Source organism: Grimontia sedimenti (genome assembly GCF_011045095.1).
Classification (GTDB): Bacteria; Pseudomonadota; Gammaproteobacteria; order Enterobacterales; family Vibrionaceae; genus Enterovibrio; species Enterovibrio sedimenti.
Map to the genome: position 1 here is coordinate 1 of NZ_JAALDL010000025.1, position 50103 is coordinate 50103.

Annotated in this window: 38 protein-coding genes, 1 tRNA gene, 1 rRNA gene and 2 pseudogenes; 22 read left to right on the forward strand and 20 right to left on the reverse strand. The window is 50.0% G+C overall.

From position 1 onward, the window contains the following. Together G5S52_RS21790 and G5S52_RS21795 are read right to left on the reverse strand one after the other, a co-directional pair. Positions 1–70: ribosomal RNA gene (locus tag G5S52_RS21790) — 16S ribosomal RNA — on the reverse strand; the annotation flags it as partial. Positions 71–734: 664 nt separating this feature from the next. Beyond that, positions 735–821: transfer RNA gene (locus G5S52_RS21795), tRNA-Leu, on the reverse strand. 182 nt (positions 822–1003) lie between these two features. Here G5S52_RS21795 and G5S52_RS21800 point away from each other — a divergent pair. Continuing rightward, entirely contained in the window at positions 1004–1489 is a 486-nt protein-coding gene (locus G5S52_RS21800; protein WP_046307036.1) for an RDD family protein, read from the forward strand. 74 nt (positions 1490–1563) lie between these two features. Here the strand turns inward: G5S52_RS21800 and lptG are convergent, their stop codons facing one another. Beyond that, positions 1564–2637: an LPS export ABC transporter permease LptG gene (gene lptG, locus G5S52_RS21805; RefSeq protein WP_165018467.1), complete on the reverse strand. Its 1074-nt coding sequence runs from the start codon at positions 2635–2637 to the stop codon at positions 1564–1566. Continuing rightward, positions 2637–3737, reverse strand: coding sequence for an LPS export ABC transporter permease LptF (gene lptF / locus G5S52_RS21810; protein WP_039849768.1), 1101 nt, complete (start codon positions 3735–3737; stop codon positions 2637–2639). The genes lptG and lptF overlap by 1 nt, the downstream gene beginning before the upstream one ends. 193 nt (positions 3738–3930) lie before the next feature. Here lptF and pepA point away from each other — a divergent pair, with 193 nt between their 5' ends. The 8 genes from pepA to G5S52_RS21840 all read left to right on the forward strand — a co-directional run bounded on the left by pepA (position 3931) and on the right by G5S52_RS21840 (position 13967). Beyond that, positions 3931–5439 carry a leucyl aminopeptidase gene (gene pepA / locus G5S52_RS21815; RefSeq protein ID WP_165018469.1) on the forward strand — a complete coding sequence of 503 codons (1509 nt, stop codon included), beginning with the start codon at positions 3931–3933 and terminating at the stop codon, positions 5437–5439. Between the two features lie 137 nt (positions 5440–5576). Next, entirely contained in the window at positions 5577–6032 is a 456-nt protein-coding gene (locus G5S52_RS21820; protein ID WP_165018471.1) for a DNA polymerase III subunit chi, read from the forward strand. A gap of 20 nt (positions 6033–6052) precedes the next feature. Continuing rightward, the gene (locus G5S52_RS21825; RefSeq protein WP_165018473.1) at positions 6053–8911 is read left to right on the forward strand and encodes a valine--tRNA ligase; all 2859 of its coding nucleotides are present in this window, start codon (positions 6053–6055) and stop codon (positions 8909–8911) included. 207 nt (positions 8912–9118) lie between these two features. Next, positions 9119–9682, forward strand: a complete 564-nt coding sequence (locus tag G5S52_RS24095; protein ID WP_235956466.1) for a hypothetical protein — start codon at positions 9119–9121, stop codon at positions 9680–9682. Further along, positions 9679–11118, forward strand: coding sequence for a sensor histidine kinase (locus G5S52_RS21830; protein WP_235956468.1), 1440 nt, complete (start codon positions 9679–9681; stop codon positions 11116–11118). The genes G5S52_RS24095 and G5S52_RS21830 overlap by 4 nt, the downstream gene beginning before the upstream one ends. Next, positions 11115–11486 carry a response regulator gene (locus G5S52_RS24100; protein WP_235956469.1) on the forward strand — a complete coding sequence of 124 codons (372 nt, stop codon included), beginning with the start codon at positions 11115–11117 and terminating at the stop codon, positions 11484–11486. The genes G5S52_RS21830 and G5S52_RS24100 overlap by 4 nt, the downstream gene beginning before the upstream one ends. Further along, positions 11483–13384 carry an EAL domain-containing protein gene (locus tag G5S52_RS21835; protein ID WP_368737488.1) on the forward strand — a complete coding sequence of 634 codons (1902 nt, stop codon included), beginning with the start codon at positions 11483–11485 and terminating at the stop codon, positions 13382–13384. The genes G5S52_RS24100 and G5S52_RS21835 overlap by 4 nt, the downstream gene beginning before the upstream one ends. 181 nt (positions 13385–13565) lie before the next feature. Further along, a complete protein-coding gene (locus G5S52_RS21840; protein ID WP_165018475.1) occupies positions 13566–13967 on the forward strand; it encodes a DUF2061 domain-containing protein in 402 nt (133 codons plus the stop codon). Positions 13968–14016: 49 nt separating this feature from the next. On the opposite strand, the gene G5S52_RS21845 is transcribed toward G5S52_RS21840, so the two are convergent. After that, complete coding sequence (locus G5S52_RS21845) at positions 14017–15021, reverse strand: M48 family metallopeptidase (RefSeq protein WP_165018477.1); 1005 nt, start codon at positions 15019–15021, stop codon at positions 14017–14019. Further along, positions 15021–16190, reverse strand: a complete 1170-nt coding sequence (locus tag G5S52_RS21850; RefSeq protein WP_165018479.1) for a YjgN family protein — start codon at positions 16188–16190, stop codon at positions 15021–15023. The genes G5S52_RS21845 and G5S52_RS21850 overlap by 1 nt, the downstream gene beginning before the upstream one ends. A gap of 202 nt (positions 16191–16392) precedes the next feature. Here G5S52_RS21850 and G5S52_RS21855 point away from each other — a divergent pair, with 202 nt between their 5' ends. Beyond that, entirely contained in the window at positions 16393–17301 is a 909-nt protein-coding gene (locus G5S52_RS21855; RefSeq protein ID WP_165018481.1) for a bifunctional helix-turn-helix transcriptional regulator/GNAT family N-acetyltransferase, read from the forward strand. A gap of 68 nt (positions 17302–17369) precedes the next feature. Here the strand turns inward: G5S52_RS21855 and rraB are convergent, their stop codons facing one another. Then, complete coding sequence (gene rraB / locus G5S52_RS21860; protein WP_002537618.1) at positions 17370–17768, reverse strand: ribonuclease E inhibitor RraB; 399 nt, start codon at positions 17766–17768, stop codon at positions 17370–17372. Positions 17769–18282: 514 nt separating this feature from the next. Here rraB and arcA point away from each other — a divergent pair. The 5 genes and pseudogenes from arcA (at position 18283) to G5S52_RS21885 (ending at position 23296) form a co-directional block, all read left to right on the forward strand. After that, positions 18283–19502 (forward strand): annotated as a pseudogene (arcA, locus tag G5S52_RS21865) (arginine deiminase). Between the two features lie 484 nt (positions 19503–19986). Beyond that, on the forward strand, positions 19987–20991 hold the full coding sequence (gene argF / locus G5S52_RS21870; protein ID WP_062666362.1) for an ornithine carbamoyltransferase: 1005 nt from the start codon (positions 19987–19989) through the stop codon (positions 20989–20991). Between the two features lie 335 nt (positions 20992–21326). Continuing rightward, positions 21327–22255 (forward strand): annotated as a pseudogene (gene pyrB / locus G5S52_RS21875) (aspartate carbamoyltransferase). A 15-nt stretch (positions 22256–22270) separates the two neighbouring features. Beyond that, positions 22271–22738 carry an aspartate carbamoyltransferase regulatory subunit gene (gene pyrI / locus G5S52_RS21880; protein WP_062666365.1) on the forward strand — a complete coding sequence of 156 codons (468 nt, stop codon included), beginning with the start codon at positions 22271–22273 and terminating at the stop codon, positions 22736–22738. 168 nt (positions 22739–22906) lie between these two features. After that, positions 22907–23296, forward strand: a complete 390-nt coding sequence (locus G5S52_RS21885) for a RidA family protein (RefSeq protein WP_046304083.1) — start codon at positions 22907–22909, stop codon at positions 23294–23296. Positions 23297–23382: 86 nt separating this feature from the next. Here G5S52_RS21885 and idi read toward each other — a convergent pair whose 3' ends face one another. The 8 genes from idi to nudF all read right to left on the reverse strand — a co-directional run bounded on the left by idi (position 23383) and on the right by nudF (position 31779). After that, on the reverse strand, positions 23383–23919 hold the full coding sequence (idi, locus tag G5S52_RS21890; RefSeq protein WP_046304084.1) for an isopentenyl-diphosphate Delta-isomerase: 537 nt from the start codon (positions 23917–23919) through the stop codon (positions 23383–23385). A gap of 97 nt (positions 23920–24016) precedes the next feature. Further along, on the reverse strand, positions 24017–24742 hold the full coding sequence (locus G5S52_RS21895; RefSeq protein ID WP_002537628.1) for a 1-acylglycerol-3-phosphate O-acyltransferase: 726 nt from the start codon (positions 24740–24742) through the stop codon (positions 24017–24019). 182 nt (positions 24743–24924) lie between these two features. After that, entirely contained in the window at positions 24925–27219 is a 2295-nt protein-coding gene (parC, locus tag G5S52_RS21900) for a DNA topoisomerase IV subunit A (protein ID WP_165018483.1), read from the reverse strand. 28 nt (positions 27220–27247) lie between these two features. Then, positions 27248–29140, reverse strand: a complete 1893-nt coding sequence (gene parE, locus G5S52_RS21905; protein ID WP_165018485.1) for a DNA topoisomerase IV subunit B — start codon at positions 29138–29140, stop codon at positions 27248–27250. A 97-nt stretch (positions 29141–29237) separates the two neighbouring features. Next, entirely contained in the window at positions 29238–29816 is a 579-nt protein-coding gene (gene yqiA / locus G5S52_RS21910) for an esterase YqiA (protein ID WP_165018487.1), read from the reverse strand. A gap of 3 nt (positions 29817–29819) precedes the next feature. Then, positions 29820–30644: a 3',5'-cyclic-AMP phosphodiesterase gene (cpdA, locus tag G5S52_RS21915; RefSeq protein WP_165018489.1), complete on the reverse strand. Its 825-nt coding sequence runs from the start codon at positions 30642–30644 to the stop codon at positions 29820–29822. Between the two features lie 45 nt (positions 30645–30689). Beyond that, positions 30690–31118, reverse strand: coding sequence for a DUF1249 family protein (locus G5S52_RS21920; RefSeq protein WP_046304088.1), 429 nt, complete (start codon positions 31116–31118; stop codon positions 30690–30692). A gap of 25 nt (positions 31119–31143) precedes the next feature. Continuing rightward, positions 31144–31779, reverse strand: coding sequence for an ADP-ribose diphosphatase (gene nudF, locus G5S52_RS21925; protein ID WP_368737489.1), 636 nt, complete (start codon positions 31777–31779; stop codon positions 31144–31146). 270 nt (positions 31780–32049) lie between these two features. Between nudF and tolC the strand changes: the two genes are divergently transcribed. Next, positions 32050–33372 (forward strand): outer membrane channel protein TolC, encoded by a 1323-nt coding sequence (gene tolC, locus G5S52_RS21930; protein ID WP_165018491.1) that lies wholly within the window; start codon positions 32050–32052, stop codon positions 33370–33372. Between the two features lie 69 nt (positions 33373–33441). On the opposite strand, the gene hldE is transcribed toward tolC, so the two are convergent. Further along, positions 33442–34878, reverse strand: coding sequence for a bifunctional D-glycero-beta-D-manno-heptose-7-phosphate kinase/D-glycero-beta-D-manno-heptose 1-phosphate adenylyltransferase HldE (hldE, locus tag G5S52_RS21935; RefSeq protein WP_165018493.1), 1437 nt, complete (start codon positions 34876–34878; stop codon positions 33442–33444). A 196-nt stretch (positions 34879–35074) separates the two neighbouring features. On the opposite strand from hldE, the gene lpxL reads away from it, so the two are divergent. Beyond that, a complete protein-coding gene (gene lpxL, locus G5S52_RS21940; RefSeq protein ID WP_165018495.1) occupies positions 35075–36004 on the forward strand; it encodes an LpxL/LpxP family Kdo(2)-lipid IV(A) lauroyl/palmitoleoyl acyltransferase in 930 nt (309 codons plus the stop codon). Between the two features lie 136 nt (positions 36005–36140). Here the strand turns inward: lpxL and glnE are convergent, their stop codons facing one another. Together glnE and G5S52_RS21950 are read right to left on the reverse strand one after the other, a co-directional pair. Next, entirely contained in the window at positions 36141–38993 is a 2853-nt protein-coding gene (gene glnE / locus G5S52_RS21945) for a bifunctional [glutamate--ammonia ligase]-adenylyl-L-tyrosine phosphorylase/[glutamate--ammonia-ligase] adenylyltransferase (RefSeq protein ID WP_165018497.1), read from the reverse strand. A gap of 92 nt (positions 38994–39085) precedes the next feature. Then, positions 39086–40684 carry a methyl-accepting chemotaxis protein gene (locus G5S52_RS21950; RefSeq protein ID WP_165018499.1) on the reverse strand — a complete coding sequence of 533 codons (1599 nt, stop codon included), beginning with the start codon at positions 40682–40684 and terminating at the stop codon, positions 39086–39088. A gap of 151 nt (positions 40685–40835) precedes the next feature. Here G5S52_RS21950 and G5S52_RS21955 point away from each other — a divergent pair, with 151 nt between their 5' ends. Then, a complete protein-coding gene (locus tag G5S52_RS21955; protein WP_165018501.1) occupies positions 40836–41618 on the forward strand; it encodes a potassium channel family protein in 783 nt (260 codons plus the stop codon). A gap of 33 nt (positions 41619–41651) precedes the next feature. On the opposite strand, the gene G5S52_RS21960 is transcribed toward G5S52_RS21955, so the two are convergent. Beyond that, positions 41652–43178 carry a CYTH and CHAD domain-containing protein gene (locus G5S52_RS21960; protein ID WP_165018503.1) on the reverse strand — a complete coding sequence of 509 codons (1527 nt, stop codon included), beginning with the start codon at positions 43176–43178 and terminating at the stop codon, positions 41652–41654. 226 nt (positions 43179–43404) lie between these two features. On the opposite strand from G5S52_RS21960, the gene G5S52_RS21965 reads away from it, so the two are divergent. From G5S52_RS21965 to G5S52_RS21975, 3 genes are all read left to right on the forward strand, one after another. Next, entirely contained in the window at positions 43405–44085 is a 681-nt protein-coding gene (locus G5S52_RS21965) for a TIGR00153 family protein (RefSeq protein WP_165018505.1), read from the forward strand. A gap of 35 nt (positions 44086–44120) precedes the next feature. After that, positions 44121–45386 carry an inorganic phosphate transporter gene (locus G5S52_RS21970; RefSeq protein WP_002537644.1) on the forward strand — a complete coding sequence of 422 codons (1266 nt, stop codon included), beginning with the start codon at positions 44121–44123 and terminating at the stop codon, positions 45384–45386. Between the two features lie 159 nt (positions 45387–45545). Then, entirely contained in the window at positions 45546–46160 is a 615-nt protein-coding gene (locus G5S52_RS21975; RefSeq protein ID WP_165018507.1) for a TIGR04211 family SH3 domain-containing protein, read from the forward strand. 154 nt (positions 46161–46314) lie between these two features. Here G5S52_RS21975 and G5S52_RS21980 read toward each other — a convergent pair whose 3' ends face one another. Continuing rightward, entirely contained in the window at positions 46315–48597 is a 2283-nt protein-coding gene (locus G5S52_RS21980) for an AAA family ATPase (RefSeq protein WP_165018509.1), read from the reverse strand. A 205-nt stretch (positions 48598–48802) separates the two neighbouring features. On the opposite strand from G5S52_RS21980, the gene G5S52_RS21985 reads away from it, so the two are divergent. Continuing rightward, positions 48803–50041: a multifunctional CCA addition/repair protein gene (locus G5S52_RS21985; RefSeq protein ID WP_165018511.1), complete on the forward strand. Its 1239-nt coding sequence runs from the start codon at positions 48803–48805 to the stop codon at positions 50039–50041. Positions 50042–50103: the final 62 nt, after the last annotated feature.

The window sequence follows — 50103 nt, forward strand, 5'->3', positions numbered from 1 at the left end:
GCCGCTCGACTTGCATGTGTTAGGCCTGCCGCCAGCGTTCAATCTGAGCCATGATCAAACTCTTCAATTAAAGTTTTTGGCTCGATGAAATACTGTTGTGTTCTCACCCCTCTCTACAAAGTAAAGAAAGAGCAGAACGAATTGACTGTGCTCTTATTGGTTTTCACTTTTGAAAAAGTGAAATCAAAACAGCTCAAGGCTGTACCAACTTGATTTGGTCACTCAGTAAACATCGATAAATCTTTTGTCTATCAATCACGAGTGCCCACACAGATTGCATAGGTCAAATTGTTAAAGAACGTTGACTTGGTAGCTTGCTCTGCGAGCCGCTTGCCGTGTCGATGAGGCGCATTATAGAGAGTTCACTTTCGTTGGCAATAGCAAAAACCAAATAATTTTCAAAAATCTATTCAAATGGTCACAAAGCCAGCAAAAACGGCAAAAATGAGTATTTATCCAACAATTTTGACCCTAAAAGAGGAAAGAAAATTGAAATGAAGCACACCTTCATCCCTGCACACAGTAGAGATTGTGTTTAAGAAGCCGCTGATGAGCCCAATAATCATCGAGCTTTTTCTTGTCATTGGTAATTAGAACGAATGTGGCAGGGAGAAAAGCATCATTAAATAGAGGTTAGAGTAAAGGAACGTAATAAAGAGGGATTTTTGGAGTGCCAATAGAAAAGCATAAAACGAAAAAAGCCCCAGTCTTTCGACTGGGGCTTTTCCGGAAATTGGTGCCCGGGGCCGGACTTGAACCGGCACAGTGTCACCACCGGCGGATTTTGAATCCGCTGCGTCTACCAATTTCGCCACCCGGGCAAGTGCGAGCAATTATACGCAAGCAATGGGTTGAAGCAAGCCTATAATTCACAAAACCTTCTCGATCGGTTCTTTTTTCACCACAGTGCTATAAACACGCGCTATCTGCCCTATTTTTACGCATTCAACACTGCCAATTAGGCTGGTAAACTACACACAGTACTCATTTCTAGGACAGAACAATGGCTCAATCATCGACACAGTACAGCGTACCCAAGGGCGCTAGCTTTTTCCGCCGCTTTGGCGCCTGGCTTTATGACTTTCTCGTACTCATCGCTGTGGAGATGTTAGCAATCGCATTAGTCGTCGGTGCCGTGGCTATCGCTGTGCAGCTCGGACTATCCATTGATGGCTATGAAGATGTCAGCGATTACCTGACACGCAACCCGGCAGTCAGCCCTTTCTTTACTATCTATGTGTTTGCTATTGCAGCTGGCTTTTATGGTTACTTCTGGACCCGAGCAGGACAGACAGTTGGAATGAAAGCATGGAAGCTTAAAGTCATCAGTGAGTTTGGTGGGAACATCACCTTTACCCAAGCCCTTATCCGAATGGCAACTTCTTGCTTAGGTATTGGCAACCTGCTGGCTCTGTTTGACCGAAACAACCGCGCGTTTCAGGATCACTTCTCCAACAGTCAGGTGATTAAAGTCGATACGATTAAATAATTCGTAATAATGCTGATAATAAAGAGGGAGCCAACAGGCTCCCTCTTTTGTTTTCCAATCTGATATCGCCTTTATCAGAGCTTTCGGTTTAATAGATAAAGCGTCACACCGATAAAAGCCAAACTCGGCGCCACCGCACCAACAAATGGCGGTAGCTTATAGACCAGTGTCATCGGGCCAAAGACTTCATTAGATATATAGAAGGCAAAACCAAAGATCACACCGGATAGCACCCTCGCCCCCATGGTCACTGAACGCAACGGTCCAAAAACAAAGCTCAGCGCCAACAGCATCATGACACCAATCGACAATGGCTGAAGTGCCTTACGCCATAAAGCCAGCTCATAGCGGGAAGCATCTTGCTCTGATGCTTTCAGGTAATCCACGTAACTGTAGACACCACTGAGAGAGAGCTCTTCAGGCTTCACCGTCACAATCGCGAGCTTCTCTGGCGTTAGTGTGGTTTTCCATGCCAGCTCCGCTTCTTTGGTTTCACTTATCTTCACCGGGCCATCGAAGTGCGTCACTGTCACTTTCTCCAGCATCCAACTGTCTTTATCCAGGTATTTAGCTTGCTCTGCGAAAACCTGAGCCTGCAGGTTTTGGGTGTCATCAAACTTCCAGATATTCACACCCGTCAGCGACTCTTTCTGATCAGTTCGTGCAATATAGATGAAGTCTGCGCCGTCTTTTGCCCACACGCCGGTTCTCACCGACATCACGTTACCGCCAGATTTGGCGAAGGCGCGAAGTTCACGCGCAGCTTTCTGAGCGTCAGGCGCACCCCACTGCCCCAGAGCCAGTACTACCAACATCAAAGGCATGGCGGTTTTCAGTACCGAAAGACCGATATCAAGCTTGGAAAAGCCTGCTGCTTGCATCACCACAAGCTCAGAGCTCGAGGCCAATGTGCCCAGTCCAATGAGAGCTCCTAGCAACACAGCCATCGGAAAAAACATTTCAATGTCGCGAGGCATACTGAGTAGCACATACTGAATCGCCGTCATCATGGTGAAGATCCCTTCACCCACTGAACGCAGTTGCTCAACAAACTTGATGATGGCGGACAGACCAACCAGTGTTGCAAGACACAAGGTTGTTGTAGCGATAATTGTGCGGCCTATATAAAGGTCGAGGATCTTAAACATTAGGCCGCTCTCCTCAATCGGTATTTCAGTTTACGCATTGGCAGACTATCCCAACTGATCAGCATTAACGCCACCAGCAACGCCAATATATTTACACTCCAAAGACCAATCTCAGGTGGCAACTTGCCTTCCTCCACCGCAGATTTCGCCGCACTGATAGAAAGGAAGTAAGCCAGATAAATTAACACCGCAGGGAAGAGTTTTGCGAAACGTCCCTGACGCGGGTTCACCGCCGAAAGCGGGACCACAATCATGGTCATCAGCGGGATACATAGCACCAGAGAGATACGCCACTGAAGTTCAGCCTGAGCACGTGCTGAAGGCTCGTTGAGCAATACCTGGGTAGGGACTGCATCCCAATCACGATGTTTCTGACGCACTTCACGCTGACCAATCAGCACCTGATAGTTCTCGTAATCTGTCACCGTGTAATCAAGTAAGGTGGGCACACCTTCATAGCGCATACCGCCATTCAGGTCGAGCACCTGACGTCCATCAGGTAACTCTGAGATATAACCTTTCTCAGCCACAACAACGTTGGGGCGCAAGGTGCCGCGAGGGACAGGTTGTGCAATAAAGACTTTATGGAGATCTTTGCCTTCTCCGGTGATCTCGCTGACAAAAACCACGGCCTGTCCATCTGGCGTTGTTTGGATTTGCCCCTGCACCAAAAGCTCAAGACCTGTATCCGCCTCAAGCGTTTCCATCACTTTGATTTCTTTATCATTTGCCCATGGCGTTAACCATAAGGCGTTGAAGGCCGCCACCGTACCGGTAATCACCGCCAAATACAGCGCCGCACGGATCAAAAACTTGTTTCCGATACCTGTCGCGTTCATGACGGTAATTTCACTTTCTGCGTACAAACGCCCAAAAGTAATCAAAATACCGATATAGAGGCTGAGCGGCAGCATCAACATGCCCATCGACGGCATGTATAACCCGACAAGGGTTAACACATCACTGCCCGGAATTGAGCCATCTGTAGCGTTGGCCAGCACTCGGATAAATTTCTGGCTAAAAAAGACCAGAAATAGCACAAACAGCACCGCAAGTTGCGTTTTCACTGTTTCTCGGATCAAATACCGAACAATAATCACGGCGTTTTACCTTTAGAAAACTTGTTTTTTTACTCGAATCGCTATAGTTTTTCGGTAAATTAGTTATTTTTTAATCTTTCGGCCAAGTGTTGGCCTGCTTAATGAAATTTACGTCGAACACGGTTTCGAGTTCCGATAAAGCGGGCATTATCCAACATTTAGCCTCACTTGTCTTTAGGATGTAGGAGTACGCATGGAGTTCAGTGTAAAAAGCGGGAGTCCCGAGAAACAGCGCAGTGCATGTATCGTTGTAGGTGTGTTTGAACCACGCCGCCTGTCACCAGTGGCAGAACAACTTGATAAAATCAGTGACGGTTACATCAGTAGCCTGCTGCGCCGTGGTGACCTCGAAGGAAAGCCTGGCCAGATGCTGCTATTGCACCACGTTCCTAATGTGCTGTCTGAGCGTGTGCTTCTAGTGGGTTGTGGTAAAGAGCGTGAACTCGGTGAGCGCCAATACAAAGAAATCATCAAAAATACCATCAACACGCTGAACGAAACGGGCTCAATGGAAGCGGTTTGCTTCCTGACTGAATTGCACGTGAAAGGCCGCGACACCTACTGGAAAGTGCGCCAAGCAGTTGAGAGTACCAAAGACAGCCTCTACACCTTCAACCAGTTCAAGAGCGTGAAGCCAGAAACCCGCCGTCCGCTGCGGAAACTGGTATTCAACGTACCAACACGTCGTGAACTGAATCTGGGTGAGCGCGCAATTGCACACGGTTTGGCGGTTGCTTCCGGTGTGAACGCATGTAAAGACCTTGGCAACATGCCACCAAACGTTGCAAACCCAGCATACCTTGCTTCGCAAGCACGCCGTCTGGCGGATGACTTTGAAAAAGTCAGCACCAAGATCATTGGCGAGCAAGAAATGAAAGAGCTTGGCATGACTTCTTACCTTGCTGTGGGCCAAGGCTCTAGAAACGAATCTATGATGTCTATCATGGAGTACAAAGGCCACCCAGATCCAGATGCGAAGCCAATCATTCTGGTAGGTAAGGGCCTGACGTTCGATGCTGGCGGTATCTCACTGAAACCGCCTGCCAACATGGACGAAATGAAGTACGACATGTGTGGTGCAGCCGCGGTATTCGGTGCCATGAAATCTCTGGCGAAGCTGGATCTTCCAATTAACGTGGTGGGTGTGCTGGCAGGCTGTGAAAACATGCCAGATGGCCACGCATACCGCCCAGGTGATATCGTGACCACCATGTCAGGCCAAACTGTTGAAGTACTCAACACTGACGCAGAAGGCCGCTTGGTACTTTGTGACGCGCTGACTTACGTTGAGCGTTATGAGCCAGAGTGTGTGATTGACGTGGCGACCCTGACCGGTGCATGTATTGTGGCACTGAGCCACCATATCAGCGGTCTGATTTCTAACCACAACCCACTAGCACACGAAATCGTCAATGCATCAGAGCAAGCGGGTGACCGTGCGTGGCGTCTACCAATGACAGAAGAGTACCAAGAGCAACTCAAGAGCCCGTTTGCTGATATGGCAAACATCGGTGGCCCTGGTGGCGGTACCATCACTGCAGGTTGTTTCCTGTCACGCTTCGCGAAAAAGTACAACTGGGCACACCTTGATGTAGCCGGTACTTCGTTCAAAGGCGGACAGAACAAAGGCGCAACAGGCCGTCCTGTCCCATTGCTGGTCCAGTTCCTTCTGAACCGTTCTGGCCTTGAAGTCGCAGAGTAAAACTGCACAAAGAGAAAAGGAGGCCTAGGCCTCCTTTTTTGTTGCTGCTTTTTGTTGCGTGAGTGAGCAACTCGCCGCACACTGAGCCGAAAACAATGGCGTTATCAACACCGCCCAATGGCTAAAGAGGGAAATCGATGACAGGCATGGCGACCTTCTACTTACTGGATGAATCGCAAGACCAACCAACACAACAAATGTTGGAAAAGGTTAGCCAACTCTCTGCCCTTTTTTGTCAGCAAGGTATGAAGGCATTCATCATGGCTGAAGATAGAAAACAAGCCGAAGCGATTGATGAATGGCTCTTCCAGCAAACCACGGAACACTTTGTGCCTCATAACCTCGTTGGCGAAGGTCCCCGAGGGGGAGCACAGGTTGAAATCGGTTGGCCAGGTGTACGCCATGCTGGCCACCGCCAAGTGCTAATAAATCTGGCGCAAGAAGCAGCAACTTTTGCGCCTTCCTTTGCACAAGTGGTAGACTTCGTGCCTTGCGAAGAAGCTCTCAAGCAACAGGCTCGGGAACGCTACAAAATTTACCGCATGGCGGGGCGTCAAATGCGTACCCTCGCCATTGAAGAAATGTCCTATTAAATCAGTCCATCAAGAGCGCTATGGAAAAGACATACAACCCAACATCAATTGAAAAAGCGCTGTACCAGCGCTGGGAAGAGGCTGGCTACTTCAAGCCTCACGGTGACACATCAAAAGCTGCTTACAGCATCATGATCCCACCACCCAACGTCACGGGCAGCCTGCACATGGGCCATGCGTTTCAGGACACCATCATGGATACCCTGATCCGCTGCGAGCGCATGAAAGGCAAAAACACCCTGTGGCAGGTCGGTACTGACCACGCAGGTATCGCGACCCAAATGGTTGTTGAGCGCAAGATCGCGGCAGAAGAAAGCAAAACCAAGCACGACTACGGCCGTGACGCTTTCATCGACAAGATCTGGGAGTGGAAAGGCGAATCCGGTGGCACAATCACCAAGCAGCTGCGCCGTCTAGGTGCGTCTGTCGACTGGGATCGTGAGCGCTTCACCATGGATGATGGCTTTTACGCTGCTGTTCAGGAAGTGTTTGTACGTCTGTATGAAGATGACCTGATCTACCGCGGCAAGCGTCTGGTTAACTGGGACCCGAAACTGCACACGGCCATTTCCGATCTGGAAGTAGAAAATAAAGATGTGAAGGGCCACATGTGGCACTTCCGTTATCCACTGGCTGACGGCGTTAAAACCGCTGACGGTAAAGACTACATCGTGGTTGCAACTACCCGTCCAGAAACCATGCTGGGCGATACCGGTGTTGCGGTAAACCCAGAAGATCCGCGTTACAAAGATCTCATCGGTAAAGAAATCATTCTGCCAATCGTTGACCGCCGCATTCCAATCGTGGGCGACGAACACGCTGACATGGAGAAAGGCACAGGTTGTGTGAAGATCACCCCTGCGCATGACTTCAATGACTACGAAGTTGGCAAGCGTCACCAGTTGCCAATGATCAACATCCTGACGTTCAACGCAGACATCCGCGACGCAGCCGAAGTGTTCAACACCAACGGCGAAGCGAGCGATGTATACAGCACTGACCTGCCAGAGAAATACCGCGGCATGGAGCGTTTCGCTGCACGTAAAGCGATCGTTGCTGAGTTCGAAGAACTGGGCCTGCTGGACAAGATCAAAGATCACGACCTGACTGTTCCTTACGGCGACCGTGGTGGCGTGGTTATCGAACCAATGCTGACTGACCAATGGTACGTTCGCACTGCGACACTGGCACAACCTGCCGTTGAAGCAGTAGAAAATGGCGACATCCAGTTCGTGCCTAAGCAATACGAGAACATGTACTTCTCGTGGATGCGTGACATTCAAGACTGGTGTATCTCCCGTCAACTGTGGTGGGGTCACCGCATTCCTGCGTGGTATGACAACGACGGCAACGTTTACGTCGGTCGTAACGAAGAAGAAGTTCGCGAGAAGAATGGTCTGGCACCCGTTGTTGTGCTGCGTCAGGACGACGACGTTTTGGATACCTGGTTCTCATCTGCACTGTGGACATTCGGTACACTGGGCTGGCCACAAGAAACGCCAGAACTGAAAACCTTCCACCCGACTGATGTACTGGTAACCGGTTTCGACATCATCTTCTTCTGGGTTGCACGCATGATCATGATGACCATGCACTTCATGAAAGATGAAGATGGCAAACCACAAGTACCGTTCAAAACTGTTTACGTAACGGGTCTGATCCGTGACGAAAACGGCGACAAGATGTCGAAGTCTAAAGGTAACGTGCTTGACCCGATCGATATGATCGACGGTATCGATCTAGAGTCACTGGTAGAAAAACGTACCGGTAACATGATGCAGCCACAACTGGCAGCGAAGATCGAAAAGAACACCCGTAAGACCTTCGAAAACGGTATCGAAGCCTACGGTACCGACGCACTGCGCTTCACTCTGGCTGCCATGGCTTCAACAGGTCGTGACATCAACTGGGACATGAAGCGTCTTGAGGGTTACCGCAACTTCTGTAACAAGCTCTGGAACGCAAGCCGTTACGTGCTGATGAACACAGAAGATCAGGATTGCGGCATGCAAGGCGGTGAGATGGAGTTCTCACTGGCTGACAAGTGGATCGAATCTCAATTCCAACTGGCAGCGAAAGAGTTCAACGCGCATATCGAAAACTTCCGTCTGGATATGGCATCGAACACCCTGTACGAATTCATCTGGAACCAATTCTGTGACTGGTACCTGGAGCTGACCAAACCTGTTCTGTGGAAAGGCACTGAAGCACAACAGCGCGCGACCCGTCACACGCTGATCACCGTGCTTGAGAAGACACTGCGACTGGCGCACCCAGTGGTTCCATACATCACGGAATCTATCTGGCAGAGCGTGAAGCCGCTGGTAGACGGTGTTGAAGGTGACACCATCATGCTGCAGGCACTGCCACAGTATGACGAAGCACAGTTCGATGAAGCAGCACTGGCTGATATCGAGTGGGTGAAAGGTTTCATCACAGCCATCCGTAACCTGCGCGCTGAATATGACATCGCACCGAGCAAACCGCTGGATGTGATGCTGAAAGCCGCTGACGAGAAAGATGCTGCGCGTGTTGAAGCAAGCAAACAGGTTCTGATGTCACTGGCGAAGCTGGAAGGCATACGCATTCTGGAAGCAGGCGAAGAAACACCGGCATGTGCAACCGCACTGGTTGGTAAATCTACCCTGATGATCCCAATGGCAGGTCTGATTGATAAAGACGCCGAGCTGGCTCGTCTGGACAAAGAAATTGCCAAGACCCAAGGTGAAATCAAACGCGTTGAAGGCAAGCTGAATAACCAAGGTTTCGTAGCGAAAGCTCCTGAAGCGGTTGTTGCTGCTGAACGTGCGAAGCTGGACGGTTACGCAGAAACCCTGACTAAGCTGGAAGAGCAGAAAGCAGTTATCGCTGCACTGTAATCTCACCGCGTAACTTACGCTCACAAACGGGTCTTTCAACGGAAGGCCCGTTTTCTTTTCTCTCCACCCACCATCACTGTTAAATCTATCAACATTTCGACGCATGAAAGTGACATGCGCCGCAATTGATGAGCAACTTTGACATTCGCGTCGAAATCCATTACTACGCTTTATAGAACGCCATTCTGCAACTAATGAAACGTAGAAATGAATTCAATCGCATTCAGGCTGCACCTCAGCCTGATAACACTGACGGTTCTCTTACTCACCGTATCATCTCTGACTGTTTGGGTCGCGCTTAATACCCGAAGCAGTACTGATGCGCTGTTAGATAAGGCACTTCCCAATACCATCAACACCATACACATGGTGGATGAACTTAGCGAGATGCTGTTCAACCTAATGAGGTATGTGGAAGAAGAGGATGTGGAAGGCCATACGGCTTTTTTGCAGCATCTAACGACATTCGTTAAACATAAGCAGGATCTCAGCGTTTCAAAAGGTCTGGCACTTACTGAGGACATTTCGCAGCTCAGAGCACTGCATCAAACCTTTTTATTAAAGGCGCAAGACACGGTTTTCAATGTTTTTGACCCAACCGCAGATCAACGAGCCCGCTCCCTTGTTACTTCTACCAGCCAGCCCTTGGAAGCTCTCCTCGACAAACTCCATACCACAATTAACGGGCAGAACGATCTGACTATCTTCCAAATGATCACGCCTCTTTACGTCGTTACGATCTTGAACTGCTTGATGAAATGCAGGACATGACATCTGACTTGGACAACTACCTACTGGGTTACCCTTTAGCTGAAACACGCTTTCTCGCCAATGCGGAAGAATTCAGACACTACCTCAAGTCCTTATCCGGCGTAACAGATGATCCGGTTATTCAGGATCAGCTTAAGCGCATTCAATGGCACTTTGCCAAGTTCTTCGCGATTGCAAATAACGTTTTCGACCACCATGACAACACCGCTAGAAAACGTGCACTGAAAGCGGTCATTGCGTTGGAACAAGGCGTATTTCTGGATATGAAAACACTACTCAACAAAATGGCTGACCAGTCGGACAGCCTATTGATCGAAGAATCTCATGGGCTGCGCAATATAGCCAACAAATCCATGTATTTACTCATATTTGTTACTATTTTTGCGACTATTTTACTGACATTCATTGTCCTCTTCTTCCAGCGTTCACTGTTCAGGCCGTTAGAAAAAATCAACACAACCATTCAGGCATTGCGTCTGGGTCACCGCAATATCCCTTTCGAAGACATTGAAGACAATGAGCTGGGACGGATCACCCTCAGCCTGAAAAACTTCCAGGTCGGCCTTTCCCGACTCGACCAACTGCAGATAGAGAATGCTAATCAGAAAGAAGCTCTGAAACGCGACAAAGAACAACTGACAGAGATGTTGGAGAGCCTGAAGTCAGCGCAGGATAAGCTCATTGAAACAGAGAAACTTTCTTCCCTTGGCAGCCTGGTTGCGGGGGTTTCCCACGAAATCAATACGCCGCTTGGTATTTCAGTGACCATGGCAAGCACGCTGGAAACCGAGCACCTTTCATTTTTGGAAAAGCTCAAAACCGGAGAAATCCGACGGGAAGATCTCGACAACTTTGAATCACACAGTGCCGATGCCTACAGCGTAATGAATCGCTCATTGCAAAGAGCGTCTGAGCTCATCAACAGCTTCAAGCAAGTCGCCAACGACCAAACCAGCGAGCAATTGCGCGAGTTTGAACTGGGTACCTTGATGCGCGAGATTTATAGCACCCTGCACCACCAAATCAAAAACCGGCCGATTCAGTTTTCCTTGCACGCAGAAGATGATTTAGTCATGAGCAGTTACCCCGGGCCGATAGGACAGGTGTTTACCAACCTGTTTAACAACTCCATCCTCCACGGATTTGATCAGGATGGTCAGGGAGAAATTTCTCTGACGTTATCTCGTGAAGAAGGACGTATCAGGTGGCTGTACCGAGATTCAGGTAAAGGGCTCTCTGGTGAGGGACTCAAGCGCATCTTTGAGCCTTTTTACACCACCCGCCTTGGCAAAGGCGGTTCGGGAATGGGCATGCACATCGTCTACAGCATTGTGGTCAACATGCTTCAAGGAGACATTAAGGTATACAACGATAACGGTGCCGTTTTTGATATTTCCATTCCGGCATCCATTCAACAAGCTGAAGGTGGACAATGAGTGACTTTAAAATCAATATCATCGATGGACCATCTACGCCTTCGAAGCCATCGGTAAATGCAGGACGAAGTTGGAAGGTCGCCATCATTGATGACGAAACCTCCATGCATCAGGCCACCACATTGGCGCTGAACAAAGTAGCAATTCTTGGGTATCCATTGACCTTCATCCATGCATACTCTGGCGCCGAAGGACAGCAACTTCTTGAGGAAAATCCAGACACTGCTGTGGTGTTGCTCGACGTGGTGATGGAGACAGAGGATGCCGGGCTGCGACTGGCCAGTTACATCCGTAACGAGCTAGGCAACCACACGACACAGATCGTGCTTCGCACAGGCAACCGGGGTATGCGCCGGAAGAGTCCGTGATCGAAAACTTCGAAATCAACGATTACAAAACCAAAAACGAACTTACCCGGGCCAAACTCTTCAGCACCCTTTGCACATCTATCCGCTCCTACCACAATCTGGTGTCGATTCAGAAAAGCCGTGATGGCCTAAGAAAGATTGTGGATTCCGCCGCCAATCAATTTCAGGAGCGATCACTGGCGAGCTTTACAGAAGGTGTTCTGGAGCAAATCAATGTGCTGTTTGATATTCATTCTGAGGGGATTTTCTGTGTTTCCAGTCGCCCTTTAAATCCCCCTCAGCAGCTTGAGAAAATATACTGTCACGCCACCAGTAAACGGCAAGAAGATGAACACATCATTGTCGCTGCCAGTAAAAAGTATCAAAAGGTGTTTGGCCACCCTCTCGACAGTGTGGAGCTTGAGCCATCTTCCCAGTGTGTGATTCGCCAAGCATTCAAAGAGGGAAAAAACGTCATTCAGGATGGCAATATCGCCCTTTATCTCGACACGCCCAGCCGCTGGAAGGCCGTGATTTATATCATGACCGATAGGACGAATTTGCTCGACCAACTGGATCCAGAGCTATTGAGTGTATTCATCCAGAATGTGGCTTTAGGACTGGAAAACACTAAGTTTATCAATCAACTTTTTGATGCCGTATTTACCGACGAAATCACCGGTCTCCATAGCCGTCTGGGTTTTGTCGACTCCCAAGCGCCCACACTGTTAAAACAAACCGGCCGTTTGACATTGGCAGTGATTGATATTGATGATTTCCACCAAATCAATGAGTCGCTGGGTTTTGAATACGGCAACCGTGTGCTCAAGGTGTTTGGTAAAACCCTGCAACAGGCTTTGCCTGCAAACAGCATAGTGGGCCGACTTCATAGTGATGCATTTGCCGTCGCAACGGAGCTTGAAGAACCTGAGCTGTGTAATATGTTGCAAAACCTGCAGGACACCCGGTTCAGCATGGACGGTGGGACATTCTATCTCAGCGCGACCGCTGGGCTTTTCAGCGTGAGTTATGATGGCGATATCTACGATATTGAAGTGGCATTGAGGCGGGCAGAAATCGCGCTCAAACAGGCAAAATCCAAACGTCGAGGCTCTACCCTCACCTTTGATGACGGCATGGAAAAAGCCTGTACTGAGCGCTTAAACCTGATCAATAAGCTGCGCCATGACCTCGCTGAAAACCGTCTATACCTCGTCTTCCAGCCAAAGGTAGATCTGCGTGATGACAGGATCATTGGTGCAGAAGCGCTGATTCGATGGGAACACCCCGAACTGGGGGAGGTTTCACCCGGAGTTTTCGTGCCTATCGCAGAAGCGGCGGGATTAAGTTTCGAATTAGACACCTACGTTTTCCGCACTGCCTGTGAGATCCTCGAAGCCAATCCTCACTTCCCCGAGATTGCGGTAAATATCTCCCCGCTCACCTTGAGTCGAAGGGAGTTGTTACCCGTACTCAACGGTATCTTGCAAAAATATGGCGTCGATAAAGATCGGATCTCACTCGAAATCACTGAAGGCTGCTTTGTTCAGGGTGAAAACACCAAGTTCAACATCACTATGCTTCACCGCCAGAACTGGACTTTGCATCTGGATGATTTCGGCTCGGGCTATTCATCTTTCGGCTATTTGCTCGATCTTCCCGTCTCAGTGATCAAAATCGACCGCATTTTCACTTGGGGACTGAGCAAGTGTGATCGTTCAGAAACTTTGCTGGGCGGCATGGTGAATATGTTGAAAGGAATGAATAAACAAGTGTTGATTGAAGGGTTGGAAACCGAGGAACAGCTCGTTGCCGCAGTCGCAGCAGGTCTCGATATGGCTCAGGGGTATTTGTTCTACAAGCCCATGCCTTTGGAAGCTTTTAATCTTGCACTTCAAGAACAGGTAGCGATAGCCTGAACCACTCCCCCGGCTTGGTGCCACAAGCCGGGGTTTGCCTCTCTTTTTCTCTCTTCGAGCAACACCTTACTCACTTCAGCCTTGTTCAATAGTTTTCACCTATTAAAACAATTAACAGAAACCACATTTACAAATGAGAATTATTTGCAATAATGAAGTCATACCGAATGAGGGAACTGTTATGAAAAAGACCTTAAGTTTTGCTGTGATTCACTTTACCGTTGCGTTTACAGTCGCGTATGTCCTGACTGGCGATATTCTGCTGGGTAGTTTGATTGCCATGGTAGAGCCTATGGTCAATACGGTCGCGTTCTACTTCCACGAAAAAGCGTGGGACAACATATTACTGAAGCGTCTGGCAACAAACCATCCAGGCCGTAAAACGGCAAGTTTCGCGGCTGTACATTTCAGCGTGGCGTTTGGTGTGGCTTACCTGCTGACGGGTGATGTACTGATTGGCAGTGTGATGGCAATGATTGAACCTTGTATCAATACCATGGCGTACTACTTCCATGAGCGTGTATGGCAGAAGAAAGAACGCCTGAGCATGATGCAATGTCACCACCATCCAATGGCAGCTTAATACAGAACACGTCTGGAAATAAGAAAGGGCAGCGTAAACTGCCCTTTTATCATTTTGTCTGGAAGCTGTTTGCAGCCTCTATACGGCTTTCTGTGTCTGGATGGGAACTTAGCCATTGCGACATTCCCCCGGTCTGATGTGCCTCGCCAAGCAAGGCAAACATTTCCGCCTGTGCACTGGCATCACCATAAATAGCACTGAGGTATTTAGCCGCGAACTGATCGGACTCTTCCTCATCTGCCCTTGAATACCCTGCCGTCGCTGCAAGTACACCCAAACCTGTCATCAAGTCAATAACCCCAGTGCTTTCACCGGTAATCACGGCTACAGAGACTGAAATCAAGGTCGAGCGCACTAGCCCTATCATCACGTGCTGGTGATAAACATGTCCAAGTTCATGCAGTATCACACTCTCCAGTTGCGCATCATTTTTGGCTAGGTTTACCAGCGGATCGAGCAGCACGACAGTGCCATCGCTTAAGGCAAAGGCATTGGGTCCCTGTTTCCAGTTGCGGAAAACCAACTTAGGTTTGACAGGCATCGGCGGTAACATCTCTACCAGCTCATCAAAACGCTCATTCAGCGCTTGCTGGCGTTCAGTATCCAGATCTGAAGCAGTAAACATTCTTTCATCGAGCTGAGACATCACATGCTCACCCACCGCCATCGGAATTTCATCCGGTAAAAGCTGGGTTATTCCTTTACTGATCCCAGGCAAGCCAATATAGAAAAAGGCCACCATAAACAGCAGCGCAGCCGCAAGGGAAGAAATAATTGCCGTTTTACTGCTCTCAAGGCGTGTCAGCCATCCCCGCTTTTTCGCCCGAAAACAATAGGGCAAATCAGCCTCATCATTCGCAATAAAGAGCTCACCCTCTGGAAAACGAAGCTGCAAGGGAAGATTACCAATGCGCTCAGAGCGGGAGACTTCATCCAAACGGCATTCAATGGTTTTGCCGTCGAATCTCAGTATCGCTTTGGTCTCGCCCATGACAAAGAGCTCAGCCTCATGCTTGCCTGACTCACCTGCCGCAAACGCAGTACCTTTTGCCATCAGCTAATCCCAATATCCAAGTCGAAGACTTGTGACATTTCATCACCCACAGCGGACTTAGCGCCATTTTCATCTTCATAAACACTCAGCGCATCAAGGTCGCCATGAACTGCAGTTACTGACAATACATAGCGAGCGGTACGAACCATCACCCAAGGGCGCGCCAAACCCAACGTGAAAACCTGCATGAAGAAGTTCGTGGTAACGAGCAGCGTGTAATCCGCGGTATTCATTCTTGAAGACAGACGATAATCCTCACTATCACCAACCATCATTTGGCTGAACACGTGATTTCGGGTGCGGGTGTGAATAAACGCAGTCACAACCAACATGGAAGCAAACAACATAAAATACATAAGCACCATAATACTCATTGCGCCTAACGCTGTTGCGATATGTTCAATATTAAATGTCGAAAGTTCAGCGCTACCTATATCTGGGAGACTGAAAAATTGCCCGCTAACAACAACAAATAATGCGCCTATTGCCAATACACCGATAGAAGCCAATATCCAGATAAACACGGCCCAGATGTAAGTGCGGACAAAAAAGCCTGTCGACAACGTGGCGTCAAATTTTAGCTTTCCGTAACCATAGCCATTGGCGAAATAGCTCGCGATGCCTTTCATCATCCATGCAAACATCACCAACACAGAAGTAAGTCCACCAACAACAAAAAGGAAAGTGATAAAACCACTGGTGGGCGCGGTAGCAAAAGTCACAAACACGATGATGGTAAGGATCAACAAAACACCCCGGCCTAGAATAGCTGCATAAGCGCCCATCAAGGTGCCTGTAAAGTTCAGCCTGACATTGCGGTAACTCGTCATACGGGCATTAAAGCGGGCATTGTTTCTCGCCAGCCATGGCATCACAGCTAAACCCAAAATAAACAAAATGCTAGAAAACAGCGGAGAAAAATGACCGGACAAAAACCAGATGACAAATGCCGTAACCGCAATCGCCCGCCCGATCAGAATTTGTTTAGGTGTGGCATGATAATCAAAGCGATCACCCGCAAGTTCAGTGTTTCCGTAGAAGTATTTTTTTGTCCGTACTTTTGCCCAAGCTGAATAGATACCGAGCGTCAGAAGGCTCAGTATTATATTCACAATCCAGATACCAAAAAATTCACGTCCGTTGCCGTGAAAAGTCATTTTGTTTTCCATGGTCAATCCTTTGCCAACTGTTTTATTATGGTTTTTGCCATCATAATCATTAAGCTCGACAGGCTCATCGCCAAATTAAGCAAGTGTGAATCAAGAGGCTTGATTTTGTGCAAAACGGAGCAATGACCTCCGAGCTGCTTACTTACCCAAAGACAGTAAGCCACAAAGGAAAGTGACACATTCGGTGTAAAATGGAGACACAATGACTACAGGTCCGGTTGAAATCAGATCGCTCGTCCGCCAGCTTCTTCGCCATCGCGGATTGTTGGACAACATCTATGGCACAGCAGGCCTAACGACCGTGCAATGCCACGTCATGATTGAGCTTGAGCAGGAACCTCTGACTGCTGAGCAGCTTTCTGAACGTCTCAATATTGATGTCGCCAATGCTAACCGCACACTGGCTATTCTCATCAACAACGACAATGTTGCTTCTTCTATCGACCGTGAAAGTAATCTGCCACGCTATTCTCTGTCTGATGTTGGCAAAGAACGTCTGGATGAGCATCACTTTGGGATCAATCAGCAAATCGCCTTGTATCTGGAACAGCTAGATACCGACGAAATTGAATCCCTTTCCACATCACTGCATCGCTATAACCGCGCAATGGAGCAAAGCGAACGCCAGAAAGGTTTTACTCTTCGTCTGTTGGAGCCTGCCGACAACGCAGCCATTGCTACTGTTATTCGCAAAGTATCCGAAGAGTATGGCCTGACGGCAGATAAAGGCTACAGCGTGGCAGACCCGACACTGGATGTACTGAGTGAAAGCTACAAAGCGGATAATGCGGCTTATTGGGTAGTCGAGCAGAACGGAAAAATTTTGGGTGGCGGCGGCATTGCGCCTTTGCCGGGTGAAGAGGGTGTTTGCGAATTACAGAAAATGTATTTCCGTCCTGAACTTCGCGGCCGGGGCTTTGCGAGAAGGCTCGCGGCAATGGCCATGAAGTTCGCACGTAATCAGGGTTATCACAGCTGCTATCTAGAAACGACGGCCTGCCTGAAAGAAGCTATTCGCCTTTACGAGTCACTCGGCTTTAAGCGTGTCGATGCTCCACTTGGTAACACCGGACATACAGACTGCGAAGTCGCGATGCTGAAAAAACTATAGGTCACCAATTAACAGAAACAAAAAAGCCGGAGTCTTTAACGCTCCGGCTTTCTATTCGACAAAGACGATTAATCGTCTTCTTCCAGTTCACCCTCTTCCTCGGCGTCTTCTTCGTCCGATTCAAAGTAAGTGCCCCAGCCGTCGTAATCGATGCTGAATTTCTCAGCCAGCTTCACCAGTTTCTCGACCTGTTCGTCAATGCGGTCTGCATCCAGCGCCGATTCCATCACTGCATCAAAGCAGATCACTGTGGAACCGTCTTCCAGTTCAAGCTCTTCCGCTTCCAGCACTTCAAAGCCCATTTTGAACGCTTCTACTGCCGCGCCTTCAAGCTCTGCGAAGCTGTCTGCAGACAGGTGGTGCTCAATGGTATACAGCGCATCAGGATCGCTACCATCTTCCAGCAGGGCTTCAATGATTTCACGGGTTTCCGCTTTTTGTTCTTCAATAATGTCAGCGTAAGACATCAGATCACTCCAGGCACTTAATTAACGGCAGAACTATGGCATGGATTGGCATGGTTTACCACGTCAATTTCCCACACTCCCTACATGTTAATTAAAAGTAAAATTGACCTTATCGAACAAGGTTGTCATTATTTGAGAACAGGGCAACAACAACACAAGATGCTGGATAAATTTAAAAAAACCCAATCTTGCGCCAACAAAACCCTGAATTATGGAATAGTGTGCATTTATATCGCATAGATAAGCACCGATAGATGCATGACGGGCTTTCACACTCGGCGAAGATCGAGCAAACCAAGGTTAGCCTTCACGCAAAAAGGTAAATGGATTTACGACAAATTTTCAGGCGTCTCTACTATCCGACGCCACGAATACAGAATTCTGTCGCTTTATCTCCATTTTCCCCACCGTTCCTGCTACGCACTGACATGACAGAGAGGCGAGCGCTCTCTTCAACCTAACTCACGCGAAGTAAAACGGTGGAGGTTAATAAAAATTCAAGAGAGAAACGATCATGAGTCAGCTATATGTGGGATCTGAAGTCGGTCAATTGAAGCGTGTGATGCTTCATCGACCAGAACGAGCGCTAAACCACCTTACGCCGTCTAACTACAAAGACCTGTTGTTTGATGATGTACTTGCGGTGGAACGTGCAGGCGAGGAGCACGATCAATTCGCGCAAACCCTGCGTGACCAGGGCGTAGAAGTGCTGTTATTGCACGATCTGCTGGCCCAAACATTAGAAGTGTCGGAAGCCAAGACTTGGCTGCTCAACACCCAAGTGGGCGAATACCGTCTTGGTTACCAGTTCGCCCATGATGTGCGAAGCTATTTAAAGAGCCTGAGTAACGAAGAGCTCGCACACATCCTTCTCGGCGGTTTGAGCTATATCGACTTTCCAAACCATTCAGCGTCGATGATGCAGGCAATGCACGAACGCATGGATTTCATCATCGACCCACTGCCGAACCACTTGTTTACCCGCGATACCTCTTGCTGGGTTTACGGTGGCGTGTCCTTAAACCCAATGGCGATGCCTGCCCGTCAGCGTGAAACCAACCACCTGCGCGCTATTTACCGCTGGCACCCACTGTTTGCGGGTCAGGACTTCATCACATACCTTGGTGATGAGCAGCGCGACTACGACAATGCCATGGTCGAAGGCGGAGATGTGCTGGTTATCGGCAACGGTGCAGTTCTGGTGGGCATGTCTGAGCGCACAACACCACAAGGTGTGGAGGCGCTGGCACGCAGCTTGTTTGCTCATGGTCAGGCAAAAGAAGTGATCGCCATTAACCTACCAAAGCACCGCTCCTGCATGCACTTGGATACCGTGATGACTCACATGGACATCGACACTTTCTCTGTGTATCCACAAGTGATGCGTAAAGACCTGCAAAGCTGGCGTCTTATCAACAAAGGCAATGGCGATGTGGAAGTGAAAGAAGCTGACTACTTCCTGCACGCCATCGAAAAAGCGTTGGAGTTGCCTCAGCTCAACATCATTACCACCGGCGGTGACAGCTTTGAAGCAGAACGTGAACAGTGGAACGACGCTAACAACGTGCTGACCGTGCGCCCAGGCGTGGTGATTGGTTATGAAGGCAACGTGTACACCAATGAAAATACGACAAAGCGGGCATCACCGTTCTTCCTATCCCGGGCGACCAGCTTGGCCGTGGTCGCGGCGGTGCACGCTGCATGAGCTGCCCTATCGAACGCGAAGGGCTTTAAAAAGCAACCGAACTCTCCCACTCTCCTTAATCGAACGAGCCACCTCATCGCGAGGTGGCTTTTTTCGTTTCTCCGGGAAAATGTCGACCAAACACAAATAAATATTTATTCAAAGGGGTTGAATTAATACTCACAAATAAGTCAGAATCGTGATTAATATCAAGGTGACAAAAATTTATACCCAAACAACCTGAAGACGCAGGATTCAGCGAGCTTGACTGGCGTCGTGATCGCGGCGTTCCTTTGTAGGTGTAGTCACCTCCATCAAAAAGGAACAACAAAGAGCACGGCGTCAGTCAACTCGCCCGAAGGGAGGGCCTCAATGCGCCCACTTCTTCGTTAAATTCCACGGAAATAGAACCACTATTCCTCGTGAAATTTGCCTCGAATTGAACGCATTGATGACCTCTGAATACGCGCATCTTCAGATTGTTTGGGTATAGGTCACATCGCAGTAAACGGATTTTTAGAAAGGGACCTCAACATGGCATTTAATCTGCGTAACCGGAACTTTCTCAAGCTGCTGGATTTCACGCCAAAGGAAATCGCGCACCTGCTGGATCTGTCAGCAGAGTTGAAGAAAGCCAAGTACGGTGGCTACGAGCAGCCTCGTCTGAAAGGCAAGAACATTGCCCTGATCTTCGAGAAAGCTTCTACCCGCACGCGATGTGCCTTCGAAGTTGCCGCCTTTGACCAAGGCGCACAGGTTTCCTATATCGGCCCATCTGGCTCGCAGATCGGTCACAAAGAGTCGATGAAAGACACTGCGCGTGTTCTTGGCCGTATGTATGACGGCATCCAATATCGCGGTTTCGGCCAGTCTATTGTTGAAGAGCTGGGCCAATTTGCAGGTGTTCCGGTTTGGAATGGTCTGACTGATGAATTCCATCCAACGCAGATCCTGGCAGATTTCCTCACTATGCTTGAGCACGGTCAGGGCAAAAAGCTTTCCGAAATGAAGTTTGCTTACCTTGGCGATGCACGCAACAACATGGGTAATTCCCTGATGGTGGGTGCAGCGAAGATGGGCATGGACATCCGTCTGGTTGCCCCAAGTCAGTTCTGGCCGGAAGAAGCGCTGGTTGAAGAGTGTCAGGCGATTGCCGCCAAGACCGGTGCGCAGATTACCCTGACAGAAAGCGTGGAAGAAGGCGTTCAGGGCTGCGATTTTCTTTACACCGACGTATGGGTATCCATGGGTGAATCAAAAGAAGCCTGGGACGAGCGTGTTGCTATGATGAAGCCTTATCAGGTCAATATGGACATGATCAAAGCCACAGGTAATCCAGACGTCAAATTCATGCACTGCCTGCCGGCGTTCCACAATGATGAAACCACCATTGGTGCAGAGGTAGCAGAGAAATACGGCATGAAAGGGCTCGAAGTCACCGAGGACGTCTTCGAATCTGAATACTCCATCGTGTTTGATGAGGCAGAAAACCGTATGCACACCATTAAAGCTGTGATGGTAGCTACGCTGGGCAGTTAACCCTGTCACATCGCTCCATGAAGCCGCGCATCTGCGCGGCTTTTTATTTTATAGGGCGACACGATGTCATTCGCTCTGCCTTGCACAGGACAAAAATGGGCGTATAATCCTTCGCAATTTGTCAAAAAACGAATCGGAATGCCAACATTAGCGACACAACTGACTGCTAAAACCTGCCGAATCTCGGCACTGGCACCGTTTTTTGTTTTTACTGGATTCTCAAGAAAAGCCTCCTGATCGGGAGGCTTTTTTTTGACCAAAATGTACCATCCACCATGTTGCACTGGCTGTTTTTACCCAGCCAACGCATGGAATCTGTTAAGGGAAGAGAAGACATGGCGACCTCGCTGCACAATAAACACATCATCTCCATCCCGGAGTTGTCCCGCGAAGAACTGGAACTTATCGTCGACACTGCCGGCAAACTGAAAGCGGAACCGAACCCTACCGTGTTGAAGAACAAGGTAGTCGCGAGTTGCTTCTTCGAGGCATCTACACGCACCCGTCTGTCTTTCGAAACCGCGGTTCAGCGTCTTGGTGGCACAGTCATTGGCTTCCCGGATGGCGGAAACACGTCTTCCGGTAAAAAGGCGAAACCTTGTCTGACTCGGTACAGGTCATCTCTTCTTATGTTGATGCGTTCGTGATGCGTCACCCGAAAGAAGGCGCTGCCCGTCTGGCTTCTGAATTTTCGAAAGGCGTACCAGTGATTAATGGAGGCGACGGTGCCAACCAGCACCCAACACAAACCCTACTGGACCTTTTCAGCATTTACGAAACTCAAGGCCGTCTGGACAACCTGAAAGTGGCCATGGTCGGTGACCTGAAATACGGCCGCACCGTGCATTCTCTGACTCAGGCACTGTCAAAGTTCGATAACAACCAGTTCTATTTCATTGCACCGGAAGCACTGGCGATGCCGGACTACATTCTGGAAGAGTTGGACGAGCAAGGTATCCCTTACAGCCTGCACACCAGCATCGAAGACGTCGTGCCGGAACTCGACATTCTGTACATGACCCGTGTCCAGAAAGAGCGTTTTGACGAGTCCGAGTACCAGCACATCAAAGCGGCGTTTATTCTCGACACCCCACAGCTTGACAATGCCCGCGATAACCTCAAGGTGCTTCACCCGCTGCCACGCGTAGATGAAATCACGGTCGCAGTCGATAAAACCCCTTACGCCTACTACTTCGAGCAGGCGGAAAATGGGGTGTATGCACGTCAGGCGTTACTGGCACTGGTTATCAACGGAAGCGTTTAAGGCAGGAGAATCAATATGGTTAAAGAACACAAATTACAGGTTGAAGCCATCAAGAACGGCACAGTTATCGACCATATCCCTGCAAATGTCGGCTTTAAGGTCATGAAACTGTTTAAGCTGCACAAAACCAACGAACGCGTGACCGTGGGTTTGAATCTGCCTTCCTCGGCATTGGGTGCGAAAGATCTGATCAAGATTGAAAATATCTTCGTGTCTGAAGAGCAGGCGCAACAGCTGGCACTCTACGCGCCTAAAGCAACCGTTAACCAAATCGAGAACTACCAAGTCGTCGCGAAAATCCCTTTGACGCTGCCTAAGAGCATCTTGGGCGTGTTCCGTTGCCCTAACTCCAACTGCATCACTCACGACGAAAAAGCCGTTGAGAGCAGCTTCAACGTGATTGAGAAAACTGACGATATCCACCTTAAGTGCAAATACTGTGAGAAGGTGTTCTCACGCGAAATCATGACAGAAAGCCACTGATCGTTTTCTCTGCACTCAAAAAGCCAGCCTTTGCGCTGGCTTTTCTTGTCTATGAGCGGAACATTACATGGCGCCGGGTATAAAATGTGATGGAATTGGGTTTACGTCAGGCGAGTCGCCATGCAGACTAACCACCCTACCGAAATACATTGAATGAAGGATTGGTAAATGACTAAAGTGCTTCACACTGAACACGCTCCAGCAGCAATTGGCCCATACATTCAGGGCGTCGATCTGGGTAACATGGTACTGACTTCAGGCCAAATCCCAGTGAACCCAGTCACGGGTGAAGTATCAGCAGACATCGCGGTTCAAGCACGCCAGTCTCTGGAAAACGTGAAAGCGGTTGTTGAATCTTCAGGCCTGACTGTTAGCGACATCGTTAAACTGACCGTATTCGTAAAAGATCTAAACGACTTCGGTACTGTTAACGAGGTATACGGCAAATTCTTCGACGAGCACGGTGTAGAACACTACCCAGCACGCTCTTGTGTTGAAGTCGCTCGCCTGCCAAAAGATGTTGGCATCGAAATCGAAGCGATCGCAGTACGCAAATAATCTCTCTCAAGGTCTGATGATTTTGATATCGGACGAGAATGAAAAAAGCGACCACAAGGTCGCTTTTTTATTGTCTGGGCAAATTGTTAAGCTGCCAACTGCACTTCAATCTTGTCGACAACCTGACGGAACCAGGCCGTAAACTGCTCGGGCTTTTCCCCCATTGCAGCACTCATTTCCTGCTGAGGCCACCAGCGCCAGTCCATCACTTCATCTGGATTGGGAACCAAGGTGACATCGTCTACCTGACAGACAATGATTTGGTCCAACTCATGCTCAGTCAGATTGTTATCAAGCTCAGCGCGATAACAAAAAGATTCGCCCATCTCGAAGCTGAGCGGCGCAACAATGCCAAGCTCTTCGTTCAAACGACGCTTCGCTGCGGCCTCAAAAGACTCCCCTTGCATAGGGTGCGAGCAGCAGGTGTTAGTCCACAACCCACCGCTGTGATACTTCCCCATTGCTCTTTGCTGGAGCAGGTATTCACGGCCATGCGGGGTTTCCCGGTAAATCATCACCGAAAATGCCAGATGTAAAAGCCCTTGCTCGTGCGCAGCCAGTTTTTCGGCAAGCCCTGTTGGCTCGCCATTTTCTGTTACCAGAACAACCTGATCTCTCAGCATACCTGTCTTACTTCTCTTACAAATCAGAGGCTTCTTAAAACACAAAAAAGGATACGCATCTGCGTATCCTTTGGTTTTACACTTACTGAGTAGTCTATTACTTCTTGTTGAGCTCGGCTACTTCTGCGTCCAGTTCTGCCAGTTTGGCCGCCATGATATCATGACACTTCTTCGCCAATTCACGCACATTGTCTTTGTCATAGCCTTCGATAGAAATCGGATCCATCACTTCTACAATGATGTGTCCGTTATCGCCACGTGAAGCACTCAGGTGCTTGGTTGAGCTACATACGATAGGAACGATAGGCACACCTGCACCGATGGCAGCATGGAACGCACCGGTTTTGAATGGCAACAGACCACGGCCGCGTGAACGCGTACCTTCAGGGAACAGCCAAACAGAGACGTCATTGTCTTTGATTTGGTCAACCACCTGACCAATAGTGCCGACGGCTTTACTACGGTTGTTGCGGTCAATCAGGATGTTACCGGTCAGCCAGTACAAGGTGCCGAAAATAGGAATGTAAGCGAGGCTTTTCTTACCCACGGTCACCGCACGTGGACGAACAGCGTTTGATACGGTCACCAAATCCCAGTTGCTCTGGTGGTTGGCGATGTAAACACAGGTGCCAACGTCTTTTGAGGCTTCAGACTGGCGCAGGTCAAGCTTGATACCAAACAGGGAAGAAAGCTTGCCGAACATGCGGCCGAAAGTATAAACGTGCTTTGGATTTCTCGGGCTGAACAGGCAGTAACCACAACCGAATACAAGCATGAAAATCGCAAACAACGCGACAGCCAGCAGTCGCAGTATAAAGTACATTCAAATTCTCCTAACACCATTTAGCCGCAAAGAATCAGGCTGTTGGCCTGGGGCGGTCTGGTAAAAATTACAGCGTACACTTGTTCGCTTAAATTGGCTGCGACTAGTATACGCATGCATTGATAAAAATCATCAACCTTCGGTTAACAAGACGAAAAAAAGCCCTCCGTAGAGGGCTTTTCTTATTCAGCTTCCGGAATATCTGGCGCAGAGGTTTCTGCCGGCGATGTGTCTGGTGTCACCACCTCGATAGCCGTTACTCGCTGCAAACCTCGCGGCAGCATAGAGCCACGTCGACCGCGCTCGCCACGGAAGTTATCCATGTCCGCAGGTTTCAATGACAGCTTGCGCTTACCGGCATGCAGAGTCACGGTTGAGCCTTGCGGGATAACAAATAATTGCGCCAACAACTCTTCACGTGCTTTCGCGCGCGCAGAAGGAATGTTGATGATCTTGTTACCTTTACCTTTGCCCAGTTGAGGCAACTCTTTCACCGGGAACACCAGCATACGGCCTTCGTTCGTGATGGCGACAATATCGTCATTGTCGATATCAAACACACGTTGTGGTGCCATCACTTCTGCAGCCTGAGGCAAGCTCAGCAAGGCTTTGCCGCTACGGTTTTTCGACAGAAGGTCGTCTTGCTTACACACAAAACCATAACCCGCATCAGACGCCATCAGCACAAGATGATCATTCTCGCCCATCATCACATGGCGCACTGTCGTGCCTGCTGTGATGTTCAAGCGGCCAGTAATCGGCTCACCCTGACTACGCGCAGAAGGCAAACTGTGCGACTCCAACGCATAGCTTCGGCCATCAGTACCGATAAACACAGCTGGCTGATTACTCTTACCACGTGCGGACGCCAGGTAATTATCACCTGACTTATAGCTCAGCGTGGTCGCATCAACATCATGGCCTTTGGCATGACGGATCCACCCTTTCTCAGACAGAACCACAGTAATTGGCTCGCTCGGGATCAAATCGCGCTCAGTCATTGCTTTCGCTTCAGCGCGTTCAATCAATGGCGAGCGGCGATCGTCGCCATACTTCTCGGCATCAGCCAGAATTTCTTTCTTCAACAGAGTGTTCATACGACGCTCAGAACCCAGCAGCTTTTCAAGTTGCTCGCGCTCTTTGTTCAGCTCGTCCTGCTCGCCACGGATCTTGATCTCTTCCAGTTTGGCTAACTGGCGGAGTTTGATTTCAAGGATCGCTTCGGCTTGCTTCTCGCTGAGGTCAAAACGACTCATCAGCTCTTTTTTCGGCTCGTCTTCGGTGCGGATGATCTCAATCACTTCATCAATGTTGAGATACGCAGCCAACAAACCTTCCAAGATGTGCAAACGAGCCAGTACTTTGTCCAGACGGTTTTGCAGACGGCGACGCACGGTTTCACGGCGGTATTCCAGCCACTCAGTCAGGATTTTAACCAGACCCTTCACCTGAGGACGGCCATCAAGGCCAATCATGTTCAGGTTAACGCGATAGCTCTTTTCCAGATCCGTTGAAACAAACAGGTGGTTCATCAACTGATCGCAATCCACACGGTTTGAGCGTGGAACAATCACAATACGGGTTGGGTTTTCATGATCCGACTCGTCACGCAGATCGTCGACCATCGGCAATTTCTTCGCGCGCATCTGGTTAGCGATTTGCTCCAGAAGCTTCGCACCGGAAACCTGATGCGGCAGCGCGGTGATCACGATATCGCCGTTGTCTTTGTGCCAGCAAGCACGCATCTTGATGGAACCACGACCATCGCGGTAAAGCTTCTTGAGCTCTACCTGCGGTGTAATGATTTCTGCTTCGGTCGGATAATCCGGGCCTTTGACATGCTCAAGCAGGTCATCCAGCTCCAGTTTTGGCGTATCAATCAATGCCACCAGCGCATTCGCGACCTCACGGGCGTTGTGCGGCGGAATGTCAGTCGCCATACCAACCGCAATACCGGTCACGCCGTTCAGCAGAATATGCGGCAGACGCGCTGGCAGCGCTTTCGGCTCCTTCATAGTGCCGTCGAAGTTTGGCTGCCAGTCGACAGTGCCTTGTCCCAATTCAGACAGCAGCACTTCCGAGAAACGTGACAGGCGCGATTCGGTGTAACGCATCGCCGCGAAGGATTTCGGATCGTCCGGCGCCCCCCAGTTACCCTGACCATCAACCAGCGGGTAGCGGTAAGAGAACGGCTGAGCCATCAATACCATAGCTTCGTAACAGGCAGAGTCACCGTGCGGGTGATACTTACCCAGCACGTCACCGACAGTACGGGCAGATTTCTTGTATTTGGCAGTGGCCGACAGGCCAAGCTCAGACATCGCATAAATAATGCGGCGCTGTACCGGCTTCAGGCCGTCACCGATAAAAGGCAGTGCACGGTCCATGATGACGTACATCGAATAGTTGAGGTATGCATCCTCGGTAAACTTCCTCAGAGGAAGCTGTTCGACACCGTCATAAGTGATATCAGTCATTGAAAACGTCCGATCTTAAAATTCTTGCTTAAACTTCGGTCAGCTCAGCCATGTCGCCTTTGTCTTGCAACCAATGGCGGCGGTCTTCTGCGCGTTTCTTACCCAGCAGCATATCCATCATGCGATCCGTTTCTTCCTGATCGTCAATGGTCAACTGAACCAGACGGCGGGTATTCGGATCCATGGTGGTTTCGCGAAGCTGCAGTGGGTTCATCTCACCCAGACCTTTAAATCGCTGTACGTCAATTTTTGCGCGCTTTTTGCTCAAACGCTCAAGGATGCCCGCTTTCTCTTCGTCATCCAGCGCGTAATACACTTCTTTGCCGCAGTCGATACGGTAGAGCGGCGGCATTGCCACATACACGTGACCGGCTTTCACCAGCGCCTGGAAGTGCTTCACGAACAGCGCACAAAGCAGTGTGGCGATATGAAGACCATCCGAGTCCGCATCGGCGAGGATACAAACCTTGCCGTAACGCAGGCCGCTCAGATCTTCACTGTCCGGGTCGATACCCAGTGCTACAGAAATATCGTGGACTTCCTGAGAGGCCAAAACCTGATCGGCTGAAACTTCCCACGTGTTCAGAATCTTACCGCGAAGCGGCATGATGGCCTGGAATTCACGGTCACGGGCTTGTTTGGCAGAGCCACCCGCCGAGTCACCCTCGACGAGGAAGAGTTCAGTGCGCGCCAGATCCTGCATTGAGCAGTCTGTCAGCTTGCCTGGCAGTGCTGGGCCTGACGCCACTTTCTTACGCACGACCTTCTTCGCAGCGCGCATACGGCGGTGCGCGTTGGCAATACACACTTCCGCCAATTGTTCCGCCAGTTGCGGACGCTCGTTCAGCCACAGGCTGAAGGCATCTTTGACAACGCCTGATACGAATGCGGCACATTGACGTGATGACAGACGCTCTTTGGTCTGGCCGGCAAACTGCGGGTCCTGCATTTTAACAGACAGCACGTAGGCACAACGATCCCAGATATCATCGGCTGTCAGCTTAACGCCGCGTGGCAACAGATTGCGGAATTCACAGAACTCACGCATCGCATCCAGAAGGCCCTGTCGAAGACCGTTCACGTGGGTACCGCCTTGAGCTGTTGGGATCAAGTTAACGTAACTTTCAGCAATCAGCTCTCCACCTTCCGGTAACCAGATAACCGCCCAGTCGGCCGCTTCATGCGGCGCGTTGAATTCACCCACAAATGGTTCTGCCGGCAGCAGCTCGTAACCTTTTACGCCTTCTGCCAGATAATCTTTCAGACCGCTTTCATAGCACCACTTGATGGTTTCATCTGTGTTCTTGTCGGTGAAGACAATTTCAAGCCCAGGGCAAAGTACAGCCTTGGCTTTCAGAATGCTTTTCAGACGGGAAACAGAGAACTTCGGTGAGTCGAAGTAGCTGGCATCAGGCCAAAAGTGGACACGTGTGCCTTTCGCACGGCGGCCACAGGTGCCTGTCACCGTCAGTTCCTGCACTTTATCGCCATGTTCGAAGGCGATTTCATACACTTGACCGTCACGTTTTACCGAGACTTCGACACGGTTAGACAGGGCGTTTACAACCGAAATACCCACACCATGCAAACCACCACTGAATTGGTAGTTTTTGTTGGAGAATTTACCACCGGCGTGAAGTTTACAAAGGATCAGTTCAACCCCTGAAACCCCTTCTTCCGGGTGGATGTCCACCGGCATGCCGCGGCCGTCATCAATTACTTCAAGGGACTGATCCGCATGAAGGATGACTTCCACTTTACGTGCATGTCCCGCCAATGCCTCATCGACACTGTTGTCGATAACTTCTTGACCGAGGTGGTTTGGACGGGTCGTGTCTGTATACATGCCAGGGCGGCGACGCACTGGCTCAAGACCATTGAGAACTTCAATGGATCCCGCGTTATAAACTTGGTCTGTCATAGATGAATGGTTTTCTAAATTTTGTCACATGGTCAGTGATGCCGCGCTAGCTTGTCAAATATTGTCACAGCTAACGAGGTTATTCTGTGAGTTGTGGTCACAGTCCCAGGAATTGAATGATATCAGCGGGGTATCTGTCGAATCCGACAAAGGCGTGATCGCCACCTGCTTCAACGGTCTGCTTACACCCCTGGTATTTAACGACAGCTTCTCGGTAATCAAGCACTTCATCGCCCTCTTGCTGCAGCAACCAGAGTGTCTCCGGATGGGAAATCGAGGCCACATCCAAGGCTTTCAACTCATCCATATGATGAGGCTCAAGCAGGTACGTTTCTCCGGTATAAGGGTTTTGCTGTGGTCCGAGGTAATCAGCCAGTAAGTCATAAGGCTTCACGGCTGGATTCACCAGCGCAGCACGAAAACCATACTGGGCATTAAGCCAGGTCGATAAATAACCACCGAGAGAACTACCAACCAAACCTATCTGATAGTCACCTTTGAAGGTTTCAATAATATGTTGGAGTTGGTGTGCGGCTTCGGCAGGGTAACAGGCGAGACGGGGAACTTCCAGCTTTATATCTGGACGGTGCAATTCGCACCAAGCCCGCATCTGCTCAGCCTTCGCAGAGAGTGGCGAGCTATTAAAACCATGAATATAGAGGAGCAAGGGCTTCATATTTTAGTAGCCTGTGGAATTCATATCAGGCTGAAATTCCGTGCCCTTGAGTCGTCCTACGTGAGTGATAATGGTGCCGTCTTGATGCAATTCAATTTCGCGCCAGCCAGGGTTAGTAGAATCCAGCGCAAAGTCATCAGAATCCGGTTTGAATTGGATGCAGGTTGAAGGTGCAGCCATGACGCGACGACCTTTATGTTCGGTATCCAGCGCTTGGTGAATATGACCACACACTACACCTTTCACGTTGTTGTGCTTTTCAACCACCGCCCAGAAATCTTCCTGATTATGGAGTTGGTGTTGGTCCAGCCATGCGCTACCAGCAGGGAGCGGATGGTGGTGCAGCAGCACCAGGGTGTGACGGTCTTTGTTCGTTGATAGCGCAGTATCAAGCAAGGAAAGTTGCTCTTCAGAAAGGCGGCCATGCGGGACGCCCTTCACTTGGCTGTCCAACACCACGAGCTGCCAATGCTCTCCAACTAACACGCTATCACAACGTTGCAGCGTGGATTGCGCCAGAATGGATTGCATTTCCTGTTGGTAATCATGATTGCCAGGTAGCCAGAAGCAAGGCTGCGGCCAGTGAGCAATCCCATCAACAAAACGTTGATAAGATTCTGCCGTGTGATCCTGGGAAATATCGCCGGTTGCGATAATGGCATCAAACTCAACCTGACTGGATTGGATTTCACCGACTACTGCCTGAAAACTCGCAGCCGTATTCACCCCAAGCAGACAGCCATAGGGGTCTGCAAAGAGATGGGTATCTGTAATTTGTAACAACCGGACGGTCTGGCTGTGTTGGCTTGGTAGATGGCTTATCCGCAACGTCTTGAAAACCCTGATCGTAAATACGCGCTCAAGCGCGTCAAACTAATAAATTATATTCTGTTTTGTTATACCGTTTTGCAGGCAATGCGCTAACCAGTCAGCAAGAAACGCATTAACCTGATGCTTTTCATCTTTCTGGTGCATACGCGGGTTCGGATAATCATAGCGCGGCTGAATACGAGAAATCTGCTGTGTGGTACACACTTCGGCCACACGTGCATCATGATACATACGAACTGTGAGTCTGGGTCGCAAATATTGAGGGACTTCACCCCGCTGCCAAATATCAAGCAAAGTGGTATAGCGCGTTGACTCCACGATATCCATCTGGAACTCATGTCCCTGAATTTCGTACACGCAGGATTCCCCCACGTTGTCGTCACGCGGCATTAGTCTTAGCAATTTAGCGTAGTTGGTCTCGTACATGCGCATCAGCGCATTCAAGTCGACTCGATACCCTTGCCTCAACATACCCTTATTCCCAATCGCAGCGTGTTCACCCAATGCTGGATGACTCCGCACGAACCCTGTCACGATTCAGTGCCAGCCACTGCAGAGCAATAAGAGACGCGGCATTTTCGACCTTGCCTTCGTTAATCCATTGCATTGCTGTGTTAAACGGCACCACATGTACCAATATGTCTTCGCCTTCTTCTGGCAAGCCATGAACACCTTTGGCTCCTGACGCATCGACCAATCCAAGGTATAAATGAATGCGTTCAGAACATCCCCCGGAACTCGACAGATAGCTGGTCATCGGCTCAAGCTTTTCAACAGTCAGCCCAGCCTCTTCGTCCGCTTCACGCAATGCCACTTCTTCTGGTGATTCATCTTTGTCGATAATCCCAGCGACAATTTCAAGCTGCCAGGGAGATTCACTTGCCACCATCGCACCAATGCGAATTTGCTCCACCATGACGACCTGATCAGTCACCGGATCGTAAGGAAGCATCGCGACAGCATGACCACGCTCGAAAAGCTCACGATCGATGGTCTCGCTCCAGCCACCAGCAAACAGGCGATGACGAAATCGATATTTCACCATCTTGAAGTAACCATTATAGACAACGTCACTTGCTTCAATTTTTACGTCGTCTTTCCCAAACTGGGACGGTGCATTTTGCTGTGGCACGGAATATCCCTTTATTCCTGCAAACGGGTGGCAAATGATAAATGGTCGAAATATGGGGCTGCAATGTCACACCTCGACTTTTTTGGTATGGATTGCAGAATTATTTGAATATCTTTATGGTTCAGATGGTTTTACAATCAATTTTTCTCAAGAAACCATCACATTGTCAGTTCCAAGTAAGCATCCATAGTTTAAACTAGGGGCTAGCCGTAAGGTCCGGATACCTTCTGAAAACTGACCAAATAACGATACGTTCAGGGATTACCTACTATGAAAAAATTGCTCCCCCTCTTTATCGGGGTTGCGCTGGGCACCGCCGCTCCCCTGGCAAGCGCTGATGATCTGATTCAGGTTTACGAGCAGGCGAAGCAAAGCGACCCACAACTTCTACAAGCTGCTGCAACCAAAGACGCTGCTTTCGCGGCCGTTGACACTAACCGTGGCACCTTGCTGCCGCAGATTAATCTGAATGCTGGGTACAACCTATCGCGTTACAGTACCAACTCTCAGACCGGCCCTTTTGATACCAATATACTGAGTGCCGGTGTCGATTTAAGCCAAGAACTATTCGAGCAAAACAGCTGGATTACTCTTGATATCGCTGAAATCACTGCCCGCCAAGCGGATGCGGTTTATGCGGCAGAGCAACAAGGTCTTATCCTTCGTGTTTCTCAGGCATACTTCAACGTACTGCGTGCCATTGATGACCTGATTTTTGTCCGCGCAGAGAAAGCCGCGGTTGGTCGCCAGTTAGAGCAAACCAAGCAGCGCTTTGAAGTCGGTCTGTCAGCAATCACTGACGTGCATGATGCCCAAGCACAGTTTGACTCTGTTCTGGCGCAGGAAATCCTGTCAGAAAACCAGGTTTCCAACAGCTATGAAGAGCTGCGCGAAATCACTGGCACCCGTCACGCTGACCTATATGTCCTGAACACCAGAACCTTCTCAGCAACCCGCCCACAGCAAACAGCTGATGAATTGGTGAAGCAAGCAGAAGAAGGCAACCTGAGCCTGCTGGCTCAACGCATTTCCCGCGATGCGGCGAAAGAGCGCATCAGTCTGGCAGAATCTGGTCACTTGCCATCCCTGACTCTCAATGCAGGTTATGATTACGCTGACACAGATAACAAAACCACTGGCAATAGTAGCGACAACAACCAGCTAACGGCTGGCATTAACTTTAATATGCCTCTCTACACTGGTGGCACAATCACTGCGGGCGTAAAAGAAGCGCAATTCAACTACGTGGCGGCTTCTGAACAGCTGGAAGGCACATACCGCTCTACCGTGAAGGATGTACGTGCTTTCTACAACAACATCAATGCCAGCATTGGCGCACTACGTGCTTACGAACAAACTGTGATTTCACAGCGTTCTGCACTGGAAGCGACAGAAGCAGGTTTTGAAGTGGGTACACGTACTATTGTTGATGTGCTGGATGCGACCCGTCGTCTGTACGATGCAAACCGCAACCTGTCCAATGCGCGTTATGACTATGTCCTGAGCGTGCTGCAGCTTCGTCAAGCTGTGGGTACATTGAGCGAGCAGGATCTGGTTGATATCAACAACGGTCTTCTGCCACCGAAGAAGTAATTTTCGGTATGCATAAAAAGGCGCCTAAGGCGCCTTTTTTGTCTCTATCTCGGTCTATCACAAAAGCCATTAGGCCTTGTTGTGACCACCTAGGATAGAGTTGATGATCTCCGTGGTTGAGCAACCGTCTTCAAAATTCAGCACGCGAACTTCACCGCCTGCGGCAATCACTTCTTCACCGCCAGCGATATCTTCCGGCTTATAATCGCCGCCTTTCACCAAGAGATTAGGCAGCACTTCACTGATAAGGCGTTTCGGCGTTTCTTCACCGAATGGTACAACCCAATCCACAGCGCCCAAACCTGCCAATACTGCCATGCGGCGATCGGTAGGATTCACAGGACGCCCCGGACCTTTTAGTCCACGCACAGATTCGTCAGTATTCACGGCAACAATCAGACGATCGCCCAGTTTTGCTGCTTCATTTAGGTAAGCAACATGTCCTGCGTGCAGAATGTCGAAACAACCGTTGGTCATCACTACTTTCTCACCGCGTGATTGCGCCATCTGAACAGCGGCTTTAAGTTGCTCTTCAGTCACGACGCCATAGCCAGAATGATGACTGCCGTGAACCGCTTCAGTCAGTTCAATAGTCGACAGGGTTGATGTACCCAGTTTACCAACCACAACGCCTGCAGCAGCATTCGCCAGTGCACACGCATCTTCAATAGGTTTACCCGCGGCCAAAGACGCCGCCAGCACAGAAATCACGGTATCGCCTGCACCCGTCACGTCATACACTTCTTTCGCCAACGTAGGCAGATTCAGTGGTTCATGGCCTTTACGAAGCAAGGTCATACCGTTTTCGCTGCGGGTAACCAGCAGGGCTTCGAATTCGAATTTTTCGATAAGCGCCAAACCACGCTCAACAATATCTTCTTCCGTGCGACAAGTACCAACAACGGCTTCAAATTCGCTCATGTTTGGTGTCAGCAACGTTGCACCACGGTACCGTTCAAAGTCAGCGCCTTTCGGGTCAACCAGTGTTGCAACGCCTGCCTGGCGTGCCAGCTGGATCATTGGCTGAACATTCTCCAATGCGCCTTTCGCGTAATCAGACAGGATCATTGCCTTCGCTTTAGGCAATGCTGCTTCAATGCGAGCAAGGATTGGCTGAATATCGACATCATGGAAGCCTTCTTCGAAGTCCAGACGAATAAGTTGCTGGTTGCGGCTCATCACACGCAGTTTGGTGATGGTTGGGTAGTTCTCCAAGCCAACAAAATCACATTCCACTTTCAGTGAGCTCAGCGTGTCATTCAGCACTTGTGCCTGCTCATCCTGGCCGACCAAACCAATCAGTTGTGCTTTGCCGCCAAGCGCAGCAATGTTCATCGCCACGTTCGCCGCACCACCAGGACGCTCTTCAGTCTGGTTGATTTTCACGACCGGCACCGGAGCTTCCGGAGAGATACGTCCCGTTGGGCCATACCAGTAACGGTCAAGCATCACATCACCAACAACCAGAACGTCGGCTTGCTGATAGTCAGGCAAAGTCAGTTTCATTGTTTTCTCCAGGGAAAAAGGAACGTCGGCGATATTATCACAAACCTCAGATTGCGACAGAAGGATGCCAATATCTATCAACTTAATGTCTAATGCTTTGCTATTGGCAAAGCAGCCAAAAAATGTAATACAGCACGATTTAAGGTTACAATGCCAACTCTTTCTACTTCCGATTTTGACAGGACAATTCCCACCAATGAGCCGTCATTTTGAAGCGCCAACATTCAAATGGTCCTTTCTGCACCCCAAGTACTGGCATACTTGGATTGGTGTCGGGTTGATGTTTTTGATCAGCTGGCTGCCCTATCGTGTTCAACGCTTCCTTGGACGCAAAATTGGTCTACTGATCATGAAGTTCTTCAAAAGTCGCAAGAAGATTGCCGAGCGAAATCTAGAGCTTTGCTTTCCCGAGATGACAGGGGGAGAACGTGAAACCCTGCTCAAAGAAAACTTTGAACACATGGGGCTCGCTCTTTTTGAAACTTGTATGGCGTGGTTTTGGCCAGATTGGCGTATCAAGAAACACATAAAGTATGTGGGTTTTGAGCAGATTAAAGAATTTAAAACTAACAAAAAAGGTGTACTTGTTGTTGCGGTGCACTCTTTTAATTTAGAGCTGGGAGCAAGAGCATTTGGTGCCCATACCCCGGGTTACGGCGTTTATCGTCCAAACACCAATCCTGTTTATGACTGGTTTCAGTGCCGAGGAAGAACTGTTAATAATCAATTAATCGACAGAAAAGACGTCAAGCAAATGATAAAACGCCTAAAAGATGGCGCTTTGGTCTGGTATGCCCCCGATCATGATTATGGCAAACGCCGTTCAGCATGGGCGCCGTTTTTTGCAGTAGAAAAAGCCTGCACTGTAACGGGCACTCACCTTTTGGCGGCAGCCAGCGGTTGCGAAATCACTACTTTCACGATCACACGCGACCGTAACGGTACGGGTTATACCTTAACCCTAGATAAACCAATGGATGCGTTTCCTTATGACAATGTGAACGCCTCCGCCGCCTACGTAAACAAGTTTGTGGAACGATCAATCATGCGTGCGCCTGAACAGTACATGTGGCTACACCGTAGATTTAAGAACCGCCCAGAAGGCGAGTCGTCGCTTTACGACTAACGGTCCTGGGTCCTGGGTCCTGGGTCCTGGGTCCTGGGTCCTGGGTCCTGGGTCCTGCAAGGCTTTAGATTCGCTGCTACGACGCAAAGCTTTTGCTCTCCCCAGAACCTAGGCCCTTCTCTTCCTAGGGCCTGTTTTACAAAGGCTCCATCCACTCTTCCCAAGCTGCTTTCACCGCTTCGCGCTCTGCCATGAATGCACTGTCGTCCACTTCCACGGACGCATCGAGCAGGTTCAGGCGATGAATTTCATCACGCATTGCGACATAGGCGTCGCGTAACGTCAGTGCTTGCGGCGTACTGAGAATACCCGCTTGCGCCATGTCTTCGAGGATGCGGACGTTATCACTCCAGCGGGTCAACGCTGGTTCATCTTTAGCGTTTGCCAAGACGAAGAACTGAGTCATGAACTCAATGTCTGTAATCCCGCCCGGATCTTGTTTGATGTGGAATTTGCCCTTCTCTTTGCTACCAAGGTGGTCACGCATTTTATGGCGCATCTCGACCACTTCCTTGCGCAGGGCATCAACGTCGCGCTCTTTCGTCAGTACGCGCTTACGCACATCTGCAAATCCCTTTGTCAGCAGTGCATCACCATAAACCAAGCGGGTACGTACCAGCGCCTGATGCTCCCAGGTCCAGGCTTCTTCGTTCTGATATTCTTCGAACGATTCGAGCGTTGTCACCAACATGCCTGAAGCACCAGAAGGGCGAAGGCGGGTATCGATTTCATACAAAACGCCTGATGCTGTGCGGGTAGAAAACAGATGGACGATACGCTGAGCCAGTCGCAAATAGAACTGGCGGCTGTCTATCTCTTTCGGGCCGTCAGTGTAGGTGTTATCCGGGCAATCGTGAACAAACACCACATCTAAGTCTGAGTTGTAACCGAGCTCAATGCCCCCAACTTTGCCGTAACCAATTACCGCAAAGCCGCGGCCATCACGGCCGGATAGATGAGATGGTTGCCCGTACTTTTCAGTCATCTGATACCAGGCTTGATTCACCACCGCTTCCACGATGGCTTCAGAAAGATAGGTCAAGTGATCGCTCACCTTCATCACTGGCAACACATCAGCAATATCAGCCGCAGCGATACGGAGCAACTGGGTTTGCTTGAATTGGCGGATATTCTCCATCTGCTGCTCCATATCCTCTTCCGGAATACGGGCAAGAAAGTCAAACAGCTCGTTGCGGTATTGATCGAGTGGCGTTGGGTTGTAGAGGTGTTGCAGATCCAGAAGCTCATCCAGAAGGATCGGGTAATTCGCCAGTTGCTCTGCCACCATTGGGCTTGCGCTGCAAAGGCGCACTAATTGGGTGATTGCTCCATGGTGCTCATCGAGAAGTTCCAGGTACGTTGTACGCGTGGCGATTCGAACCAACAGTTTGAGCACCCGCTCAAGCACCGCCATCGCATCTTCACGGCACACAATGTGGCTGAGCATCAGAGGCATCAGGCGGTTTACCACTTCACGGCCGCGAGGGCCCAAGGTGCGTTTTGCTAACTCCTCTTTGAATCGTAGCAATGCTTTGGCCTGATCTTCAGCGCTTTGCGCCTGCATATCGGTCAGGATCTTCTCAACCAAATCCGGATCGCGTACAGCATCCCAGATCTCACTGAATTCAGCAGCGATCTTCTCTTCTTTGTTTTCCTCTTCGTCGCCAATCAGATTATCGAAGATGTCATGTACACCCTGCATGTGGAAAGCAATCTTCTCACGAAGCGCGTCCCACTCCGTTTCACCCATGGCCACGGCAAGACGCAACCTGTCACGATCGTTATCAGGCAAGGTTTGGGTTTGTTTATTACCAATGGCTTGCAGCAAATTCTCTACTCTACGCAGATAGCGGTACGATGCTTCGAGCGTGTCAGCTTCCTTCTCCGGCAGCAGCTCCAGTTCACGAATCGCATTCAAGGTGATGAAAAGACCGCGTTTACGCAAAATCGGATCGCGACCGCCTCGGATAAGCTGGAAAGACTGGACGATAAACTCGATTTCACGAATACCCCCCGCACCAAGCTTGATGTTGTCTGTCAGGCCACGGCGACGCACTTCACTACGGATCATCGCCTTCATCCGACGCAAAGACTGGATCGCACTGAAATCGATATATCGGCGGAACACAAAAGGACGCAGCATCTGGCGCAGAGTCTGGTAACAGGCAAACTGCTCTTTCCCCATCACCCGTGCTTTGATCATCGCGTAACGTTCCCAGTCACGCCCTTGCTCTTGATAGTAATCTTCAAGCGCTGCGAAACTCATGACCAATGGGCCACTGTCGCCGAATGGGCGAAGGCGCATGTCGACGCGATAACAGAAACCGTCATAGGTTTGCTGATCCAACGCTTTGATCAAGCGCTGACCGAGACGGGTGAAGAACTGGGCATTGGCAATGCTGCGGCGCGCACCTTGGGTTTCGCCGTTCTCGGGGTATGTGAAGATAAGGTCGATATCAGAAGAGAAATTCAGCTCACCGCCACCCAGCTTGCCCATGCCGAGGATCAACATTGGCTGTGGATTTCCGTCCGCATCACAGGGCGTTCCCCACTCATTGCAGCAGAAACGGTAAAGCCAGCCGTAAGCTTCCATGATCATGGCTTCTGCCAGTTTGGAGAGATGCGCAAGGCCATCATCAAGGGAAATGGTGTCGTTAAAGTCATGCCACGCCAGCCAAACCATCTCACGTCGACGGAAACGGCGAAGCTCGCGCAACAGACTATTTTCATCCTGCTGGCTATCGAGCTGCTCTTTCAGCAGTTTACGGTATTGCGCGATACGAAGACCGGAGCCGAGATTGTCCTTCAACCAAGGCAGCAGGTTTTCGTCATGAAGCACCGATTCATTGATGAAGTCGCTCAGTGCCAATGTGCGGGAAAGGGTCTCCCTGTCAGCACCTTGCCATTGTTCAAGGTTATCAGGCTGCTTTTCAGCCAAAGTGTCGATAGCGCGGGTTGCACAAGCATCCAGTTCCGTGGGAAGCGACATCGGTGTTCTTTCCTTTGATCTTTCTAGTTAATCTTAAAATATCATAAAAAAAGCCCACACAATCGGTGGGCTTCCTCATTCCTAAGCGGAAATCAAACCGCAAACTCTTTGATTTTCAGATCCAGCTGTTCTGCATTGCCTTGCATGCTTTCCGAGGTTTCAGCCAATTCAGTCACCACAGTGACCGATGCTTCCACCAGCTCACGGACATTGGTCAGATTCTGGTTCATCTCATCAGCCACTGAGGCTTGCTGCTCTGCAGCGGTGGCGATATGGAAGTTCATGTCGTTGATTTGGGAGATTTGCTCCACAATCAGGTTTAGCTCTTCACCCGCTTTGCTGACTGACTCTACGCTTTCCACCGCTTCCACCACGCTTTGTTCCATCAAGCCAACCGCCTGCTGAGCAGAAGACTGAAGCTGGGTGATCATATCCTGAATTTCTAAAGTGGCTTTCTGCGTATTTTGCGCCAGGTTACGAACTTCATCGGCTACCACGGCAAAGCCTCGGCCCATTTCACCAGCACGCGCTGCCTCAATGGCCGCATTCAGTGCCAGCAGATTGGTTTGCTCTGAAATCCCCTGAATGGTCACGACCACAGAACTGATTTTCTCAACGCGCTCTTCCACCTGATTGACCACGCTCGCTGACTCGCGGATATCATCAGACAGCTTGTTGATAGTCGAAATCGTGTTGCTCACGTACTGCTGACCGTTTGCCACCTGCTCGCGGGACGCTTCTGTCGCCTGAGAAGCTGCACGCGCATGACCCGCCACATCTTGTACCGTGGATGTCATTTCACTCATCGCTGATGCCAACTGGTCGATTTCACCGAATTGCTCTTTGGCAGATTCGCGGGTCTCGTCCATGCTGATGCTCATCACCTCAGCCATGTCAGACAACTCTTCCGAAGAGTGACGCTGCGTTTTAATCACACTCGACAGTTGAATACGGCTTTTTTCCAGTTCACGCGCCAGCTCACCGAACTCATCTTTGCAGTCCATCACCACTGGCACACTCAGATTCTTCTGAGCCATATTACGCATACCGTCAATCAAGCAATTAATTTGGCGAAGCATCAGGTTAGAGCCGCCCAGCAGGATGACCATAAAGGCAACAATCATAAGCGCGGTTTGCCATGCCACCTGAATCAGATAAGCGTTGTAGTATTGTTCTGCCGCGGAATCTGGTTGCGAAGAAATGGACAGCCAGTCTGTATTTCCTACAGGCACCGCAATGCCATGACGCCCTTCGTTGGCAAGATGGTAGGTAAATTCACCCTGTGTATTTCGAATCACTTCCGTCAGCATCCGGCCATTTTCAAGTGGCAGGTTCAATCCATCAAAATTAAGGATGCTTGGGTGCGCCAGAACTTCACCGGTTTTACGGTTGGTGAAGTAGATGTATTGGTTCATTTCGCTGGTCGCGTTTTCTCGGCTCACCACACGCTGAAGCAGCGCTGTGCCGTTCTCTTCTTTCAAAAGCTCTTTTGCCATTTCAGCACTTCGCAATGCCAGACTATGGCTTTGCGCTTCAGTGACCTCACTGACAGAGTCTCGGAACGTATTGGCGTCCCACAGCTGTTTTGCCACCAATAGCAAGGTACTGAAAACCATTAAAAGAATGAGTTTGGGAACCAGTTTGATGTTGGCAACGGCCTTTTCCCAAGGCCTGAATATCATCTGTGACATTCTCGATGACTCCTTGATAGTTGCATCGCCTAAACTGCGATACAGTAGAGAGAAAGCAAGCGGAATAGGGTTAGGTATCTGTCGAGAGTTAACTTCGGTAGAAATGCTGAGCCCTAAAGAACTAACGGCAGCACAGGTTGTTTATTGAGTGATGAGCGAGACCGAAACGAAAAACTTAGATCTGAATCCGATGGGATTGTTGAGTCTGTTGCTTTCCTTTGTCTCACTTTGTGTGGTCACTACCATTTTATTGCTGCCTAAAAGCGACCCTCTTTATACCTTATTGCTAGGCATCGATACGCTGATTTGTCTGATATTTTTGCTACAAATCGCCCTACATCTTCTTAAAAGTGATAACAAAGTCACTTATTTGAAAACACATTGGATAGATATTCTCGCCAGCATCCCTGTGGTTGAAGCATTACGTTTCGCCCGCATTTTTCAAATCTTCCGGGTCATCCGTCTTATTCAGCAAAGCCAGTCGCTGCTCACCTACATGAGCGAAAACAGAAACGAAACCACCATGGCAACCATTCTGTTGTTGCTGACGGTTCTTGTTTCCACAGGCTCTGCGGCGGTGTTTGCACTCGAAAGCCCTTCAGACGAAGCCAACATCACCAGCCTGACTGATGCTATCTGGTGGGTGTTTGTCACCATTTCCACCGTGGGTTATGGTGATTACTATCCTGTGACGCCAGCAGGGCGCGCCGTCGCGGTCATAGTGATTATGTGTGGTGTCGGTATTTTTGGTGCTATCACTGGCCTTGTGACTTCCTATGTCACCAAACCAGAGAAGAAAGCGCAGGAAAGAGAAGAACGCCGCCGCGAAGCATTGGAACTGATTCTCACGCAGCAAACTGAAATATTGGAACGTCTTGCGGCAATTGAAGCCAAGCTGGAGAACAAGCCACCTCCGCAACAAGCAAAAAAATAGCGCCATCAGGCGCTATTTTTCGATATTCAGAATTTAGATATCCCAATAGGGATCAAGCTGTAGGCCAATCTGACGCGATTGCATCATGGCATGCAGCAAAGATTCTTCCTTGCGACCCAGCCATTTCTCGATCTGCGCGCGATCTTCCTCTTCCAAATCTTCATCGTCAGCCAGCTTTCTCACAGGCTCAAGCAGTTGAAAATCTTCAATGCCCTGCAGCAGATCAAGCCAAGGAAGACGGAAAGTTTCCCGCTCTTCAGTCTCAAATAAGGCAGCGACACAACACCCTGACATCAGGTTTCGGGTCAGGCGCGGCTGCTGATCCAGATAAGCAAAGCGATCCAGTTCATTACCTTCCGCGAAGACACTCAAAAGCTCATCCCAGGATTGGGCCAGCGATCGGTTGGCAAACTGACGGATAGGCTCACCCAGTTTCTCACGGGCTTTGTCATCCAGGAACGGTTGCCAGCCTCGGGTAAGAATCCAACGGCTCAGATCCAACAACAGGTTGCAGTAACGGCTTGAGTGCAGGAGTTCCAGCACTTCAGCACGCTCTGGCAATTCGTCGTATCGATCAGAAAGCTTTGCCATCAATGGTTTTTGCGCGTTCAGTTTACGCAGGAAGTGACCTTTATCGTCGAGCAAGCGCTCAATGGCACGGCCCTCGTAAACCCAATCCAGTTCCCCTTCCAGCCATTGCAGCTCCTGACGAAGCAGTGCACTGGCGCGACGCGGGATCAAACCACCATAAAGCACCAGAGCCTGGCGGATAAGCGACACTGCATTGCACATCTCAAAGATGGCTTCCTGCTCAGGACGCTCCACGTAGACCTGCTCATGGTAGTGCCAGTGATCAAGCGCGTGCTCGAGCGCTTTCACAAATGACTGCTCGACCGTCATCTGGCCATTCACTTTGACCATGGTCAGCGGTTTCACTGGCTCGCCTTCGTAGCCTGTCGCCAGGCGGTAGCCACGGGCGGCTTTACTCAGGTTACCCAAACGCAGGCCGCCGTTTTCTGCCAGCTCGCGTGCCAATACAAACAGCGCATCCGTCTGACCAGACTTCAGTTCAAGCTCTACCTCACAAATCGGGTCATAACCGCCCTCTTCCGTTGTGACCTCACCGCTGTCGAAAGCCAGTTCTACCTGACTGCTGTCAGGCATCGCAAGCAGCCACTGCTGGCGCTCAAAATCAGTAGAGAACAAAGGATTCAGGTTAGCACTGAGTGCTTCGATGTCTAAACCTTCTGGCCAGGCATCGGCAGGGATCAAGGAAAGGTCAGGAACCGGAGAGTCCAGTTCTGCATTGTATTCCGGACGTTGATGAAGTCCTGCAACAACGCGTCCTGCGGTTTTCAGTGTCTGCACAAACACATCGTCATAGCGCCTGACACGAAGGCCTATATCATGGCGTCGCAGCAGGTAATCCGGGGTGTCATAGTAAATATTGCCGAGGTCTCGCTGGCGTTGCTGCAATACCTTTAAATCAGCAATTTTGTCCCGGATCTGGCGTGAAAAATCCGTCGAAACAAAAAACTTTAGCTCTATCTCAGTTTCCATAAAGGTACCTATAACCAATAGCAGAACAAGGATATGGATATTCGCTAAGTCGGGCAAGAGACTTTCATTGATCTGAAACGGTATCAATACAAATGTGATTGCGATAACATTCGCCGCCTAAATAACCATCGCGTCACTAGAAACTCATACTCCTGAAACATTCAGATGAGTTCCGGTGTAATATTTAGCCTGTTCCTTTGGACAGGTCTTTTAGGTAGATACGGCTATGCCTGTAAATACAATTGTTGGGCTGTTTGCAAAGAGCCCTTTAAAACCTTTGCAACGACACGTGAGCCGCGTTAATGACTGCTGTTCACTGTTGGTCCCTTTCTTTGAAGCATGTGAGCAAGGCGATTGGGAGCGTGCAGAACAACTGCGCCACGAGATTTCCACGATTGAGAAAGAAGCTGATGTGCTCAAACGTGAAATCCGTCTCAAATTGCCTCGCGGTCTGTTCCTCCCGGTCGACCGTACAGACATGCTCGACCTGCTTATCCAACAGGACAAGCTTGCAAACCTCGCCAAAGACATTGCCGGCCGTGTGATTGGTCGACAACTCCAAGTCCCTTCCTTGCTCTATACCGACTTCGTCGCTTACGTGCAACGTTGTCTGGATGCTGCCGAACAGGCACGTCGCGTTATCAGTGAATTGGATGAACTGCTGGAAACTGGCTTTAAAGGACGTGAAGTCACTCTGGTTGAAGAAATGATCCACCAGTTGGATACCATTGAGGGCGATACTGACTCAATGCAAATCAAACTTCGCCAGCAATTGATGTCAATCGAGAGTGAATACAACCCGGTTGATGTGATGTTCCTTTACAAGATTCTTGAATGGGTCGGCGCTATCGCTGATCAGGCACAACGTGTTGGCTCGCGTCTTGAGCTGATGCTGTCGCGCTCGTAACGCACCATTCATCTAAGAGATAACAAGGTAAAACAATGGAAATCCTAGCGAATTACGGCACCATTATTATTTTGGTGGCCGCAGTCTTTGGTTTCATGATGGCTATCGGTATCGGTGCAAATGACGTTGCCAACGCCATGGGTACGTCAGTGGGCTCTAAAGCACTGACCGTTAAGCAAGCCATCATCATTGCGATGATTTTTGAATTCGCCGGCGCTTATCTGGCCGGTGGTGAAGTGACAGACACCATCCGAAAAGGGGTGATTGAAACGTCGCTTTACGCTTCCCAACCTGAAGTGCTGGTTTACGGCATGATGTCTGCGCTGCTGGCTGCAGGCACCTGGCTGCTGGTTGCGTCCTACATGGGCTGGCCGGTTTCTACCACTCACTCCATCATTGGTGCGATCATCGGTTTCGCCTGTGTGTCTGTGGGTACAGAAGCGGTGGATTGGAGCTCAGTGCAAGGCATCGTAGGTAGCTGGCTTGTCACGCCATTAATTTCCGGTGTGTTCGCTTACGCGATTTTTGTTAGCGCCCAGCGTTTGATTTTTGATACCGACAAACCGCTGATCAACGCCAAGCGTTTCGTACCCGTCTACATGTTCCTGACGGCGATGATCATCGCTATGGTGACGATCAAGAAAGGTCTGAAGCACGTCGGCTTGCATCTTTCTACCGGTGAAGCCGTGATGGTATCCATTGCGGTTTCTTCTCTGATCATGATGTTCGGTTACGTCTACATCAGCCGCAAATACAAAGATGACACAGCAAGCGCAAATGGCTATCAGGGTGTTGAGCGCGTATTCAGCCTGTTGATGGTCGTAACAGCCTGTGCGATGGCATTCGCACACGGTTCTAACGACGTAGCAAACGCGATTGGCCCACTGTCGGCTATCGTGTCTACCGTTGAACACATGGGCCAAATCACCGAGAAGAGCACCATTGCATGGTGGATTCTGCCACTGGGTGGTATCGGTATCGTGGTAGGTCTCGCAACCTTGGGTCACAAGGTGATGGCGACCGTGGGTTCTGGTATTACTGAACTCACGCCGAGCCGAGGTTTCGCTGCACAGCTGGCAACCGCATCAACGGTTGTTCTGGCATCTGGTACGGGCCTTCCTATCTCTACCACGCAAACGCTGGTCGGTGCGGTGTTGGGTGTTGGTTTTGCCCGTGGTATCGGTGCACTGAACCTGGGTGTCGTACGTAATATCGTGGCATCTTGGGTGGTCACCTTGCCAGCCGGTGCGCTGCTTGCAGTGATTTTCTTCTACGTCATGCAGGCTGCATTCGGCGTATAAGAGATACTAAGAAAGGCATTTCAGTCACGTTTTTGTGCAGTGATGTCAGTCTTCGGTCAAAAAAGGGAGGTTATGCCTCCCTTTTGTTGTACCTGAACCGCAAAATTTTTTAGTATTTGGCACAAACAGATACTCACGACCAAAACAAAGGAATACTCCGTGAAGCAACTTTTCTCTGCCCTGGCTGTACTTATGATGCTGGCGGTTCCTACTGCACATGCGAAGGACAACTACATCTCAGATGAGCTTTTCACTTACATGCATTCTGGCCCGGGCACCCAATACCGCATTATCGGCAGTGTGGATGCGGGCACGAAAGTGACAGTTGTGGACAGTAACCGTAACGCTGGCTACACCCAAATTATTGATGATCGTGGTCGCAAAGGCTGGGTTGAAACCAAGTATGTATCTAAACAACCTGGTCTGAAAGTTCGTGTACCTGCATTAGAAGAAGAACTGAAGCAGGTAAAAGAAGCACTGTCGAGTGCACAAGGCGATGCGGAAGCAAAAACCAAAGGCCTGATTGAGTCGCTGGATCAGCGCAACGCACAGGTGAAAGAGCTGGAGCAACACACCAGCGAACTGAACCAGAAGCTGATCGATGCGCAAACTGAAATCCGCGAACTGCGCGCACGTATCGACACTCAGAAAGATGACCTGCTAATGCGCTACTTTACTTACGGTGGCATGGTTGCCGGTGGTGGCCTGCTGTTTGGTCTCATCCTGCCGCACATTATTCCACGCCGTAAGAAGCGTAATAACGGTTGGGCGTAAGCGATAACCGAACGACAATAAAAAAGCCGCTAAAGCGGCTTTTTTGTTTTTGAATCAGCACAAAAGGCGATAGCGCTTAGCTCTTACTGCTTTTCCCAGACCCTAGGTCCTAGGTCCTAGTCCTAGGAAAAAACTCTAGAGGCGAACTCTTGAATTACCATGTCGTCAACGCTGGAATCGCGATAAGCGCATCTTCAAACTGCACCACTACTTGCTGGGGCTCGATGCCTCGAAGTAATACACCATCTGCCACGAACTGACCTTCACGGGCTTCTTTGCCATTGACCTTCACCCAACGGTTACTCTCATTAGAGGTATAGATATGGGTCTGAAAGTCCATCGCTGGTAAGCGGTTCAATTGCGCAGAATTCAGTTCAGCAATCGGCACGACGTTGCTTTCTGGCTGGGCGCGGTCCAATTTCGCTTCCAAGGTGCGGGACTTATCACTGCTCATGGCGGCTTCGACTTTCTGTGCCAGTTCAGGAGAAAGCTCAGATAAGTCCAAATCTTCCAGTGTCAGCTCGTTATTCCCTTTCAGTTGCGTCTGATTCGGCGCGGTAAAGGTTGTGCTGCCGATTTCTACCACTTCAGGCTCTGACGGCTCAGACTGAGCAATCTCTTCTTCCACAACCGGCTCAATGACAACCTGCGGCAAAGGCTCAAGCGCGAGTTCAAAGACATCTGAATCTGGCATCACCACGATTTCGCCTTCTGAAAGCGCCAGCTTCTCGCCCGGTGTAGCATCAATGCTACCGACCAGCGTTGGCCCAGGCATTTGCAGCACCGAATCGAGCACCATAAAGGTCATTGCTCCCGGAATACCGTCTGCATCCAAGCCTTTACTACGCTGGAACTCGCGCACTTTTACGCGCTGCTCCTGACCAAAGGTATTAGATACCGGCGCATTCTCGCCCAGCACCAGATTCAGGCGCTGATCCAGCCATTGAACACGCTCGCCGCGCTGACCGAAACGGATAAAGTTAGGATTACCCAATGGCGGACGCCAAAGCACCAACGCATCGCCACTCCAGTATTGGTTCAGGAATTCTTCGCTCACCAGCAGACGTTTGTCAGCTGCCAGCAATTCAAACTGACCGTCGCCTCTGCCATACAGCACAGCAAACCAGTTCTGGCCACCTGTGCCGTTCATTTCAAGCACTGCTGGGCGATCGATGGTCAACAATTGGGAAAGCGGTAAGTTTCCTTTAAAGCAGGCAAGCTCGCCACGCACGTCTGATGAACAGCCCGCCGCCAACACATCGGCATCAAAGCCCCAAAGCTTATAAAGGGACTGCATCGAAGAACCTGCACTCAAACTCTCACGAGTCACTTCGCTAAGTGGTAAAGTGACAATGGTCTGAACAGGCTTGTTAGCCTCGACTTTCACCACAGATGTCGGCTCGGAAACGACAACGACAGGCGCTGGTTGCTCAACCGCTTCAACAACCGCTGGCTGAGTGACAACCACAGGCGCAGGAGATTCTGTGGCGACCACCATCGCTTCATCCTCGCTGCCAACACCAAGTCCCACTCGAATGGCGATAGCAAGTAAGGCTGCACCACCAATCGCACCGGCATAAACCGGCCAATAACGTTTGTAGTCAGTCTGTGGCTTGCTTTGTACCACGCCCTGCCATTCCAATACGTCCTGACAAGCACGTGCGGCAATATCTTTGTTGACCTTCTGGCGCGATTCTTTAAACGCCATCTTCAGCGCTTTATCACACACCAGATTCACCAGACGCGGCACGCCGCCCGTTTCGTTGGCAATAAGCTTAATGGCAGCCCCATCAAACAAAGGCTCCAAACCACCCGCGCAGCTGATACGGTGTGTGATGTATTGATGCACTTCATCCGGTGTGAGCGGCATCAGGTGATAACGCGCGGTAATGCGCTGAGCAAGCTGACGAAGATTGGACTGACGCAGCATTTGCTGCAGCTCAGGCTGACCAATCAGAATCACTTTTAAAAGCTTACGGTAAGAAGTTTCGATATTGGTCAGAAGACGAAGCTGCTCCAACACATCCGGCATCAGATGTTGGGCTTCATCCACCAGCAACACAGTTTGGATGCCTTTGGATTCGTTATTGAACAACTTATCGGATATGGCGTCGTAGAGGCGCTTAAAGCTGTCATCCTCTTTGTATTCCACGCCCAGCTCATCGCAAAGCGTTTGAAGCAGTTCGAGAACAGACACACTCGGATTCAGGATCGTTGCAACCTGCGTTTTCTCGGGCATGCGATCCAACAAGGCTTTCATGGTGGTGGTTTTACCCGTCCCCACCTCACCGGTTAACAGCGCCAAACCGCCGCCATCCTCAATGCCATTCAGGACATGACTCAGCGCTTCTTTGTGCCTTTCGCTCAAAAAGTAAAATTTAGGATTAGGCACGATCGCAAATGGCGACTCGGTTAACCGGAAAAAGTCTTGGTACATGAATATTTCTCTGTTCCCTCAATGGCTCGCAAGGTAGCGCGGCCTAAAGATGAAGTAAAGCCAGTCACAGCTTCAGACTGTGTAATCAGGGACAGGTTCGCAGCTTTTACACACATCCCTGTATTCTGCGCACGGTTCGCGCCTGCATAGACCCATGGTTTCGGTATATGATGATCACATTATTGCTTAGATTTCGGATAGTAATGTGAAAACCTACCTTGTCGGCGGTGCCGTTCGCGACGAACTCCTCGGTCTGGAAGTCAAAGACCGGGACTGGGTCGTGGTCGGCGCAGACATTGATTCCATGCTAAACGCTGGTTACCAGCAAGTGGGCTCGGACTTCCCCGTTTTCCTCCACCCTAAAACCCATGAAGAGCATGCACTGGCGCGCACAGAACGTAAATCAGGTAAAGGCTACACAGGTTTCGTCTGCGATTTCACGCCAAAAGTCACACTGGAAGAAGACCTGCAGCGACGCGATCTGACCATCAATGCCATTGCCAAAGCTGAAGATGGATCTCTGATTGACCCTTACGGCGGCCAGAAAGATCTCAACGATCGCCTGCTTCGCCATGTTTCCCCTGCTTTTGTAGAAGACCCGCTACGCGTGCTGCGCGTTGCACGCTTTGCGGCAAGATTTCATCATCTTGGTTTTCGCGTGGCTGAAAAGACCCATGCGATGATGCAGGAAATCGTCGAGAACGGCGAGCTTGAAGCACTGACCGCCGAGCGCGTCTGGAAAGAATGGGAAAAGTCACTCACTTCCCAGCACCCTGAAGTGTTCTTAAGCGTGCTGCGAGACTGCGGTGCATTGGCTGTCGTACTGCCTGAGATAGACGCCCTGTTCGGCGTACCTCAGCCCGAACAGTGGCATCCGGAAATCGACACTGGTGTTCACACCTTGATGGTCGCCGGACAAGCTGCCTTGCTGACCGAAGACCCGGTTATCCGCTTTGCCGCGCAAGTGCATGACTTGGGCAAGGGCCTGACGCCCAAAGAAGAGTGGCCAAGCCACAAGCTACATACCAAGCTCGGCTTGAAACCGATTAAAGCACTGTGCGAGCGCATTCGTGTACCGAACGCCTACCGCGACGCCGCCCTTCTGGTCTGCGCCGAGCACACCAATGTGCACAACGCGGGTGAGTTAAAAGCCGCCACTTTCGTCAAGATATTTGACCGCAATGACTGCTGGCGAAAGCCCGAGAAAATCCCACAACTCGCCACGGCGAGCAAAGCCGATAACCAAGGCCGTACTGGCTTTGAAGAGCGTGAATACCCGCAGTCTGAATGGCTGATAGGCGCCTTTGATGCTGCAAGTGCCGTTGAAGTGAAACCGATTGTCGCCGCAGGTTTTAAAGGCCCAGCGATTCGGGAAGAGCTGACAAGACAGCGGATTGAAGCAGTGAAAAAGTATCTGGAAGGGAATAGGGTCCTAGGGTCCTAGGGTCCTGGGTCCTGGGTCCTGGGTCCTGGGTCCTGGGTCCTGGGTCCTGGGTCCTGGTCTGG

What these genes read in the sequence shown, in the direction of transcription:
- G5S52_RS21840 (WP_165018475.1), top strand. Translation starts at nt 13,566, where the DNA reads ATGAAAAAGACCTTAAGTTTTGCTGTGATTCACTTTACCGTTGCGTTT.
- rraB (WP_002537618.1), bottom strand. Translation starts at nt 17,768, where the DNA reads ATGTCTTACGCTGACATTATTGAAGAACAAAAAGCGGAAACCCGTGAA.
- parE (WP_165018485.1), bottom strand. Translation starts at nt 29,140, where the DNA reads ATGACAGACCAAGTTTATAACGCGGGATCCATTGAAGTTCTCAATGGT.
- yqiA (WP_165018487.1), bottom strand. Translation starts at nt 29,816, where the DNA reads ATGAAGCCCTTGCTCCTCTATATTCATGGTTTTAATAGCTCGCCACTC.
- parC (WP_165018483.1), bottom strand. Translation starts at nt 27,219, where the DNA reads ATGACTGATATCACTTATGACGGTGTCGAACAGCTTCCTCTGAGGAAG.
- G5S52_RS21955 (WP_165018501.1), top strand. Translation starts at nt 40,836, where the DNA reads ATGAGCGAGACCGAAACGAAAAACTTAGATCTGAATCCGATGGGATTG.
- G5S52_RS21895 (WP_002537628.1), bottom strand. Translation starts at nt 24,742, where the DNA reads ATGTACTTTATACTGCGACTGCTGGCTGTCGCGTTGTTTGCGATTTTC.
- G5S52_RS21845 (WP_165018477.1), bottom strand. Translation starts at nt 15,021, where the DNA reads ATGGCAAAAGGTACTGCGTTTGCGGCAGGTGAGTCAGGCAAGCATGAG.
- pepA (WP_165018469.1), top strand. Translation starts at nt 3,931, where the DNA reads ATGGAGTTCAGTGTAAAAAGCGGGAGTCCCGAGAAACAGCGCAGTGCA.
- G5S52_RS21970 (WP_002537644.1), top strand. Translation starts at nt 44,121, where the DNA reads ATGGAAATCCTAGCGAATTACGGCACCATTATTATTTTGGTGGCCGCA.
- lptG (WP_165018467.1), bottom strand. Translation starts at nt 2,637, where the DNA reads ATGTTTAAGATCCTCGACCTTTATATAGGCCGCACAATTATCGCTACA.
- G5S52_RS21980 (WP_165018509.1), bottom strand. Translation starts at nt 48,597, where the DNA reads ATGTACCAAGACTTTTTCCGGTTAACCGAGTCGCCATTTGCGATCGTG.
- G5S52_RS21800 (WP_046307036.1), top strand. Translation starts at nt 1,004, where the DNA reads ATGGCTCAATCATCGACACAGTACAGCGTACCCAAGGGCGCTAGCTTT.
- G5S52_RS21960 (WP_165018503.1), bottom strand. Translation starts at nt 43,178, where the DNA reads ATGGAAACTGAGATAGAGCTAAAGTTTTTTGTTTCGACGGATTTTTCA.
- G5S52_RS21850 (WP_165018479.1), bottom strand. Translation starts at nt 16,190, where the DNA reads ATGGAAAACAAAATGACTTTTCACGGCAACGGACGTGAATTTTTTGGT.
- argF (WP_062666362.1), top strand. Translation starts at nt 19,987, where the DNA reads ATGGCATTTAATCTGCGTAACCGGAACTTTCTCAAGCTGCTGGATTTC.
- G5S52_RS21965 (WP_165018505.1), top strand. Translation starts at nt 43,405, where the DNA reads ATGCCTGTAAATACAATTGTTGGGCTGTTTGCAAAGAGCCCTTTAAAA.
- lpxL (WP_165018495.1), top strand. Translation starts at nt 35,075, where the DNA reads ATGAGCCGTCATTTTGAAGCGCCAACATTCAAATGGTCCTTTCTGCAC.
- tolC (WP_165018491.1), top strand. Translation starts at nt 32,050, where the DNA reads ATGAAAAAATTGCTCCCCCTCTTTATCGGGGTTGCGCTGGGCACCGCC.
- G5S52_RS21885 (WP_046304083.1), top strand. Translation starts at nt 22,907, where the DNA reads ATGACTAAAGTGCTTCACACTGAACACGCTCCAGCAGCAATTGGCCCA.
- G5S52_RS21820 (WP_165018471.1), top strand. Translation starts at nt 5,577, where the DNA reads ATGACAGGCATGGCGACCTTCTACTTACTGGATGAATCGCAAGACCAA.
- glnE (WP_165018497.1), bottom strand. Translation starts at nt 38,993, where the DNA reads ATGTCGCTTCCCACGGAACTGGATGCTTGTGCAACCCGCGCTATCGAC.
- G5S52_RS21855 (WP_165018481.1), top strand. Translation starts at nt 16,393, where the DNA reads ATGACTACAGGTCCGGTTGAAATCAGATCGCTCGTCCGCCAGCTTCTT.
- G5S52_RS21920 (WP_046304088.1), bottom strand. Translation starts at nt 31,118, where the DNA reads ATGTTGAGGCAAGGGTATCGAGTCGACTTGAATGCGCTGATGCGCATG.
- G5S52_RS21950 (WP_165018499.1), bottom strand. Translation starts at nt 40,684, where the DNA reads ATGTCACAGATGATATTCAGGCCTTGGGAAAAGGCCGTTGCCAACATC.
- G5S52_RS24100 (WP_235956469.1), top strand. Translation starts at nt 11,115, where the DNA reads ATGAGTGACTTTAAAATCAATATCATCGATGGACCATCTACGCCTTCG.
- pyrI (WP_062666365.1), top strand. Translation starts at nt 22,271, where the DNA reads ATGGTTAAAGAACACAAATTACAGGTTGAAGCCATCAAGAACGGCACA.
- hldE (WP_165018493.1), bottom strand. Translation starts at nt 34,878, where the DNA reads ATGAAACTGACTTTGCCTGACTATCAGCAAGCCGACGTTCTGGTTGTT.
- G5S52_RS24095 (WP_235956466.1), top strand. Translation starts at nt 9,119, where the DNA reads ATGAATTCAATCGCATTCAGGCTGCACCTCAGCCTGATAACACTGACG.
- idi (WP_046304084.1), bottom strand. Translation starts at nt 23,919, where the DNA reads ATGCTGAGAGATCAGGTTGTTCTGGTAACAGAAAATGGCGAGCCAACA.
- G5S52_RS21830 (WP_235956468.1), top strand. Translation starts at nt 9,679, where the DNA reads ATGACATCTGACTTGGACAACTACCTACTGGGTTACCCTTTAGCTGAA.
- G5S52_RS21825 (WP_165018473.1), top strand. Translation starts at nt 6,053, where the DNA reads ATGGAAAAGACATACAACCCAACATCAATTGAAAAAGCGCTGTACCAG.